This is a genomic window from Peptoanaerobacter stomatis, from assembly GCF_000238095.2.
In the GTDB taxonomy this organism is placed as follows: domain Bacteria; phylum Bacillota; class Clostridia; order Peptostreptococcales; family Filifactoraceae; genus Peptoanaerobacter; species Peptoanaerobacter stomatis_A.
This window is the reverse complement of sequence record NZ_JH815225.1, coordinates 57,672-115,342: the sequence shown is the minus strand read 5'-3', so window position 1 is coordinate 115,342 and position 57,671 is coordinate 57,672. Positions and strand designations below refer to the sequence as shown.

Below are 57,671 nucleotides of genomic sequence, written 5' to 3'. Positions count from 1 at the left end.
TACTCCGTTTCTAACTGTAAGACTTACATCTTGACCATAGCTGAGTTGGTCTTTATCTACTGGTTTTTCTACACTTATATTATCGCCTATCTCTCCATTTACTTGTAAAATCTTTACATCCGGATGTAATTTATATAAATGAGCTTTGTTATTATAATCTTTTATTTTTATTATATTGGTTGTGTTATCTGCTGATTTATCTCCTTTTTCTGATGAGTCATTAGATAAAAGCTGTTTATCCTCTTTCATTATGCTTTCAAATACTCCCACAACTTCAGATGTCGGCACAGTAAACTGTTCAACATAGATTATATTGTTGTTTTTGGTATAAATGTTTATCTGGCTTTGTTCCCATATATTATTTACATCTGTTGTAAAGCCTGACGGTGTGAGTATAGGCACATCCTTTTGGCTTACTATATTCAGATATGATACAACTGTGGAATCATAACTGTTGTCATCTACAATCTTATCAACTTGATTTTCCGAGTATTCAGGCTTTTCAGCAGTATTAGAATTATTTTTATTATTAGTGTTTCTTTTTGTATCTTGAGAGTCTTTTTTTATTACTATATTTTTGTCAAGCTTAACCGTTATCAATGATTTATTCTTTCCGTCTTCTACTATCTGTGATTTGCTTATAACTTGACCTGAATATATTGATATATCTTCTTTATTTAATAAATCTTGTTTATTCTCATAAATCATATTCGCCAAATCTAATCTTGTTGCAATTTTATTTGTAGGCGAAGTATATTTTATCTCTTTGTTCATAATTTTTGAAAAATAGTTGTTGAGTTGTCGCATAGTTGTCTTATTTTCAAAAAATTTTTCATTTTCTTTTTTATTTAATTCTTCTTCCGTTATAAATCCTTGCTCTATCGCTTTTGCTTTATACGTTTCTTGCAAATTATCAGTGTTGGTTATATCTTTATCATTTCCTGAAAGCGCAGTAAGTGCAATTATTGTATCAAGATTAGTCAATTGTCTGCTTGGATATATTTTATTGTTTTGCACTTTAAATGCTTTTAATCTTGATGACAATACCATTTGTCTTAAATCTTTGCCCGCATCCGTTATCTTATTATCCTCTTGTATTTCTTGTGGATTTGTAGTACCTCTTAATACAGGATAATTACCGTATGAAATCGGCTGTTCTGCATAGATATTCAGTATTGAAGTTGTAATTATAATAAATGCTGTTAGGAAAAGGCAAAGACCTTTTAAGGTCTTTGCTCTATTTATTTCCAAGTAGTACATAATATCCTCCTTGTGTTACACCGGAATCTGCATATTGCTCTAATGAGTTTGATTTTTCATTATATTTTGCAAGTATGCTCGCACCTACTTGTTTGTTTGGTATGAGTGTCATATTTAATGGTGCATTTGTAAATTTAATCGGAACTGTTTTTTTAGGTTCTTCCAATTGAAAATCTATCTTGTGGACTTGTGTTATTCTCTTTTTATTTTTCGGTATAGCTTTGCTTACATATGTGTTTAGCTTGTTGTCATTATTTTGCAATTTTATTACAACTACAGCATTATCACTTGATGAAGAAACCTGATTTAATGAAAAAGCTCTAAACGGTACTGATAATCTCATATTCTTATCAACTATCTGTATGTTTGCATTTGGAGCTAATTTTATCTGCGATGCTGGTATTCTTATTTCTTTTTTTGCAACATTTTGATAATTGCTCAAATCTATTACATTTTCTTTTGTTCCTACTGTATATTTGAGAGTGTCTCCTACTACAGTTTTTGTACCTTCTTGTCTTACTTTTGTATTTGCTCTTTCAAGTTCTTTTTCTTTTTCTTTGTTTTTATAATCATCTTCTTTTTTAAGTGTTCTTACTGTTGCATATCCAAAGTCTTCAGCCTCACCGAATTTGTTCATAACTCTGACTTTGAATTGATAATTGGTATCCGGTTTCAAATCTTTTACTGTAAAAGTATATTTCAAGTCTGATGTGTCTGCATTTGCCGGTAAATCTCCAACATGAGCATAGTCATTTGAACTTCCGTATTCTTTTGCATATATCTCAAATCTTGTAGCTTTGTTTCTGTCATCCTTTTTCAAATCCCAAGATAAGCCTACTGTATTTCCGTATCCAGGAGTGGCTATAACTACAGGTGCTTGCGGAACAGGAAGTTTAATATCCGCCGGAACTTCAGGAGATATACCGCCATCTTCATTTATCACTACTATATTTTTTGATACCATGCTTTCCATTTGTTCAAATGTTATCTGTGGAACAGTTATTGTAAATGATGTTGTATTATTTTTATTTTTATTGGCATTTGCATTGCTGTTATTTGATGAATTTGAATTGTCTTTGCCAACAGATATTTCCAAACCCTTTACTTTACCGTCCTTATCTTTTTCAAGCTCAACATATTGGTTTGAGCCGTCTGATTTTACTCCGAGCATCAATTCATTTTCTTTGTTATCTTTATTTTTATCTACCTTTATTGTCTTACTGCCTATCATTACTTTTGAAGGATTATAAAAGTTTTTACCTATTATGGTTACTTTTACATCATCATCTTCTTCACCTTTTTCGGCAAAAAATTTAAAATTGCCTTCCATTTTTTCAATAATAGGTTGTGAAATATACTTAAATTCGCTACCTTCAGATTTACCTTCATCTGCATTTTTTACAACAACCGTTGATTTGTCATCTATCATATCAACTGCCGGTGTAATTGCTTCTAAACCTACTATTTCGCCTTTCTCATTTTTTAATATTTTTGATACTTTTCCTTTTACTCCTGCAAAAAATACCTCTATATCTCCCTTTGTACCGAATTCATCTATATCTTTGAAGTTAGTACCTGTTATAGTAACTTTTGTTCCACCAGTTTGAGGTCCTTTTTTTGGAGTTACGCTTTCTATTACAGGTTTAGAGCCTGCCTGTATATACATAAAGTAAGCAGGAGGATTCGCTTTGTCTGAGTATCCTGTACCTTCTTTTGTAACTACTGTGATTGGCAGTGGTTTTCCTACATCATCTTTGTTACCTTTAGGCACTTTTATCTTTAATTTCGTATAATCTGATGATACACTTACGACTTCCGCTTCTTTATCCCCTACAAGCACTTTTTCTATATCTTTAAAATTTTTACCTATTACAGTTATTTCTGTATCTGATGTATAATCACTCGTATATACTTTTGCTTTTACAGTTTTTCCTTCTATTGTGATGTCCCTATCCTTACTTCCGTCTATATCTGTAATTTCAGGACCGTTAAGACCTCCATGGAAAATAAATGGTGCTGTTGCTGATGAACCGTCAGAATTGATAAGTGTTATAGTAGTTTTTTCTGACTTGTCATTATATGGTGTCTCTATTGTAAGCTGTGCATCTCCACTTGTAGAATCCTGTTTAAAATCTACTAATTTTCCAAGTCCTCTTCTGACTATTAAAGTATTTATATTAGGTGCTTTATTTTCTGCATATATTTCCATATATTCCGTATTAAGCTGAGATATAAGCTCCGGATTTTTAGTTATTTCAGTTGAATGATATGCAGGGTTTTTCCAATTAAGACCTACTATGATTTTATCACCTATTGCCCCTAATCTGGCTTTACCGCCTGTTGTACCTTGTGTATCTGTCATAAGCACCAACGTACCGTCAGGTTTTTTGTAATATATTTCTATATTTTGACTTGTATTAGGTATATATTTTACTACGATTTTTTCTACTTCTTTAGTGGTTTCTATTTGCATTTCAGTAGAGCTTAGCTCTTTTTCATATTTTTTATTTCCAAATGCTATAACAAGCCCATCTTTATTAATTTCTTTTGCTACAACTGTTATAGTATCGTGGAATCTTGATGCTTGCAATATTGAAGCTTTTTCATTTATGCTTGGATTATTTTTGTTATATATAAAGCCTTTTTCTTTTATTGCTTTTGCTCCGTCAGGGTTTTGTACTAACAGATTTACTGAACCGTCAGCGTTTATACCTATTGTAGGCTGTTTTGGTACTTTTACTTTTATCCATTCAAGCTCAGCTCTACCTTGTGAATCTGTTTGTGGTGAACCGTCCGGTTTTAAGTTTTTTGCACCGAAAGCTACAGGAGTTTCTGACAGCTTATATCCAAACATCACTTTAGGCAATACAAAATTTCCATTTGCATCAGTTTCTAATCTGAAGTTGCTACCTCTTATTATTATAAATTCGCCTTCTACACCTTTATTGGCATTTGCATTTTTAGGATCTGTAGAATATTTTTCATTATACACTTGTGTTATTTCCACTTTGTAATTTGGGTTTAAGTATATAAATCCATCATTTATTGTATCTGTTGATTTATTTACTTTGTTTTGTATTGTAACAGGTACTGTATATGAACCTACCTTATCAGATAATGATTTTGGAAATTCAAAATCTTTTAATGGTGGGACTTTAACATAAACTTCTTTGTTGTCTATATCATAACCTATAACTTCAGCTTTTTGTGAGCCTATATATACATCTACTCCACCTTTAAAGTTAGTTTGTATTCCATCTTTTATTCCTGCTGTTATAGTGGTGATTATTCCACCTTTTATATCATCTACATTCGGACTTATCGTACCTATTTTTGTCTTATCTATTGTATCTACTATTTTAAATACTTTTGCTATACTGCTTTCACTACCATCGGGATTTTTTATCTGTATATTATATTCTCCCTCTTTTAAAGCATCATCTTGCGGTATTTTTAAATATATGGTATTCGCATCTACAACATACACATATTTACCCGGTAAGTTTACCAATTCTGCCGGCACATCTTTATCTGATTGTTTAAAATTTTTAAAGGTATCACTTTGCTGATATACTACTTTTCCAGCACCGTCTTTAGTATATCCGTTGAAGATTTCATTTATATCAATACCGTTCCATAATACTTTTGAACCTATTCTTTCCGCTTCGTTGGAAGAAGTTTCTACTGGAGGTTTAAAGCTGACCTCATTAGCTTGATCATCTCTTTTTATTACTACTATAGTGCCCTTATCTCCTTCTTCCGGTATAAGTTCTTTTATCTCCGGTCCTCTAACATTATCAAAAATTATTTGATAAGAATCCATAAGACCTTCCGGAATTATCACTTGCAATCTTGATTTTCCTACAAAACCTTTTGGAACAGTTAAAGATATTACTGTTTCTTCTCCATCCAACTTGGTTGATTTTATATTTTTAGATATATCAAGACCATCTACAGTAACTATTAGTTTTTTTGCATCTGATATACCTGCAACAGCTTTTACTCTTATTTCTATTGTTGTTTCTGCATCTGATGGAAGTTTTTTAAGTGGAGCTCCATTTGATGTTATCTGTGTTATAACAGGCTGTTTACTGTTTACATCTGTATATGAAGTCTCAACAGGTCTTCTGAATTGAAATTTTGAACCTGTCGCATTTGTAGTATTATGATTTCCTGAAGGGTTTGTCACTTGTATTATACCTTCTAAATTTTTATACCCTCCAGGTTGTTCTTGTGAACTTCCAATTAATTGTCTTAAATCATATTTTCCGTTTGTAGGCGGTATTATTGATACAACTAATGTCTTACCAACTTTATTATATATACCGTCTATCGGATTGCCTTTTTCATCAAGAACTTTTGTGTCATCATCTGCTGTAGAAGATACAACAGGAAGCACTGTATTATCAGGCAAAACAAATTGTACTGTAGGAAATTTCATCTTTCCGTCTGCACCTTTATATGCTTCTAATTTATCCCCTGTTATCCTTAACATCAACGGTTTAACTCCGTCTGTTCCACCAACAGGAGGTTCGCCTTCCTCAGCACTGTCGTTGAAATATCCATATTCAAGTTCGACTTTATCTACTACCGGTGTAGGATTTTTCTCATTATATGTGAATGATTTATACTTTGCCGCTTCCGGTATTGTTATTTCACTACTGTCATTAAATGTAAATATTGTATCCATTTCCAATATCACATCTTGAGGTCCTCCGGTAGATGCATTTGTAGTAGTAACTACCAAACCGTCTGTTCCATTTCCTGCCAAAAAGTGATATTTTCCGTATTCTATACCACCTTGAGTAACTCCAGGTCCAGGCGTTTGTGTAGGCGTGAATATCTGTCCGGAGTTGGCATTTGTCATTGATGCTATTCTTACCTTTATTTTTCTTTTTACACCTGATACTACTTTGTCTCCGTATTTAAGATTAGTTCCGCCTGGCACTGAATATTCTACTACAAGCGTATCATTATCTTCAACAGTAGCATTTCCACTTGGCAATAATCTAAAATTATTGGGTATTTTTATTCCCGGTGTATTTACATTGATGAGGTTTTTACCTGTTATCAAAACATCTGTACCACCGGTATCAGGTCCTTCTGCAGGAGATATACCTGTTATCTGAGGTGCAGGGTTAGATGTACTAAATGTGAACGCTCTTTGTTTAACACCTTCTGATGATACATTTCCTTTATCTTTTACAACCAAATCCCATACAGATGGGGCAGGTCTTGTACCTGTTGGTGTCCAACCTTCTATTGCTACCACATCACTTGATGTATTATCAGGATCTTCATATACAAGCTTTACATCTGTTAATTTTAAGTTTTCTTCTTTTCCGTTAACTTCTCTTCTCAAATATAATTCATTATTTGAATTAAATATCCTTTTAAGCAAATTGCCTGACATATCTCTCGCTCTTACAGTTATCTTGCTTGGTGTAGAGTGAGGACCTTCTGAAGGCAATACCTCAAGATTGTCCATACCAACCAATTTTTCAAAGACAAGTATTTTATTAAGATATTCTGCCGTAAATTGTATAGCCGGTCTTATAGTTCCTGTTGTATTAGATGTTGTATCGACTTTTATAAATTGTATTTTCTCGTCTTTATTCAAAGTACCCTTTATCAATTTCGGTATAGTTATTGTATTTCCTGACGCATCTACTTGCATTTCACCTGTTGCTGCCTGATGTGATGCACCTGCGATTACAGTATCAGATACTCCATTAAAATTGGCACCTTTTATAGTAAGCTTTTGTCCAACATAGTTTCTTTTATTATCTAAACTACCTGACATTGAAGGTAAATTGTTTATTTGTACATCAAAATCATAAGAATTCGTAGGCAATGATTTTGTATTTATTGTTATAGTGTTTTTTGCATTCGTATTTATATTTAAAGTTGCAAAATCTCCGTCCTTAGGTGCAACTATAGTTATTAGAGAATCTGTAACATTTACTTTCACTCCTTGAGTTACAGCATCTCCTTGCATCAATGATTTAGGCTCTGCACCTGATTTCACAAGTATATCTTTGATTACACTTTCTTCTTTTGTTCCACTTAGCATTTGTAGAAAATTAGTTCCTTTTATTACCACTCTAACGCTGGTATTCCCGGAATTATTAGTCTGAATATAGTCAAAATTTGTAATTGTTATGTTCACAGGTGCTGCAAAAACTTCAAAAACTTCTTTTGGTATAAGCGTAAAAATCAATATAAATGATAGTATAAACGCTATACATCTTTTAAATTTACTCAAAATTTTTCCCCCTTAAAATCTATATTTTGCAAGATACTGTGGCTTAATTTATTGAATGCTTAATTAATATTATTCGTCAAATAATATGACAAAATATGCTGAAAATCAGAAAAACTATATCAATTATTATATCATAAATAAGAAAAATAATTTATATGTTTTACTTAATTTTTATCGTAAATTTCCATCAATTATGAAGAAAATAATATTCTTTTTAATCTATTGTAATATCTTTGTAATTCAAATGCAACAAAAACATAGTATAATGACTATTAGAATAAATTCAAATTGTTATTTTTATAAAAAATATAAAATTGATATTTAAAGATAATAATTTGCAAAACTATATCATACATCGGAGGTAATTTATGAAATTTAAATTTTTAAAAAACGTCGCTCTTTGCGGATTGTTAATAGGTTTAGCTTCTTTCAGCTCTTCATACGCTGCAAGCATACCTGTAGCTCAACAAGCATATTATGATACTTTTACTTTTAAGGTTAACAACATAGTTCAATATATAAGCGATATAACTAAAAAACCTTTTATAGCTAACTCAAGAGTATATGTACCTATATCTACTTTGAGCGATCTTGGTATAGCTAATGTACAATGGATACCACAAAATGCAGGTATGCCGGCTGAACTTAGAGTTATGCCTGCACAAGCTGCGGAAGATAAGAGTGCTTATTATGAGCAAAAATTAAATGAGCTTGCTACTCAAATAGCTCAAAAAGATGTAAAAATAAAAGAGCTTGAAGAAAATGTAAAAAAACTTACAGATGAAAACAGCGATTTGAAGAAAAAATCTGACAGCAGATCAACTCCGTCTTCAGATGACAGAGATATAAAAAACAAAGTATATGATTTACAATCTGATATAAGCAGAGACAGAGACTACGACAGAATTACCATAAACAGAAAAGACTTTACAGTAAGCTACAGTTTCAGATATAAAAGAGATTTTGAAGCAGAAGTATATATCAAAGGACTTTCCAATGATGATGTAACTGCATTAAAAGATAACGACAGACAATTAACACGTCTTCTTGAAGATGTAGGTAGAGAAATAACAAAAAAAGAGCCGTTCAAAAATGTAAATGTTTACTTCACAATATATGATGAATCAAACAACAGCAAACAATTAGGTTCTTTTGATTACAAAGATGACAGACTTAGAGGAAACCTTTCAAGATAACAAATATAAGCATTCGTCAGTTCAGTCTTTTTTAAACTCCCTCGCATCATAGCGAGGGAGTTTTAGTTATATAAAAAAATACCGCTTTAAAAAAGCGGTATTTTTTTATATAAACTATTTAACTTCTACTTTTGCTCCTGCAGCTTCAAGTTTAGCTTTTATATCGTCAGCTTCTTCTTTAGAAACTCCTTCTTTAAGTGGTTTTGGTGCTCCATCAACTAAATCTTTAGCATCTTTTAATCCAAGACCTGTTATTTCTCTAACTACTTTTATAACTCCTACTTTTGATGCTCCAGCATCTGCTAATATTACATCAAATTCAGTTTTTTCTTCTGCTGCTTCTGCTCCACCTGCAACTGCTCCAACTACTACAGGTGCTGATGCAGATACTCCGAATTTTTCTTCTGCTGCTTTAACAAGTTCATTTAATTCAAGAACTTTCATATTTTCAATAGCTTCTAATATTTGTTCTATGTTCATTTTTATTCCTCCATTGTTTAATATTCTATTTTTATAAATCTATCATTCAATTTAATACTAAGTTGTTAAACTCATTATACAATAATACACGCCAATTTATTAAGCTATGCATTTATTATATTATTCTTGTTCTTCTTCTGCTTTTTTCTTTGATAAAGCATCAAGCATATATACAAAGTTTGAAACTGGAGCTTTGAAGCTTCCAAGCAATTTTGCAATAAGAACTTCTCTTGAAGGTATATTGGCAACCTTGTCAAGACTTTGTGCATCATAGAATTCACCTTCTATATATGCCATTTTTAACTCTAATTTAGGATGAGTTTTTGCAAAATCTTTTGCTATTTTAGCAGGCATTATAGCATCATCTACTCCAAATGCAAATGCATTCGGTCCGACTAAATTAACATCGTCAAATTTTTCCATATTGCCTACTTTTTCAGCAGCTCTTCTCACCATTGTGTTTTTATACACTTTGTATTCAACATTAGCTTCTCTGAATTTTTTTCTTAGTTCTGTATCTTCTTCTACAGTCAATCCTTTGTAATCTATAACTACACATGATTGAGAATTTTTAATCTTTTCAGCTATGCTTTCAACTATCTGCTCTTTTAGCACTATAGCTTTTTTTCCCATTAATTGCACCTCCTTATAATATATCTCAAGAAATAGGCTTTTTATAAAATAAAAAACCTATTATTATCATAACATAGACAAAAATAGGCTAAAAAATTTTTATATTACCTAAGTAGGATTATTTTTTAAGCATACGCTCCTACTGTCTATGGTACGATATTTAATTGTAACTTACTAATCATTTATTCTTAAAGAATTTATTTTAACTCCAGGACCCATTGTACTTGCAGTTGTTACACTCTTTAAATATTGTCCTTTTGATGATGCCGGTTTTGCTTTTACTACTGCATCAAGTAGAGTTTTAAAGTTATCAAACAGCTTTTCTTTTCCAAATGAAACTTTTCCTATTGAAACGTGCATTATATTAGTCTTATCTAATCTATATTCAACTTTACCGGCTTTGATTTCTGATATAGCTTTTTCTATGTCAAATGTTACTGTTCCTGATTTTGGATTCGGCATAAGTCCTTTAGGTCCAAGAACTCTACCTAATCTACCTACTACACCCATCATATCAGGTGTTGCAACTACTATATCAAAGTCAAACCAATTCTCTCCTTGAATTTTTTGAACTAATTCTTCTGCACCTACAAAATCCGCTCCTGCTGTTTCAGCCTCTTTTGCTTTTTCTCCTTTTGCAAAAACTAAAACTCTTTTAGTTTTTCCAGTTCCATGTGGTAATACAACCGCTCCTCTAACCTGTTGGTCAGCGTGTCTTGAATCAACTCCAAGTTTTATATGAACTTCTACTGATTCATCAAATTTTGCAGTTGCAACGTCACACACTATACCTAAGGCTTCAGATGCGTCATAAAAGTTTTTTACATCATATTTTTTCAAAGCGTCTTGATACTTTTTGCCTTTTTTAGCCATTGGTTTCCTCCTTGTGGTTTTAACGGTAATTTAATGCCTCCCACCAATCTATATAAATAATACTAGTCTTCTACTGTTACACCCATACTTCTTGCTGTTCCGGCTATCATACTCATTGCAGCTTCAACACTTGCAGCATTCAAATCAGGCAATTTCAACTCAGCGATTTCTTTTAATTGTGCTTTTGTCAATTTTGCAACTTTTTTTCTGTTAGGTTCTCCTGAACCTGATTCTATTTTACAAGCTTTTTTTATTAAAACTGCTGCCGGAGGAGTCTTTGTAATGAAGCTGAAAGACCTGTCTTGATAAACTGAAATAACAACAGGTATTATTAATCCTGCTTGATCAGCTGTCTTAGCATTGAATTCTTTACAAAATCCCATTATATTAACACCATGTTGTCCTAAAGCTGGACCAACCGGTGGCGCAGGAGTAGCCTTTCCTGCAGGTATCTGCAATTTTATTTGTCCTATAACTTTTTTTGCCATATCTACACCTCCTTATTCAACATTTCCTTTAAGATAGTTTCTTTATTTGAGAAAATTCAAGTTCCATAACAGTTTCTTTGCCAAACATCATTATTTGAGCTTTGACTAATCTCTTGTCCATAAAAATATGTGTTATAACTGCTTCTCTATCTGCAAATGGTCCACCTATTATAGTAATTTTATCGCCTACTTCTAAATCAACTTCCTCTATAACCGTCTGTTCATCTTCAAGTCTCATCTTGATAACTTCATCAGGTGTTAGAGGTATAGGTTTTGAATTAGTACCGACAAATCCTGTAACTCCCTTAGTATTTCTAACCAAATACCAAGAATCATCAGTTACTACCATTTTTATTAGTACATATCCCGGAAATATTTTTCTTTTTCTGACTTTTTCTACACCATTTTTATTTTCCACTACGCTTTCTTCAGGTATAACTACTTTTTGTATATACTCGTGCATTCCCAAATTTTCTATTGTTTTTTCGAGTGAAGTCTTAACTTTGTTTTCATAGCCTGAGTATGTATGCACTACATACCAAAGCATTTCTTCTTTTTCCAACATAGATAAAATCCTCTCTTACCTAACAACAAGTTTTGATATTACAAAACCGAGTCCTGAATCAATAGCATATATCGCTACACTAAAAAATGCAACTGTGGCGATTACTACTACGGTATATTTTTGAAGTTCAGTTTTTTTAGGCCAATGAACTTTTCTAAGTTCTACTCTTGTATCATTTATTGCTTGACCTAAAGTTTTTCTTTTTTGTTCATGGCTTGCAGCTTGGTTTGTGCCTTTGCCAGAATTTTGTTTATTTTGCTCTGCCAATTCATCACACCCTTTTCATTATTTAGTTTCTTTGTGAACAGTGTGTTTCTTGCAGAATTTACAATATTTTTCAAGTTCTATCCTATCCGGATCATTTTTTTTATTTTTAGTTGTATTGTAATTTCTGTTTTTGCATTCTTGACAAGCTAATGTTACTCTTACTCTCATTATTCATCCACCTCCTAAAATTCCTAAATCAGAAGGAGCATTAATATAAAATAGATTGGTTTGGTGTATAAACATTACCAATAGATTTTACAACAATAATATCAAAGTGTCAAGCAAAAAATCTTTATATTTTTATCAGATTTTATATTTTATTAAAATTTCTCTTATAATCTACATTATACTTTTATTAAGAATTTTATATCTCATCTAATTGTATTTTTCCGTATTTTCCATTTCTAAACTCATTTAGCACAATGTTTGCCAATATGAAATAATCCACTTCATTATTTTTTAGTAAAACGCCTCTTTTTTTTGCTATAATTTCAGATATTTTTTCAAAATCAGTTTCATCAAAATTTATCTCGAATTCTTCAAACAAGTTTTTTTGTTTTTTGTTTTCTATCAAAAATTTTATAAATTCATAGTATATGTCTTCTATTTCTATTACTTGATCTCTTATACTTCCTAAAAAAGCCAATTTTTGTGCTGTAATTTTGTCTTCTATCTTTGGCCATAATATTCCCGGAGTGTCAAGTAATTCTATATCACCTTTTATTTTCAACCATTGTTGTGATTTTGTAATACCAGGTGTATTTCCAGTCTTGGCACTTTTCTTACCTATTATCTGATTTATAAGAGTTGATTTTCCTACATTAGGTATACCTACTATCATTATTCTGAGTGGCTTTTTTATTATACCTTTTGCTTTGTTTTTTTGATAATTTTCTTCCTTTATCTGCTCTAAGATATTAATAAGCGGTGAAATTCCCGTCTTTTTTGTAGAATTTATAGCAACGCTTTTTATTCCTTTTTCTTTATAATATGATATGAATTTCCCCATATCTTCTTCGTCTGCAAGGTCTTTTTTTGTAAGTACAACTAATTTGCTCTTACCGTTTATCATGCTGTCTATATCCGGATTTTTACTGCTTATCGGTGCTCTGGCATCAACAATTTCCACTACAAGATTTACAAGTTTGATATTTTTTATTATCTCTTCTCTTGTTTTTTTCATATGTCCAGGATACCAATTAATACTATTTTTTTCTTCCATTTCTCTATCCCTATTTAATAATAATCCAATTTATATGGATAATTTTAAAAAGCTACCGAATAATACGGTAGCCTTATCATTTTACTATCTTTTTGTTATTGCTTCTTTAACTTTTGCAGCCTTACCTGTTCTTTGTCTTAAGTAGTTAATCTTAGCTCTTCTTACTTTACCTTTTCTTGTAACTTCAATTTTTTCTACTGAAGGAGAGTGTACTGGGAATATTTTTTCTACTCCTACACCGAAAGATATTTTTCTTACAGTGAAAGTTTCTCTTATTCCTCCATTTTGTCTTTTGATTACAACGCCTTCAAATATCTGTATTCTTTCTCTTTTTCCTTCTTTTACTCTTATGTGTACTTTTACAGTATCTCCTGCACCAAAAGAAGGTAGGTCGGCTTTAAGTTGCCTTTTTTCGATTTCTCTTATTTTTTCCATGGTTTTCCTCCCTAACAAATATGTTCTTAATAAATGTTGCTATCAGCGGAACATACGAATTACAATTAACTACGACATTATATAGTAAAATAGTTATTTTGTCAATATCTAAAATTTCATATTTTCTATTTTGTTGTAAAAAAGTCAAACATTTTTGACACAAAGCCTATAATATAATTTTGATTATTGTATATCATATTTTTTTAACAATATATGCGGGTAACCCCATATATTGTTAAAAATTTTCTAAATCACACTCTCGCTTTTTCTTTTTCTATATAATCTTCTAACATTTCATTTGCAGTTTTGAATTTCAAAACTTTCTTCGCTATATTGTTTTGCCTTTTTGCATATCTTTCAAAACTCTTATACATCTCTTCTTCGCTCTTGAATCTTCTATTTGCATAAAATTTCTCACTATCTTCTCTATGACTTCTTTCTACATACCCATTTTGCCACGGACTGTATGCGGCTGTTAGTTTATGCTCTATACCTAATTCTTCTAATGTTTTTTGAAATCTACTTTTTTTATTTGTTCTGTCTTGCTCATTTGTAAATTCTAATCCATTATCTGTTTGTATTTGCTCTATTTTAAATCCCATTTCTTTTTCTAATGTATTTAAGTAATTACTTGTTTCGTATGTGCTTTTTTCTTTTACAAGCTTCAATATTCTTTTTCTTGTATATACATCTATACCTGTTATTTGATAATATCTGTCTACTTCACTTTTAAATCCTATGCATTCTAACGGTACATATTTTATATCTACTTGTACTTGCTCTCCTGGTCTTGTTACTTTGCTTACTTTCTTTTCTTTCTTCTTTTTTCTAATTTCTTTTTTTTCTTGTATAGTTTTTAATTTTAATTTTTTTATCTGTCTTGTCATTGAATCATAGCATCTTGTATATCCTTTTTCTTGTAACTTTCTGTATACTTGTGCTAACCCTTCATGCTTATGATATCTATAGCAATGTTTTATCTTTTCTTGTTCTTCTGCTGTGTGCTCTTTTGGATGGCTTTTTGGTTTTGTTGACTCTTTTCTTAATGATTCTATTGTTCCATCATATCTTTTCATCCAATAATGTACATACTGTCTTGTTACATGGTATTTTCTTGCTGCTTTTGCATTATTTTTTTCTTTTATTGCATATTCTATTATTTGCTTGCGTCTTTTCATTCCTTCTGTTATACTTTTATTCATAAGAAAGCCTCTTTACTGATTTTTATTTTTTCCAAATCTTATTATATCAGTTGGCTTTCTTTTTTTATACTTTTTTGTCACAAATCTATTGTAGCATAACATAAAATTTCATATTTTCTATTTTGTAAAGTTAAAAACTTAACTCCACTTGTTAAATTGTAAAATGGAAGCTTGTCTTAAATTTATTTTTGCTTACAATATTATATAAGCATTTGTAAATTATATGATAAAAATTTATATTTTTCCGGGATTTATTTTCTTGGATTTATTAGTTTTTTTGATAATTAGTCAAAAATCTATATGGACTGACTTTATTTTGAAATCATTTAAGCCATTTTTCTATCCTGTCAAACGCCTCTTGTATCTTATCTTTAGGAAGCGTCATCGCAAGTCTTACATAACCTTGCCCATATTCTCCGAATGCAGTTCCAGGTATCATAAGTATGTGATATTTTTCTTTCGCTTCCTCGCAAAACTCTTCACAGCTCATCCCTGTCGACTTGATATTTACAAACATATAAAAAGTACCTTTTACAGGCAAGACCTTGAGTTTAGGTATTCGAGATATTTTTTCATATGCCAGATTCAACCTATCTTCAAATTCTTTTTTTATAAACTCCTGTATTTTCTTTCTGCTTCTCAGTGCATGCAGTGCAGCTCTTTGTGATATTGAAGGAGCTGAATATATTATATTGTCATTTATCGCTTTTACCACTCTTATATATTCCTTAGAAGCTATTATATATCCTATCCTCCAACCTGTCATTGCAAAGTCTTTAGAAAAACTTCTAATAGTTATTACTCTATCCTTCATATTTTTGACAGAAGCTATCGGAATAAAAGGGTTCTGAAAACTTAAAAGCGTGTATATATCATCAGCAACTACCAAAATATCGTATTTTTGCACTATCTTTGCTATGTCTTCAAGATTTTCTTTACTAAGGCAGGTACCTGTAGGGTTATTCGGCGTGTTTATGATGAGTGCCTTTGTCTTTGGATTTATCAAATCTTCCAATCTCTGTACATCTATGCCAAAGTCCTCTTCTTCATAAGTCGGCAGATACACTACCTTGCCTCCCTTGGACTCTATACAAAAATCATAGATAGAAAAATGTGGTGTAGGTATGATTACCTCATCTCCCTCGTCTATTATACAACTCATGGCAAGATACATAGCATGACAGGCTGAGGTGCTGACAAATACTTCATCGTTTGTTATGTCAAGACCGTATTCCTCTTTTTGATACTTACATATTTCATCTCTAAGCTCTACTAAGCCTGATGACTCTGTATAGCTAGTATAACCTTTTTTTGCATCTTCAAATGCACTGTTTATAATCTCCATATCTGTAGTAAAGTCAATATCTCCTATGGAAAAATCTATGATATCGTCGTAATTTATCTGTTCATTTGTTGAAAATGCGTTATCTCTTATTTTTTGATATTTTTTCGCAATAAAATTTTTCATAACATCCTCTTTTTTACAATACTAATATTATATCAGCGTACAGGATTGTCTCTGAGCATCATTTTATTTTTTCAACCAATTCATCATTGAACGAAGTTCCTTACCTACTTCTTCTAATTTATGCTCAGCTTCTTTTCTCCTTGTTGAAAGGAATCTTGTCTTTCTTCCTGATGAGAATTCAGTCATAAAGTTGCTTGCAAATGTACCATCTTGTATGTCTGACAATATTTCCTTCATAGCTTTTCTCGTTTGATCTCCGATTATTCTCTTTCCGGCAGTGTAGTCACCATATTCAGCAGTATTTGATATTGAATTTCTCATATTAGAGAATCCACCTTCCACTATCAAATCCACTATCAGTTTCATCTCATGTATACACTCAAAATATGCCATCTCCGGTTCATATCCCGCTTCTACAAGAGTTTCAAATCCCGCTTTCATAAGCTCTGTTACTCCTCCACAAAGCACAGCCTGTTCACCGAACAAGTCAGTTTCAGTTTCCTGTCTGAATGTAGTTTCAAGTATACCGGCTCTTCCTGCTCCTATTCCTGACGCATACGCAAGTGCATAGTCTTTTGCTTTACCTGATTTATCCTGATATATGGCTATAAGTGACGGTACTCCTTGTCCTATTTGATATTGACTTCTTACAGTATGTCCCGGTCCTTTCGGAGCTACCATTATTACATCTATGTCTTCGCTTGGTATTACAAGATTATAATAGATGTTAAAACCGTGTGCATACATAAGTACATCACCTTTTTTCATATGAGGTGCTACCTGTTCGTTATAGATGTCTGCAGATATTTCATCAGGCACGAGCATCATTACTATATCCGCTGCTTTTGCAGCGTCATGTACATTCATAACTGTAAGACCTTGAGATTTTGCAATTTCTACAGATTTGCTACCTTCTTTAAGTCCTACTATCACATTTACTCCACTTTCTTTTAAGTTCAAAGCGTGAGCATGCCCTTGACTGCCATATCCTATTATAGCTACTTTTTTATCTTTCAATAAATCCAAATTACAATCTTTATCATAATATTTTTTAATCATTTTAATCATCCTTTTCGTTTTTTACAATTAATATCCTTAAATAAATAACTAATGAAAAAAAATCAGTATCAATTCTTGAGAATTAATTAAAAATTATTTTTTGCGTATTATCATCTCGTCACTGTCTCTTGACATAGCTGTGATGCCGGTACGACAGACTTCCAATATTTCAAAATCTTCCAATACTTTTATAAATGCGTTTATCTTTGTAGGTTTTCCTGTTACTTCCACTATCATACTCGTAGGTGAAAGATCTATAATAGAACCCTTGTATATTGAAACTACTTCTACCATCTTACTCCTTATGTCAGGAGTAGCCTTTATTTTGGCAAGCACTATTTCTCTCATTACAGACTTGTTTTGATCCAAAACATCTACCTTTATTACCTCTTCCAACTTTGAAGTCTGTAGTACAATTTGATTTATCTCATTTTCAAATCCCTGTACAGTCAATGTTATCCTTGATATGTTTGGATCATCGGTGTTTGACACTGTGAGAGTGTCAATATTGTAGCCTCTTCTTCCAAATAAGCTCGATATCCTTGCAAGAACTCCGTAATTATTTTGTACTACTATGCTAAGCACTTCCAGTTTTTGACTTTCCATATCTGCCTCCTTTCAAATTACATAATATTTATTCACCAAATAAAGCCTTATTGCTTTAATTGTGTAAATAAATTATATCTTCAATTTTATTAAAATAATTCCGTATAATTACTTATGTTGATTTATAATATTATTCCTTTATTTCATACTAAGTTTCAATAAAAATATGGATATATTGATTTTAAAATGTTTAGTTATTAATTGAAATTTACACTATTGAGGTAAATACTTAAATGGAAATTATCAACATATTAAGCTACACTTATAAAATAAGCTAATCATCAATGAGAAACTATCAAATCATCAATAGTACCGTTAGCCGGTATCATCGGTAATACCTGTTCATCGCCGGATATCTTGCATTCAATTATTGCGGACTTGTAATTTTTTATAGCATTTGCAAAAGATTCTTCAAACTGCAACATATTATAACATCTATATCCATCAGCTCCGAATGAGTCGGCTAATTTTACATAGTCTGTACTCCTTTCAAAATTTGAGTAGGCATATCTCTTGTTGTGCAAATAGTGTTGCAACTGTTTTACCATTCCCAGATTACCGTTGTTCAAAATTACTGTTATAATCTTGACATCATATCTAACTGCTGTTGCCACCTCGTTTAAGTTCATATGAAAGGAGCCGTCTCCTGTTATATGAACCACTGTCTTTTCAGGATTGGCAATCTTAGCTCCAATTGCTGCACCATATCCATATCCCATAGTTCCCAGCCCCGCACTTGTGAGAAATTGTCTTGGTTTTGTCACCTTGCAATATTGGCATGCCCACATCTGATGTTGCCCTACATCAGTCACTAATATCGAATCATCTCCCACCATATCAGAGAGTTTTTCGAATAACTCTTTCGGATTTATAGAATTTGGAGAACTTCCTTGTAAATAGTCCAATTTTTTCCAATTTTCAATTTCTCCGAGCCATTTATCTCTCTCTTGCTTTTGTATCTTCGGTAGCAGTTTTGCTAAAATATCTTTAACATCTCCTATTACATAATAGTCTATATCAACATTTTTTCTTATCTCACTGGCGTCTATGTCTATGTGAATTATCTTTGCCCTCGGTGCGAATTTATCCGTATTTGTAACCGTTCTGTCTGAAAATCTCGTACCAATTGCTATTATCAAATCACTGTTGTCTATGGCGTAATTCGTACTTACTCTGCCATGCATTCCCACCATGCCTAAAAAATATCTGTTATAATCAAGGTTTCCTATTCCCATTATGGAGTTACAAGCCGGTATGCAAGATTTTTCTATCAAATCTCTCAGCTCCTGATATGCATTACTTGCTATTACTCCTCCCCCTGAATATATGACAGGTTTTTTTGATTTATTTATCAAGTCGGCTATCTTTTCAAGCAGTTTTTCATCATCAAACTCTTTTTTAATTTTAGTTTCCGCTTTTTTTACTTCATAATCACCCTCTGCTATTGTAACATCTTTTGGAAAATCGACAAGGACAGGACCTTTTCTTCCACTGTCCGCTATACGAAAAGCCTCCCTTATCGTATCCGCAATCTTACCTACTTCTCTTACAACGAAGTTGTGTTTTGTTATAGCCATAGTGATTCCGGTAGTATATACCTCCTGAAATGAATCTTTGCCTATCAGATTTTGTGCAACATTGCCTGTGATGTACACCACAGGTACGCTATCCATAAATGCTGTGGCTATTCCTGTAATGAGATTGGTTGCTCCGGGACCGCTAGTAGCAAGAGCTACTCCCACCTTGCCTGTACTTCTTGCATATCCGTCGGCTGCATGTGCCGCTCCCTGCTCCGTACTTGTAATTATATTTTTTATCCTATCCTGATAGTCATACATTGCGTCATAGATATTCAAGACACTACCGCCCGGATAGCCGAAAACAGTATCTACTCCAAGCTCCAACAAAGTATTTACCAAGATATGAGATCCATTCATTTTCAAAACTTATCACCCCATAACATTTTTATAAATCATAAACCACTTTTATACCAATAAACGCTTAATTTTTATTTTGGTATTTATCCGATTTTTAAAATAATTTCTAAATAATAATACAGAATTTTACACTCTATTTTCATACTCTTTTATTTTTTCTTCCAAATCGAGAGTTATATCTATTGCATCCTTACCTTCAATTAACCTTTGTTTATATATTTCAGGAAATTCAAAATCTATACTCAAATCTCCCGATAAGATTTTTTGATTTATAAGATCAATTTCGATCTCCTTGCCATCCGCTATCTCACTAAGCATTTTCCTTTTTTCACTGTCCAGTTTTATAGCCACGTTACCGTTGTTCAGCCAGTTGTTATAAAATATATCTGAGTATCCGCCTGCTATGACGACTCTTATACCGAAATCTTGAAGTGCCCATGCTGCATGCTCCCTACTGGAACCACAGCCGAAGTTTTCGCCTGTTATCAGTATCGATGCATCTGCATACTTTTCCTGATTTAATACAAAATCTTTTATCTTATTGCCATCCTTGTCGTATCTCCAAGGAGCAAATACAAAATCTCCAAACCCTGTACGTTTTACCGATTTGAGATAATTTTTGGGTATCAATATATCGGTATCTATATTGTCATTTAAAATACAGACAACCTTACTCTTATATACAGTAAATGATTTCATTTTCTCCTCCTTTTCATACATCTATTTTACTGATATCAACTACCTTGCCGTTTACAGCACATGCTACGGCCATCGCCGGAGATACCAAATGTGTCCTTGCATTTTTACCTTGTCTGCCTTCAAAATTTCTGTTTGATGTGGATATACAGTGTTTGTACGGATCTATTATATCAGGATTCATACCCAAGCAACTAGAACATCCCGGCAACCTCCACTCAAATCCGGCATCTATATATTTTTGTGCAAGCCCTGTTTTTTCAGCTTTGAGCTTTACCTGCATGGAGCCGGGTACTACTACCGCTCTGATATTTTTGTTGACATTTTTACCTTGAATATACTTTGCTCCCTCTTCCAAATCAGAATATCTTCCGTTGGTACATGAGCCTATAAACACTTCTGTAACAGGTATATCAGCAGATGTCTGATTAGGCGCAAGATCCATATATGCGTATGCTTTTTCATCAGATGCATCCGTTATCATAGGAAACTTTTCATCTACATTCACAGTCATAGACGGATTAGTACCCCATGTTATCTGTGGTTTTAGATTGCTCACGTCCATGGTTATTATTCTGTCGAAACAGCTTTCATCATCAGTAAAATAACTTTTCCATTTTTCTATATCACTTTTAAGGTTTTCATTTTCTCCGTATTTTGTATTTTTTATATATTCAAAAGTCTTTTCATCCGGTGCAATCATCCCCACCTTTGCACCGCCCTCAATCGCCATATTGCAAAGTGTCATCCTCTCTTCCATGTCCATATCCTTGACAGTGTCACCGTAAAACTCTATCGCTGATGATACTCCTACCGATACGCCGTTTTCTTTTAAAAACGCAAGGATTATATCCTTTGCATATACACCTTTTGGTAGTTTACCCATGATTTTCACTCCAAGATTTTTTAGTTTTCTCTGCCATATACTCTGAGTGGCAAATACGTGTTCAACCTCTGAAGTTCCTATGCCGAAAGCTACTGCTCCGAACGCCCCATGAGTAGCAGTATGACTATCTCCGCATACTATCGTCATTCCAGGTCTTGTATATCCACTCTCAGGTCCTATTATGTGGACTATGCCGTTATAGTCACTGTCCATATCTTCAAGTTTGATATTATTTTTGATACAGTTTTGCTTTAGTGTTTCAAGTTGCAGCTTTGCCAACTCGTCTGTGATATTTGCTCTTTCTTCAATTTTTGTAGGTGTGTTGTGATCCATGGTTGCAAATGTTTTGTCCGGTCTTCTTATCTTTCTACCAGATAGCTCCAATCCTTCAAATGCCTGCGGAGACGTAACCTCATGGATGTAGTGCATATCTACGTAGATAAGTGACAAGTCGGAATCCATTGCAATCACGTGTTCATCCCATACCTTATCATATAACGTCTTCATTTTTTCTACACCTTTTCCCATATTCAAATTTAAAATTACTAATCTACAAATATAACTATAACTTTATAATCCGGTTTCTCACTTTTTGTATACACTTTATTTAATATACATTTTAACTTTGCTTTAATATTTATACTTTTATAAATTTTAAAATATTATAAGCGATTTTAACCTGAATTAAAGTCTGCAATTTCATCTTATCCAAGTCTTTGAATTACTTTTTTTGTAAATTCACTTGTGCTTACATAATATTGACTATTTAAATCCTTGGTCATACATCCTTCATCCAAAACCAACTTCACCGCATTTTCTATATCTTCTGCCATCTTATCTTGTGAAAATGAATATCTCAGCATCATAGTAAGAGAGTATATCATCGCTATTGGATTGGCGATATCCATACCTGCAATATCAGGAGCGGATCCGTGTGCAGGCTCGTAAAGTGCAATTTTACTCTTGCTGTAGCTTGCCGATGAAAGTAGTCCAAGTGAACCACCAAGTACGCTGACTTCGTCGGACAATATGTCTCCGAAGAGATTTTCCGTCACTATCACGTCATATTTAGTGGGATTGGTTATAAGCGCCATAGCCATAGCATCCACATACATATGCTCAAGTTCCACATCGGTATAGTCTTTTGCTACATCTTCCACAACTTTTCGCCATAGTTTGCTTGTGGCAAGTACATTAGCTTTGTCTACAGAAGTAAGTTTTTTTCTTCTTTTTCTTGCTGTTTCAAAAGCATATCTTACTATCTGCTCAATCTCTTCGTATGTGTAGGTGATAGAGTCAAGCGCCTCTTTTTCTTCAAGTCTTCTCGGCTCTCCAAAATATGCTCCGCCTGTCAATTCTCTTACTATCATCAAATCAGTGCCTTTGACAATCTCTTCTTTGAGCGGTGATAAATAACAAAGAGAGTCCTCTACTTTGAGCGGTCTTACATTTGCATAAACTTTTAGATGTTTTCTAAGTGCGAGTAATCCGGCTTCAGGTCTTATCTTTGCGTTATCCCACTTTGGTCCTCCTACTGAGCCCATCAATATGGCATCACAATTTTCTATTTTTTCTTTCAGCTTATCTGAAAAAGGCTCGCCATAGGCATCAATAGACGCTCCACCGAAAAATTCTTCTTCTATTTTATATTTAAAAGCATATTTTTTTGATACGACTTCCAAAATTTCAAGAGCGGAATTCATTATCTCAGGTCCTATGCCGTCACCTGCAATACAAAGAATATTTTTCATAACTAAAACTCCAATCCCAATTTATTAATACCTTGAATATATGCCAAGATCGACGCCTTGATGATGTCAACATCAAGTCCGGATGTATTTATCTCTCTATTACCAAGTTTGAGTCTTACTCTTGCCTCACCGAGAGCGTCGCTTTGCGAAGATACTGCATTGATTTCATAGTTTATTATCTCGATAGGTTGATTGACTATCTTATTTATTGCCTTGTAAGACGCATCCACCTGTCCATTGCCCACTGCTGTCTGCTGTATAATCTGTCCGTCTTTTTGCAATAATACACTTACTTGTGTAACCTTATCTTCAAGAGTAGCTGAGTGGTAGCTTACAAATGAATAGTTTTCTTTTTCCACTTCGCCGTTTGTAAGTAAAGATGTAATGTCTTCTACAGTTACGTATTTTTTTGTATCCGTCAATTTTTTGAACTCCGCAAAAGCCTCATTTATCTTTTCATCTTCAAAGTGAAATCCGTTATGTTCCAAAAATACCTTAAAAGCATGTCTACCCGAATGTTTTCCAAGAACAAGACCGTCATTTTTCGGTATGCCTATCTTTGATGAATCCATTATTTCATAAGTTGATCTGTTCTTGATGATACCATCTTGATGTATGCCGGATTCATGCAAGAAACAATTTTCGCCTATCACAGATTTTGTAGGTGCTATTTCCACACCTGTAAGCGACGTTACAAGTTTTGATGTCTTGTATATCTGTCTTGTGTTGATATTTGTGCTTATACCATACATATCGCTTCTGGTATCTATCGCCATTACAGCCTCTTCAAGCGCTGTATTTCCGGCTCTTTCGCCAAGTCCGTTAATCGTACATTCTATCTGTCTTACCCCTGCCATTACTCCTGAAAGTGCATTTGCTGTAGCAAGTCCCAAATCATCATGGCAATGTGCCGATATTGTCACATTTTCGACACCCTTGGTATTTTTCTTGATGTATGAGATAAATTCATAATATTCCATCGGCTGAATAAATCCTACAGTATCAGGTACGTTGATAGTAGTAGCTCCTGAACTTATCGCCACCTTATATACTTGGCAAAGATAATCTTTGTCTGTTCTTGTAGCATCTTCCGCTGAAAATTGAATGTCATCGACGAATGTTTTAGCATAAGATACCAATTCTCTCGTTCTGTCTATTACTTGCTGTCTTGTCATCTTGAGTTTATGCTTAAGATGTATATCACTTGTAGCCAAAAATACGTGTATCCTCGGATGTTTCGCATACTTTAAAGCTTCTGCCGCTCTTTGTATGTCTTCCTTTACCAATCTTGACAAGGCACACACTATAGGTTTTTCCACAACTTGAGCCACTGCACGCACACCTTCAAAATCTCCCACGCTTGATGCCGGAAATCCTGCCTCTATAATGTCTACACCCAATTTTTCTAATTGTTTTGCAATCATAATCTTATCTTCTTTATTCAAATTAACTCTTGGAGTCTGCTCTCCATCCCTAAGTGTAGTGTCAAAAATCTTAACTTTTTCCATAATTTTCTCCTATCCTTTATATTTTGTAAATTTTCATTTTAAAATTTTTTTTCAAAATAAATACAAGATTTAAAAATAATATGAATTTTTAATGATTTTCAGCATTAAGTTTTATAGCGATATCAGATAAAATTATAAATATTATTGTTTTTAATCATTCATCCGACAATCAATATTAAAAATCTGTTAAATAGTAATTAAAATACATCATAATTACTCATAACAATATAAATTGAAAAAATTTTCAAGGTATGTCATCATAAATGTTGATTAATATAAAATAAAAACTAAAAATTTTCCAGTCAATTAAATAAATATCAGTATAATTAATTTAAAGCAGCACTAAAATAAAAAAACCGTCTGATTTAAGCTTTTAAGCCTATATCAAACGGTTTAGATACTCCACTTGGTATAAGCCCTATCACAAACAGGGCCTATACCAATTATCAAAAAATGATTTGGCACAGTCCCTCAACTAAGTAAGAGTATATTCAATTGTCTTGAGTTAGAAATTGACCAATTCATTTTATAATTCCTTTCTTGTACCTGACTTTACATCCAACAAAATATCAGCTACATTCAATAATAACAAAACAATAAATTTAAAATTAAAATCAAAAAATGTACTTTATTCACATACAACATTGTCTTTTTAATTTCGCTAATTATATACCGTCATAATTTTTTTGTCAACAAAAATTTTAAAAAATACTACACTTTATTTTACAATTTATAAAAATATAACACTTGTACTAAAATACATTTAAATTCAGACTTACTTAAATATATAAAAAATATCTCTTTTTAATTTGATATAAGTATATCTTCTATCTCTACGAGTTTTATTTTTATGTCTGTTCCTCCTGTATATCCGCCAAGTTTTTTATCTTTTCTTATTATCCTGTGGCATGGTACTATTATAGGAAGAGGGTTTTTTCCTACTGCATTTCCTATAGCCCTGTCAGATTTAGGATTTCCTATTGCTTTAGCTATGTCATTGTAGCTTATATGCTCTCCATATTTAACTTTCTCTACTTCTTTTAAGACTTTCATTTGAAATTCTGTAAGATTTTTTAATTTATATTTTGTTTTAAACTCTTTTAATTCTCCAGCAAAATATTTATCAAGTTCTTTTTTCAGTACGCATATAGCTTCGCTTTCTTCATAGTTAAAATCATAATTTATTTTATCAAACTCTATACTTACTATATAAGAATCTTCATCTACAATCGTAACATATCTGTTTATATCATTAAAATAATATATATAAAATTTTTTCATAAAAACCCCTCTCATTAGAGATATAGTAAATAAAATTTAAATATATTTTTATACTGCCATGTGCAGTTAAAATAAATTATAATCACACTTATTATAAAACTTGTCATGCTTTACATTCACACATTAAGCGGTATCAATTCAAGCATAATTATCTCTCATAACAAAACAGTTATTAAAAGTTTATTATAACACTATTTTGAATTAGGGTTTATGTTCAAGTACATATCTCCTTTTGATACCGTAATAAAGACATGATTATCTCTTAAATATTTTCTCACAGCATTCAATTTTTTACGTTGAAGTGCTATAAAAAGCACCAATCTCTTTGAATTTTCTCTACCTTGTCCTTCCATAGACGTAACCATTATGTTCATATTTCTAAGTTCAGTTATAATATGCTTGTCTTTTTCATCTATAACGCCTTGTATAATAACATTTCCTGAAGCTATTTTTTCTTCAAGCAATATACCTACACATACACCGCAACCATAGGCAATTGCATATATAAGAAGGTTCATAGGATTGCTTAACTTGCTCATAACTATATTAAGGCAAGTAACCCAAGTAGCAGTTTGAGCAAATCCCATAATCGGAGCCAATTTTTTGTTTCCTTGACTCATAAACATAGTAGTAAGTGTACTTAGTGTAGTATCAACTATTCTTAATGAAAATATCACTAAAAATGTTAACAAAACTTCCTTATCCATTTTCTTCTCCTAATTTTAATTTTTTTATTTATATAATTAACATTTAAAAAGCTAAATCATATGTTTTAAAAAATATATAATAAATCTTATAAAAAATTAATTTTTTATACTAAACATTATTACAGAATATAAAATTTCTACTTTATTATACACCTATTATTTGAGTAAATATAATTTTTTAATTAATTATTAATAAACTTTAATTAGTGTTAACTATATTTTTGATTTTAATAATGCAATTTTATAAAACCATGATTTATAATATAACCTTAATATATTAATTGCAAATAAAAACTTTATTTTACAGGATCTAAAACTTTCTCAATTTTTTGTAATACAAAATCACTAATAACTGCCATAAATGCTGTAGGTATAGCACCAGCTAATATTATTGCCGAACCGTCTGTAACATTTATGCCTCTCGTTATTATATCTCCCAAGCCTCCTGCACCTATAAAAGTTCCTATTGCAGTTATACCTATCGCCATTACAAGCGCATTTCTTACACCAGCCATAATTATGGATATGGACAAAGGTAATTCTATTTTAAATATTATCTGTTTTTTCGTCATTCCCATAGCTTTTGCCACATCTATCAGATTATCGTCAACATTTTTTACTCCTGTATATGTGTTTTTTATTATAGGAAGTAATGAATATAAAAACACCGCCATTATAACCGTATTCACACCCAATCCCATAACTATCATAAGTATACTCACCATTGCAAGAGAAGGAATGGTTTGAAGTATATTGGCTAATGATATTACTATATCCGCCATTTTATATCTTCTCGATATAAAAAAACCTATAGGTATTGCTACTATACTTGCAAATAATACACCATATACCGATATTAAAAAATGCCTTACAAATTGACCGAATACATAATCTCCATTAGTTGCAAAATATGAAATGAATTGATTAATCATGCCTATCCTCCATTTCTACATAAATATACCCACGTTCAATTTATATAAATACATTATACTGATATTTATTTGAAAAATCGATATGGTTATTATCTATAAAAATATATAATAATTGTCCACCGTTTTATTAAATAACAGTATTAATAAATTTAAAATATTTTATGCAAATACTTTCTATTCAAAATAATTATTTTCTTCTAAAAACATCTTTGCGACATTTTGAGGTTCAATTAAATCTTCATCTGACATTTTATTCAATCTTTGCATATCTTCACTGCTTATTTTACCAACCAATTTTGACAACACTTCGTCTAAAACAGGATATCTCTCCAATATATCATATGATGCTACCGGACAAGCATCGTATGCAGGAAATACTTTTAAATCATCTTCCAATATTATCAAATCATACGAATTTATCCTACCATCCGTAGAATATCCCAAAACTATATCCATTTCTGAATTTTTCACTGCATCATATACCAGTCCTATTTCCATAGGATATACCTTTTTGAAGTCAAAACCGTATTTTTCTTTGAAAGCTTCATATCCATCACCTTTTCTTCTTATCCAAGATGTATCAACCCCTGCTCTCAAATTAGGAGCCAAATTTTTTAAATCTGATATTTTTTTTAAATTATTCTTTTCAGCAAAATCTTTTCTTACCATAAAGGCATATGTATTTTCAAATCCGTACGAATCGTACCACTTCATATTATATTTTTCTTTATATCCTTTTTGTACCAACTCCAAGGCTTTTTTTGTGTCGGTTTGAGGTTCTAAGCCAAGTTCTCCTGTAAGTGATGTTCCTGTATACATAGCTCCGGACACATTGCATATATTTCTTGTAAATGTCTGAACTATAAGTACAGTTGAACCCAAATTATTTATTATCTGCACATCTTCTTTAGGCATATAATGTTTTATCATCTGTTTTTGTATCTCTGACAAAATTTGTCTTTCTGATGTATTACCTCCTGCTATAACTATACCTCCACCTGAGCCGGATTTTCCCAAAAACGGTAACGAACAACCTGTAAATAATACAATAAGTGTAATGCTGAAAATTATTTTTACTATTTTTTTCACCATATTTACCCCTCCTGCAAAGATGATGTTTTAGGCATAACTTTTTTCTCTATTTTTCCGAGTAAATAATCGCTTAATAAAGCAATTAGAGTCACAGGTATAGTCCCAAGTAAAATAGAATTTGTATCGAATGTGTTAAGCCCTGAAAATATAAAATCTCCAAGCCCTCCGGCTCCTATATAAGATGCTATGGTAGTCCATGATACTACATATATTGCTGACAGTCTTATACCTGCCATTATCACAGGTGCACTGAGAGGAAGTTGTATTTTCATAATTATTTCATTCCTTGTCATTCCCATACCTTTACCTGCATCTATCAATGACAAATCCACGCTGTTCATACCTATGGTAGTATTTCTGAGTATAGGAAGTAAAGAATATATAAAAAGTGCAATTATTGCCGGGAGAGTTCCTATTCCTATAAAAGGAACCATTATAGATAATAAAGCCAATGAGGGTATGGTTTGAAATATTGATGCTACAGCTATAAATACGTTGGATATTTTTTTATTTTTTGTAATTACTATTCCAAGCGGTACTGCAACTATAATACCCAGTATCAATGCAACAGAAGATATAAAAATATGTTCTCCTATTTTAATAAAGAGCTGATTAAAATTTTCTTTTAAAAAAATAAACATAACTACACCTCTTTCATATCAGATGTAACTATTATATCATTATCATTTTTTTCAGGAGTATAATCTCCTAAAAAGCCTTTATATATTATATCCATAACAGATGCTCTTGTTACAAGCCCTATGAGATGCATTTCCTCATCTACAATAGGTAAGTTTCTATAACCTAATTTATTTATATAAAATATAGCGTCCCTAAGCGGTGTTTTTCTGTTTATTGCATTCGCCGGCAATTTATAATCTTCAATCTTACTGCTTTCCCTGTTAGATGAGCGTATATCAAATACGTCTGCCATACCTATCAATACATTTTCATCATCTACTAAAAATAAACTGTCTACTCTTGAATTGTGCATTATCTCCATAGCTTCATGAGTAGTTTTTTTGTAATTTATGCTCTTAGGATTTCTTATCATAACTTCTTCCACAGGCAGATAATCAAATTTTGCGTGATCAAGCCTTTTTTCTCCAAGCAAATTTTTTACAAAATCATTTGCAGGTGATTTTAATATATTTTGAGGTGTATCATACTGTATAACTTGTCCGTTATCCATTATTGCAATTTTATCAGCAAGCAAAAGTGCCTCATCCATATCATGAGTTACAAATATAAAAGTTTTTCCAAGCTCTACTTGAAGATTTTTCACAAGTGTTTGCAAATTTTCTCTTGTTATAGGATCTAATGCCCCAAACGGTTCATCCATCAATATAATATTCTGATTTGCAGATAATGCTCTTATTACCCCTATTCTTTGTTGCTGTCCTCCTGATAACTCTTTAGGGTATCTGTCAAGATACTCTACCGGTAAATCTACTTTTTTTATGAGATTTTCCGCTATCTCTCTTAATTTATTTTCCGGCATTTTCAAAAGTCTGGGAACCATAACTATATTTTCAAATATATTCATATGTGGCATAAGACCGATTTGCTGTATAACATAACCTATACTTCTTCTAAGTGCAACATCATTCATATTTTTAATATCTTTACCATCTATCAGTATATTTCCACTACTTGGCTCTATCATCTTATTTATCATTCTCATACAAGTAGTCTTTCCACTTCCACTGGTGCCTATAAAAACTATGAACTGCCCCTCTTCTATCTTAAGATTAACATTATGAACAGCAACCTTACCCCCCAAATATACCTTAGATACAGATTTGAATTCTATCATATCGTCAACTCCTTGTTCAAAAATATAAACAAAAATGATTTTAATGCAATTATAATTATATAATTTCGGTTTAACGTTTGCATAATATATGTAATTGAGATTATATTAAAAAAATAATTTTATATGTTATCTGTTTTTAAGCACAGATATTAAATTTATATATACCCTATTTATTGAATAATTAATCATATACTCTTATGTAAATTACTCATCATATGGTTATTTAAGCTAAAGCTGTTTTACGATAATATATTAACATTTCTTTCTTAAAATATACTTAATGCCATTTTTTTACAATTCGTATAATACTAATATCCTATATAGAAAGCTATAAAAAAATATATTTTACTAATATTAATTTAATAGCTAAGTAATATTAAGTATAATTAAAATGAATAAGCGTATATAAATTAAAAAGATATTAGTATAAAATCAAATTTTGGAGTGTACACACTTTTTTGTACAGCGATTCCTTTTTATGTTTATGCTAATACTAATAACAAATTAAATAGTAGAGATAATCCATTCTCTATGAGTGACATTTTTTACAATATCTTTAGTTAATAAATTTATGGTGCTATCTACTACATCCTTCAATATTTCTATTGATTTTTAGTATAAAACTATACTTGAGAATGTGAAAAATTTTTATTACATAAAAAAGAATACTGTATTTCAAGTATTCTTTTTGGCATTTTTAATATTTTTCTTATCTATATACATATTTTTATCTGCATCTTCCAATATGTCATCAAGTTCATAATTTGAATTATGCTTATATATGCTCTTGCCGAAAGCAAAGCTTATTTTGATTTGTTTGTTTATCCCTTTTACAAAATACTCTTTATTTTTAATTTCTTCTAAGTATTCATCATCTATATCGTTATAAGATATTATCACAAACTCATCTCCGCCAAGTCTGTATATAGAATCTTTCGCAAAATTTTCTTTTAAATATCGAGCTGCAGATATTATTGCAGCATCTCCATATGAATGTCCATAGGTATCGTTAATTTCTTTTAAATCATTCAAGTCTGATGATATTATGGTAACATCATCTCTTCCTTTTTTTATTTCTTCCAATTTCTGTTCAAATGAATATCTATTCCCTAATTTTGTAAGTGCATCAGTAAGCATTAATCTTTCATATGTTCTTGTATTTAAACTTTCTTTTTGCATATACATAAATGCGTTTATGGCAAAATACACCTGAATAATCACAAATACAAATAAACTTATAAGCAATATAGGTGATAAAGAATCATAATTTCCTGTCCAATATTCAAAAAGCGAAGATGCAAGCGAAAGAAATATAGGCACACTTGATAAAAGCATACTCATCTTTTCCGGATAATCTTTGCTTGATGAAAAAATAAGCGCCATTAATATCACAAAATATGATATGAATAACACAATATGTGTATATTTTACCATATTATGAAATTCACTTATACCCAATAAGGTTAAGATAAATTGTATTGAGAAGTTAAAAATACACATATATATTGATGCAGTTAAAAACTTGTCGAATCTTCTATCCAATCTTCCTCTAACCAATATCAGCATAGGTATTGAATAATGTGAAAATGACAAAAAATCCAAAAAATATATAGCTTTATAGTATTTTCTGAATAAATAATTGAAAATCTCAAGCTGTGTAGCATAATAAATCGCTATTATCAAGCATAATATCCCTATATCAAATATTCTTTTATTCCTAAACCCTGAACCTCTATCCATAAAATAGAACATTACTATCATAATCGACACTATTATCAGTGTAGCTACTAAAATCACACCAAGTATATCTTTGCTTAATAACACACCGATAAAAAAATACTCACTGTTTGTAATATATATTTTATTTATCTTAAATGATTTTATCTGATCAGTTTTAGGTTTAAATTTTATTAATACATTTTCATCTTTAAAATTATCCGGTAAATTTATAACGTGATAAACACGTCCTCCGCTTCTCGGAATAGAATTATCTGATACTTTATATTCGTATATTTTATTACCATCAATATAACACTCAAATTCTAAAAATCTTGTAAACATAGCAATATTTTGATGTGTTCTATTTATATATTTGCCCACATCTATATAAATGTTAAAAGGATTTGCAGTTTTAACTTTATATGGAAGACTAATCTTTTGAATATTATCATGGTATTCAATTTCAGCGGAACTTGCAATATAGTCAAGATTATACATGTTGTTGTATTTATATTCGTTTTTATTTGATACAAATAAAAGAGATATTATCATCATAAAAGCAGTAAAAATTATAATTTTATAAAGCAGTAACAAAGATTTTCTGATTTTATTTTTTATTTGAGGCTTAAAAAAAGTGTTAATTTTCTTTAAAATTAAAAACACCTCCTGTCAATATAATATCGATTTTGTATATTATAAAATATATAAATTAAATTTACAAGTCTTTTTTACTATTTATTTTTTATTTTATAACATTTAATCCCATAATATTGACGACAAATCAGATATTTTACGTTTATAAATTTACATTTTATTCTATTTTTTTACAAATTATGTGCATTTTTTCCATTTTTATAACATATTTTGTCTTGTTATATAGTATTTTTTTACTATTTTTATTTTCGTAAATTGAAAACCAAACAATTATTTAAGCATTGCTGCCCCTATTATTCCTGCATCATTACCTAATTGAGCTTTGACTATCCTTGCAAAAGGCAGTTTTTTAAATATTATTTTTTCTTGAACTTTTTTATACAACTCATCTATATATAAATTATATGAGTTTGAAACTCCTCCACCAAGAGTTATAAATTCAGGCGCAAATATATTTATCAAGTTCGCAATACCTGTAGATAAATTATCTATAAATCTGTCTATAACTTTTACACATAAATCATCTTTTTCTTCATATCCTTCAAATATTAGCTTTGCTGTTATATCTTCTTTTTTTATACCTTTTAATTTTCCTGAATATTCTTCGTCTTCTACTAATTTTTGAGCGTATTTGATTATAGCAAGCGCTGAACAATAAGTTTCAAAACAACCGTTGTTTCCACAAGAACATTCATAAAAATTATCACCTCTGTTTATAACCATATGACCTATTTCTGAGCCTATTCCATTACTTCCGGAATATTTTTCTCCATTTATTATTATTCCTCCGCCTACACCTGTACCTAATGTGAGCATTATGGCATTTTTAACACCTTTTATACTGCCAAAACTGTGTTCTGCCACACAAGCGACTGTAGCATCATTTTCTACATATATTTTTTGTGAAGGAAAATTATCTCTTAATATCTTACCTAAATCTACATCTACCCAATAAAGATTTGTAGCAAAATATATTTTACCCTTCTCATCTGCAACTCCAGGTATGCCTACACCTATTGTATCTATATCATTTAAGGTTAATTTTGCTTTTTTTACAAGGTTATTTATCATATCTACCATATTTTGAGCAATTTTTTCAAAACCTTTTTCAACTTCTGTAGATATTATAAGAGTTTCTATTATATTGCAATTTTCATCTACTATACCAGATTTTATAGTCATTCCGCCTACATCTATACCTATATTCATCATAAAAATTCAAATATCCTTTCTTTTAAAATTAATAAAAATGATATAATACTTTATCTTTTATCTTAAACAACCAATTATATTTATAAAAAATATTCAAAATTTTTTTATACTAAATCATATTTTTAAATTAAGATATACATTTAAAATTATAAATTAATTATTTTGACTTATTTTCATTTCTTTTTTTCTCTAATGAATTAAGCAATTTTTCATTAAATTCTACGGCAGAGTTGTATCCCATAGCTTTTAATCTGTGATTTCTTGCAGCAAGTTCCAATATTATCCCTATATTTCTTCCCGGTCTTACAGGTATTGTCAATTTTTCTACTTTTGTATTGAGTATCTCGGTAAAATCTTGATCCAATCCTAATCTGTCATAATACTTTCCTTGTTGCCATGTTTCAAGCTCTACTACCATATCTATTTTCTTCGAATTTTTCACTGCACCTATTCCATAGAGAGTTTTTATATCTATGATACCAAGACCTCTTATCTCCATAAAATGTTCTATAGTTTCAAGAGATTTCCCTTGCAAAGTTTCTTCATCTAATTTTATTATTCTTACAGCATCATCTGCAACCAATCTATGATTTTTCTTTATGAGTTCCAATGCTGCTTCACTTTTACCTACTCCACTTTCTCCTGTTATTAACATTCCCACTCCATCTACATCTACAAGGACTCCATGTATTGTGACTTCAGGTGCAAGACGCTCATTAAGATAATACGATATTCTTGACAATGTCTTAGTAGAGCTTTCTCTACTGCCTGCAACTATCCTCGAATTCGCTTTTGCAGAGTCCAATATTTCCGGCAAAACATCTTGTTTCGTTGAAATTACAAGTATAGGAATATCAAATGACATCAGTTTATCCATAGCATTTTTTCTTTGTTCTATGCTTAGGGATTCAAAGTACAGATATTCTGTCTGCCCCATTATCTGCACTCTTTTATACTGAAAATTATCTAAAAAACCGGAGAGTTGTAAGCCTGGTCTGTTTATATCACTTGAATCTATTTTTGTATCAAAATTATCAGGTCTAAATATCGTACTTAATCTTAAATCTTTTATAAGTTCCGATGCAAAGACAAATTTTTTCTTAGACTCCATATATTATCTTTCCTTTTTTATAAAATCAATTTTTCTTAAAATAATCATATACTGCAGTTGCACTTTTTTTATCCATACTTCCAACTTGCAATAATTCTTCGAGTGTTGCTTTTTTTATTTGCTCTATATTATCAAAATGTTTTAATAATGACATTTTTCGCTTGTTTCCTATTCCTTTTATATTATCTAATTGAGAATAGCTTACTTTTTTATCTCTGAGACTTTTGTGGTAATCTATTGCAAATCTGTGAACTTCTTCCTGTATTGATGCTATAAATGTATATAGTTTTGTGTGTTTTTTCAATTCAAATAATTCTTTATCGCTACAAAGCCCCATAGTTTTGTGATTGTCATCTTTATACATCCCAAAGACAGGTATATTTATATTTTCTCTTTCAAAAAGTCTTCGAACTACATTCACCTGACCTTTTCCACCGTCAAGCAGTATCAAGTCCGGCAAATCTTCATGTTTTATTCTCCTTGACAATATTTCTTCCATAGATGCATAGTCATTTGCTCCTTGTACAGTTTTTATCTTGTATCGTCTGTACAGTTTGGGACTTTTTTTGCCATCTATAAATACTACTTGTCCGCCTACACTATCCACTCCTTGTATGTTTGATATGTCGTATGATTCTATTTTGTGTATATCCTTATCTATATCCAACAACACTTTAAGCTCATATGATATATCTTTTGTTTTTTGCTGTTCGCTTTTTTTAACTGCTTCTCGTCTTTTGATAGTTTCTTGTGCATTTTGACATACCAAGTCTATCATATCTTTTTTGTCGCCTTTTTGCGGTACTTTTATTGTAACGTTTTGCTCTTTTTTATTCGTGAGCACCTTGCTAAGTAATTCCATATCTTCAAATTGCTGATTTATATATATTTCCTTAGGTATATAGCCAGTATTTATATAATATTGTTTCAAAAAAGATTGCATTATATCATCTTTTTCTCCGTTATTGTCTTTATCAAAGATAAAATTTTCTGTACCGACTACCTTTCCCCCTCTGACAAAAAACATAAATATACAGGACATTTCTTCATTTTTTTCTATTGCCAAAAAGTCTTTGTCAGTAGTGTTTGAGGTTGAAACTATTTTTTGTTTTTCAAGCATCTCTTTTATTCCTTGTATCTTGTCTCTATATATCATAGCTTTTTCATAATCTTGCTTCATAGATGCTTGATACATTTTATCTTTAAGTGTTTCTACAAGTCTGTCGTTTTTTGACTCCAAAAATTCTATTATTTCATATATCATTTCCATATATTCATCTTTATCAACGGTTCCAAGGCATGGAGCTAAGCAGGTTTTGATATAATAATTGAGACAGGCTCTTTCCTTTTTTTCTATGGATTTTTGTATATTTCTTTTGCAATTTCTTATAGGAAAGGTTGAGTGTATAATCTCTATTATATCATTTACAATAAACGCATTTGAATATGGACCGAAATACTTTGCTCCGTCTTTTTCTATTCTTCTCGTTTTTATAACTCTTGGATAATCTTCCGATATTGTAATTTTTATATATGGATAGGTTTTATCATCTCTTAAAAGTATATTATAAGGCGGTTTATATTCTTTTATCAGATTATTTTCTAATATCAAGGCTTCCATTTCAGAATCTGTAACTATATATTCAAACTCATCTATATGCGACACCATAGCTCTTACTTTAGCTTGCATATTTGTTTGACTTTGAAAATATTGTCTGACTCTATTTTTAAGTGATACAGCTTTTCCTACATATATTATCTTACCTTCTTTATTCTTCATCAAATAAACTCCACTTGATGAAGGAAGTTTTGATATTAATGCTTTAAGTTTATCTGTTATACTATCATCCCCAAATTTTAATTCAACTTTATTCAACATTATACTAATTACAAATAAAATAATAGATAATTTATATAAAAAACATACAAATAGTGTCATATTCTATTAAATTTATACAAAATATTTTTATATCATTCTATTGAATTTTAGTATAAATTAATATATTTTTAATTATATTATAGTATAGTATTAATTCTTATTAAACTAATAATTTCCACTATAGCTACAGTTAACATTTTATCAAATAAAAAAGCAGATTGCAACTATATAATACAATCTGCTTTTTGTTATGTAATTGTTAAAATTTATATCTATAAAATATAACACTAATATTGAAACATCTTGGATACATTTATTATAACCGCAAATATTTTTTCCAATGCTTCTTTATGTTTAGGATTTTTTATATTATCTTTTACATTCTGAATAATGACTTGCTCTCTTTTTATGTCTTGGACCGGCAAATTACGCTCCCTTTTATAATTACCTATGAGTGTTGATAATTCACATCTTTGTTCCAATAATTCTACTATTTTTAAATCTATTTCATTTATTTTATCTCTGTAATTTATAAGCCTATCCATTCTTACACCTCCTTTTATAAGAATAAATAATTTAATCACTACATCATAATTGATTAATAGGTCAATATCACATAGTGTATACAAGCCCTTCTAAATTATCATATTCACTAACTACCAAGTATGATGCGTTTAGTCTGCACATTATCTCCTTTAATATGCAAACTCCTGCAAATATCACATCCGCTCTTTGTGGTTGCAAACCTGTTATCATCTGTTTTTCCCTTAAAGTTTTCTTGCTCAAATCACAAAAAACTCTAAGCAAATCATCATAATATATTTTAGAATTATGCACTCTTTCGCTTGAATATGGCGATAATTCTTGCAACATAGATGAAATAGAAGTAGCTGTTCCACCTATTCCGATAAATTTTCCTATCTTATATGTTTTTAATATATCTATTGTCTTATTTATCGTCATATCTATATAATCGTGTAAGTTTAAAATTTCAAATTCTGTAGGAGGATCCGTTTTTAAAAATTTTTCTGTCATCCTAACAGAACCTATATCTTCACTTTTTGAAAAAATCAACTCTCCCAAATTGTTAGCAAGTATAAATTCTGTAGAACCTCCACCTATGTCTATTGTAAGCGTATAATCTTTTTTATCAAGCAGATTTTTAACACCTAAAAAACCTAAATTAGCCTCCATTTCTCCGCTTATAATCTCCACTTCAATACCGGTTTTTTTCATAGCTTCATTTATAAATTCTTCTCTGTTTATGGAGTCTCTAAGGGCTGATGTACCTATAACTTTTATCTTTTCACAATTTTGTTCTTTTGCCATATTTACAAAATTCTCTAAGGCACTTGTATTTCTGCTTATAGATTCTGCTGATATTCTTTTGTTTGCATCTACATCTTTGCCCATTTTTGTTATTTGCACATACTTTTCTCTATTGCTTATAATATTTTTATCGTAATCTGCAATCAGTAATCTCATAGAATTTGTACCTATGTCAACAGTAGCTACTTTCATAAAACCCCCTTTTAATTAGTTTTTTCTTTGTTACTTTTACTTGTATCCACATATACTTTTTCGTTAGGTTTTACCATTTTCAGTTTCTCTCTGGCTTGTTTTTCTATAAATTCATGACTGTCCACCATTTTTAGCTCTTTTTTTAACTCTTTAAGCTCTTCTTCTTTTTCTTTATACTCGTACTCTACATCTTTATATATTGAGTTCAATGCCGAAATCTCACGTTTCTGATTATATATGGTAATCAACAACGAAAAAATACAAACAGCTATTATCCCTTTTACAAGCAACATCGAATAATCTTTATCAGGTTTCTTATCATTTCTCTCTTTTTTTTCATCTGAATTTTTGCTCATACTTTTTACATCATTTTTGTAACTTGGCGTTTTCATCCCTCTATTACCTCGTACATCAAAGATGCTTCTTCTTTTTTCAAATGTTCTTTTATATCTACAACTTTAACTTTATATGAGCTCTGAGGAAACTGTACCTGTATTATATCGCCTATTTTTATCTGAGTTGACGGTTTTGCCACTTTTCCGTTTACACTGACTATTCCGTTACTTGACGCATCTTTAGCAACTGTTCTTCGTTTTATAATTCTTGTAAGCTTTAAATATTTATCCAATCTCATAGCAACCTCGATTTTTTATTACAAATAGCAGTATTTTTATATTATATTTATATTTTTTATAATTTTACTCTTCATCATAATCAAAGTTAAATGAAGTATTAATGATAAAATGTATATTTCTATAAATTTTAATACTAATCCATAATAGAATATATAGATGGTTTATGTGAGAAATCTATAAATAGTGTTATATTTTTATTAAATTTACACAATGCTATTTTTCTATAATTCTATTGAATTTTAGTATAAGATATTTTTTGTAAATTAGACTTATTCGATAACATTATAAAAAGTTGATAAAATATATTGCTATTTTAATAATAAAAGAATTTTTTATTTTTTTCTTCAAACAAAGTTATTTACAACTATATACTATAAGTAATCGAACAAGTCTATTAAAGATTTTACAAAAATGATATAATTATTTTATTTCAAATATTTTTTCAGCTATTTGTATCGCATTTGATGCGGCACCTTTTCTTATATTATCTGCTACATCCCACAAATTTATTCCGTTTTCTGTAGAAAAATCTCTTCTTATTCTGCCTATATACACTTCATCTGTACCTGTTGCGTTTATAGCCATAGGATATTGGTTATTTTTCACATCATCCACTATTACTAAGTTCTCTACCTTTGACAACTCATCATATATATCTTTCATCTCAAACGGCTTTTCAAACTCTATGTTTATGCTGACACTATGTGAATTCATTACAGGCACTCTTACTGTTGTAGCAGTTATTTTCAAATCATCTCTGTCAAGTATTTTTCTTGTTTCATTGATCATTTTTTCTTCTTCTCTTGTATATCCGTTATCCAAAAATTCATCTATATGAGGCAGACAGTTGTTAAAAATTGGATGAGGATAATTTGTAGGAGGATTTCCTTTCATTCCTTCTTCCAAATCTTTTATTCCTTTAAATCCTGAACCTGATACCGCCTGATATGTTGAATATACTATTCTTTTTATCTTAAATCTTTCATCCAATACTTTTAAAGGCATAACCGATTGTATTGTTGAGCAATTCGGATTTGCTATTATTTTAGAATCGTATTTTTTTATATCTTCAAAATTTACTTCCGGTACTATAAGCGGAACATTTTTATCCATTCTCCATTGACTTGAATTATCCACAACAATTATACCTTTACTTGCAGCTATTGGTGCAAATTTTTTACTTGTAGAACCTCCTGCAGAAAAAAGTGCCAAGTCCAAATCTCTATCAAAAGAATTTTCTCTAAGTTCTTCAACCTCATACTCTTTGCCACCGAATTCTATCTTTTTGCCTGCTGATTTTGCAGAAGCAAAGAAATATATATTATTTATAGGAAACTTTCTTTCCTGTAAAACTTCTATAAAAGTACTCCCAACTCTACCTGTTGCACCTACAACAGCTATATTTAAAGCCTTTGACATATTAATTTCTCCTTTACTAAATATGATTTTGTTTTATACATTCAAACAAATTATTTTTATATTACAAACTGCTCTGTTTTAAGTTAATTATGCTTAAAATTATTTTATTATATATTATATTTTTTCAGCATTAAAATTACAATAAAATATATTGTAAAATTTTTTAAAATAAATTTACAAAAAAACTACGAGCATAAATAAACCCGTAGCAATAAATATATGATAATATATTTCTATTTTAAATTTTATATGAAACTACATTCTGAATTTAGGGTTTTTACTTACTGCTTTCGCATTCATCATTTGGAATTTAGCTTCTTGGAATTCTAATATATTAAAAGATTTTTCTTCATATACGACAACATAGTTTGCACCTAACTTCATCTCCGGTTTTTGGAATGAATAGAATTTTTTCGATACTTTTCCGTTTTTAATTATTATAGAATATTTTCCTATTTTCCTCTTAGGCGGAGTTATTGTCAACACTTTTCCATCAAAATATAATTTTTTTCTTTTATAAGAGATATACAACCTTATAAGTAAAGCTGCAACTCCTCCGGCAATAATTATAAAAGGTATTTTTAAAAATATATTTTTTATATAAAATGCTAAAAATATACTAAGCAGCATTATAGCGACCATAATACCTATTCTTATAATAGCTTTTTTTCTTAAATCGTTCAAATATTACACCTGCTTTCAATATTAATTGATGACATTATATATTATGCCTTAGTTTACAAGTATAATATATTTTTATAATTTATGCAATAAAATAATACTAAAATTTTAGTTTTAAAATACCGTATATGGGTATTATAGAAATAGGTGATGATATGAATATAATACATTGATTGAATTGCTTCAAGTGCCTTCAACTTTTGTTTTAATATTCAATCTTCATATAAGTATTTTTCTTATCATCACTTATATTTTTATTTTTTATAGTCAGTTTTTAAATAACAAGTTTTCATATATTGTTATTTTTTTATTTTCAATAATTATTTATACTTAAATCAATAAACTACATATTCAATTATTTATAACAAGTGGTAAATTATATAAATTTATTCTCATTTAAAAAAGATAATCTGTTTATACATATTCTAAATCAAATTTGCTAATAAAAAGCTGTATTTGTAAAATTAAAATGTTTCTTAATGATTATCTTAAAACAGAATAATTATACTATTTATATTATAAAATTATATGTGTTTTTTATAGCATTAACTGACTAAAAAATTTATCATAATAGTTTTTAAAAACAGGAGCAATCACTATGAAACAAAAATATGATGTAAAAGGAATGACTTGCAGTGCTTGTCAAAGTGCAGTTTATAGAGCAGTATCAAAAATTGATTCTGTATCAGATGTAAATGTAAACCTTATGACTAATACTATGAGTGTAGTATATGATGAAACTAAATTAAATGACAACGATATAATACAAGTTGTTAAAAATGCCGGATATGACGCTTCTTTACAAAACGCAAAAGCAGAAACCAAAAACTCTACATCTGATGTATGGGAAGAACAGTTAAAATCTATGAAATTAAGGTTAAAAATAAGCATTCCTCTTACAATACTTCTTATGTATATTTCTATGGGACATATGATAAATATGCCGTTACCTGATTTTTTAACAGATACAAAAGGAGCTGTAAATTTTGCATTTACGCAATTTTTAATAGCTCTACCTGTAGTGATTATAAACGGTTCATATTTTACAAAAGGCTTTAAAACTTTAATTAAGCGTTCTCCTAATATGGACTCTTTGATAGCCGTAGGCTCATCTTCTTCCATGATTTACGGTATATTTGCAATATATAAGATGTCCTACTCTCTCGGAATAGGAGATTTAAATACTTTACATCATTATCATCACAATCTTTATTTTGAGTCTGCTGTTATGATACTTACGCTTATTACTCTCGGAAAATATTTTGAAACTAAATCCAAGCGTAAAACTAACGAAGCTATAACTTCTCTATTAGATTTAAGACCGCAATTTGCACATTTAGTAAGTGATGATACAATAAAGGATGTGTCAGTAGATGATGTAGTTGTTGGTAATATTTTACAAATAAAATCAGGTGAAAGCATACCTGTTGACGGAATAATAATATCAGGTAATGCAAATATAGATGAATCGGCTATAACAGGTGAAAGCATACCTGTTGAAAAAAGTATAGGCGATAAAGTAATAGGTGCAACAATAAATAAATCAGGTGCATTTGAAATAAAAGTGATAAGTACAGGTTCTGATACTGTACTGTCCAAAATAATTGAACTCGTAAAAGATGCTAACGCTACAAAAGCGCCTATTGAATCCATGGCTGATAAAATAGCAGGAGTATTCGTTCCAATTGTGATGTTACTTGCTGTTTTAACTTTTATAGTATGGAAAGCTTTAGGATACGATTTTGAATTTGCTCTTAATCTCGCAATATCTGTACTCGTTATATCCTGCCCTTGTGCTCTCGGACTTGCAACTCCTGTTGCAATAATGGTAGGTAGCGGTAAAGGCGCTCAAAACGGTCTGTTGTTTAAAAATGCCGAATCACTTGAACTGATGCAAGGTCTTGACACAATAGTTTTTGACAAAACAGGTACACTTACTCAAGGTAATCCGGCTGTTACTGATATTATACTTTTACAAGATTTTGATGAAAAAGAGTTTTTAACTCTTGCCTTATCATTGGAAAGTAATTCACAACAACCTCTTGCTCAAGCAATAGTTAATTATAGTAAAAATTTTTCATCAAATAAAAAAGTATCATCCTTTGAAGAAATTTCCGGCAGAGGTGTAAAAGGAATCATAGATGAAAAATCAATAATAGCCGGCAATATTCAATTTATGAATGAAAATAATATAGATACGGATTTCTTCACAAAATATTCCGCTCAGTTACAAGAGCAAGGAAAAACACCTGTATTTTTTGCAATAGATAATAAACCTGCAAGTATAATAGCAATTGCAGACATAATAAAAAACACGAGCAAATCAGCAATAGATGAATTAAAATCGTTAAACATAAAAACTGTTATGCTCACAGGCGATAATAAAAAAACTGCAAATTATATAGCAGAAAATTTAGGTATTGATGAATGCTACAGTGAAGTAATGCCTAATCAAAAAGATGAGATAATAACAAATCTTAAAAATCAAGGAAAAACTGTAGGGATGGTCGGTGATGGAATAAATGACTCTCCTGCACTTGCAAGAGCCGATGTAGGTATCGCAGTAGGTGCAGGTACAGATATAGCAATAGAATCAGCCGATGTTGTGCTTATGAAAAGCGATCTGCAAGATGTTGTTACAGCGATTAAACTAAGCAAACAAACACTTAAAAACATAAAAGAAAATCTATTTTGGGCATTTTTCTATAACATACTTTGTATACCTTTAGCTATGGGAATATTTTATCCGGCATTCAAGTTGAGCTTAAACCCTATGATAGGCTCATTAGCTATGAGTTTTTCATCTGTATTTGTCGTATCTAATGCACTTAGATTAAGAAACTTCAAAGCAGATAAAAAAGTGGAGTATGTAAAAGAACAGATTTCTTTAGATGTAAATGTAATATTGATTAATAATAATAAAATTTCAGAAAGATATACTGTAAAAGGAACAGAAAAAATAAATAATGCTGATAATTCAGCTGAAAATATAATTAATACATCAAAAAGCGAGGTAAACAAAATGAAAAAAATAATGTATATTGAAGGTATGACTTGTAAGCACTGTAAAGCAAGAGTTGAAAAAGTATTAAACGAATTAAACGGAGTAACTGCCACCGTAAATCTTGAGGAAAAGACAGCAGTGTTGGAAATGGAAGATAATATAGACAATGACATCCTAAAAAATACAGTTGAAGATGCCGGATATGACGTCAAAAATATTGAATAGTATGTGGTGATAAAATGCAAGCCGACTATAAAAAAATACGAAAAAAACTAAATATAGCTATGGGACAATTAGAAGGTGTTTCAAGAATGGTAGATAAAGACAGATACTGTATTGATATATCAATACAGTTAATGGCAGTGACATCAGCCCTAAAATCTATAAACAAAGATATATTACAAGCACATTTAAATGGCTGTGTAACAAATGCCATAGAGACAGGCAACAAAGAAAACATAGACGAAAAATTAGGTGAAATTGTAAAAATAATAAGCGGTCTTCAATAAATATATTTAAATTTATACAAAAATTCTCTTTATTTTATACACTATATGTGGTATAGTAATAGAGAATTTTTTTATTTTTATACAATATATAGATTTTAGGAGAATAATTTTGAAAATAATTAAACGCAGTAGCGAACAAGTAGATTTCGATATAAAAAAAATCGAAATTGCAATAAAAAAAGCATTTATAAGCGTAGGAATTGAGATAGATTACGAAGAACTTTCAAATATCGCTGCAATAGTTGAAAGTAAAATAATAAATACATTTCCAAAAGACCACATTGTAACAGTAGAAGAAGTACAAGATTTGGTAGAAATAACTCTCATAGAAAAAGGTTATTATGCCGTAGTGAAATCGTATATATTATATAGAGCATCTCATCATACGATGCGAAAAACAATTGAAGACTTCTCAATTTATTTTAAAGATAAAGATATATTGAAAACCATGAAAAAAATACAGGAAGATTTCAAAGAAGATTATTATAATCTATCATTTCTATATGGAAAATTCTCATCATTTGCAAAAAATAATATGAATGAAGATGACTACTTATCCATACTTATAAAAGCCTCAAGTGAACTGACATCTAAAGAAGCCCCAAAATGGGAATTTATAGCCGGCAGATTTTTAGCTTTACAAATAAATACATCCATAAAAAGAGAAACAGAAAAACTCGAAATTTACAGCTTTAAAGACAAAATTAAATATCTGTCAAGCAAAAATCTATACGGTTCATATATTTTAGAAAATTACACGGATAGTGATATTGACACACTTGAAAAATATCTTGATTATGATAGAAACAATCTCTTTAACTACAGCGGTTTAGAGCTTTTATCAAAAAGATATCTTATAAAAAATACAGACGGAGTTCTCCTTGAAAATATGCAGGAGATGTTTATGGGAATAGCTATGCATCTTGCTATACCTGAAAAAGAAAATAAAATTTACTGGGCTAAAAAAATATATGATATGCTGAGCAAGCTTAAAGTTACAATGGCTACACCTACCATATCAAATGCTCGCAAGCCGTTTCATCAATTATCTTCATGCTTTATAGATACTGTGCCTGACAGTTTAGACGGAATTTATCGTTCTATAACGAATTTTGCACAAGTCTCAAAACATGGTGGAGGAATGGGATTATATTTCGGCAAAGTGCGTGCTATGGGTTCAGATATAAGAGGCTTTAAAGGAATAGCAGGCGGTGTTTCAAGATGGATAAAATTAGCTAACGATACAGCCGTAGCAGTGGACCAATTAGGCGTAAGACAAGGTGCTTGCAGTGTATATCTTGATATATGGCATAAGGATATACCTGAATTTTTACAATTAAAAACAAATAATGGCGATGACAGAATGAAAGCTCATGATGTATTTCCGGGAATATGCGTTCCAAATTATTTTTGGAAACAAGCCAAAGAAAATATAAATTCAAATTGGTATATGATGTGCCCTCATGAAATAAGAGATGCAAAAGGCTATGATCTTGAAGATTATTTTGGAGATGAATGGACAAAAAAATATCTTGAATGTATAGATGACAGCAGAATAGAAAAAAGAGTAATATCTGTAAAAGATATGGTAAGACTAATAATAAAATCTTCTGTAGAAACAGGCACTCCATTCATATTCAACAGAGATATAGTAAATAAATACAACCCTAACTCCCACAAAGGCAATATTTATTGTTCCAATCTATGTACTGAAATTGCACAAAATATGAGTCCTATAGAAAGCATAGATACGACAATACAAATTATTGACGGTGAAGAAATAGTCGTAGAAACAACAAAACCCGGAGATTTTGTTGTTTGCAATTTGGCATCTCTCGTATTAGGCAATATTGACGTAAATGACAAAGATGAACTGCAAGATGTAATAAAAACAGTTATACGAGCACTTGATAATGTAATAGATTTAAACTACTATCCGCTTTCTTACACACAAATAACAAACAAAAAATATCGTGCGATAGGATTGGGTACAAGCGGATACCATCACACACTTGTGAAAAATGATATAAGTTTTCAAAGCGATGAGCATCTGAAATTTGTAGATGAACTGTATGAAAATATAAACTATTTTGCAATAAAAGCCAGCAACGAGCTTGCTATTGAAAAGGGTAAATATTCTTTCTTTGAAGGTTCCGACTGGCAAAATGGAAACTATTTTGAAAAAAGAAATTATAATTCCACAAGATGGCTTGAGCTGAAAAAACAAGTAGCTGAAAACGGACTAAGAAACGGATATATAATGGCTATAGCACCTACAGGCTCCACATCAATAATAGCCGGAACAACAGCAGCTGTAGATCCTGTTATGAAAAGATATTATCTTGAGGAGAAAAAAGGTCAGATTGTTCCAAGAGTAGCCCCATCTCTAACACCAAAAACTTTTTGGCTATATGAAAACGCACACGAAATAAATCAAAACTGGGTAATAAAATCTGCAGGCATAAGACAAAGGCATATAGATCAATCACAGTCTGTAAACCTATATATAACAACCGATTACAGTATGAGTATGATTTTAAACTTGTATATAAAAGCGTATGAAGAAGAAGTAAAAACACTGTATTATGTGAGAAGCAAATCACTTGAAGTAGAAGATTGCGACAGTTGCAGTGCATAAAAAACCAAAAACGGCTATTATCAATAAAGTTTTGATAATAGCCGTAATTTTATTTATTATTTAATAAATCTTTAAGTTTATCTTTGTCAATAGATATATTTTGGGTAGCCATCTTGTTTTCAAGTGTTGCCTCTTCAACTACCTCTTTTCTAAGTATAGACACTGTCTTCGGGGCATCAAGTCCTAATTTTACTCTTCCATCTGATATTTCTGATATTTTTATCTCTATTTTATCTCCGCTATCAGTATTTATGAGAATTGCCTCCCCTACTTTTCTTTTTAAGACAAGCATTATTTCTCCTCCTTGCCAAAGAACTCATATCTTATAGGATATGAATCATCAAGGATTATTTGCATTCCTTTGTTATTTGACTTGTTAAATACTATCGGAGCTTGAAGATTCGTTCTGATTTTAGTTATATCTTCGGGTATAACTACTACCGTCTTTATAACTACATCTTCTTCAGATTTTATATCCAAAGCCTTCAAAACATTATCAGGCACATCAAAGCTATAATCAGAGTTTACTAAAAAAGGATCCATTACCGCAAATGCTACTAATTCATCTATTGCCTGTAAATATTCTACAAATATATCGTCTTCTTTTATTAAAATAAATCTGTTAAGGTCTTCATATCCGAGCATACCGTCTTTTAATGTCAGTATATCTTCATCTTTTACTTCAAGCTCTCCATAATAATTTGTGTTTATTTTCATAACTCCCCCTCATCAAAGTTAGAAGTATATTACATATCCATATTCTCAAAAGGTTTAAGACTTTCATCTATTTGCTTGAATTCCACTTCTAATTCTTTATACATACTTTTTAAGTCTTCTATCATAACTATATCACCAATATGTTTTTCACAATAATTTTGTGCTATTGATAAAGAATGTAGATAACCTTTAAGTTGATCTCTTCTTTGTAATACTTCTTTTATAAGCATTTGTACAGCCTCCTAAAATATAAATTTAATTTATATTAATTATATTATAAACTTTCAGAAATTTCAAACAAAAACTGTTAGCATTATCTCAAAAAATCTACAAGAGACGGTTGTATTATCTTAGCTGTAACTGACAGAGATGCTCTATATACATATTGAGCCACCATCATCTTCATAGAAGTTTCATTATAATCTGTATCTCTTGTATCTGACAATAACTCACTATAATTCAATTTCACATCTTCAGTTCTCTCCAACATGAGATTATACATATTAGTTCTTCCGCCACCAATACCTTGAATCTTTTGAGTATTTTTGGCATGATAATCGACTACATCCAACATCCTTGACAAGCCTTTTGAATTACCTTCATCCATAAATTGCATAAGTCTGTCCATCATTTCAAAAAACGGCATCATTTCACGAGTTGGCTCTTCATATGCAGTTTTATGAGGCATATATCCTACACTTGAATCTATAGAAGACGGTTTTTGATTATCAGATTCCACTGTTACAGAAACATCTTGATTTACAGCAATTTTTACTTTTCCTGCTCCGTCATATGATATATTTATCATCTTTTTATCAAGCGGAGGATTTATCTGTGATAATTTTTCTTCTATTTTAGCTTTTATATCATTAGCTATTTGCTCTTTTATCTCTGCATCTGTATAAACTCCGCTACCGTCAGGTTTTTCTCTTTTATATGTCTTATTTATAGTGAGGTCATTTATTTCTATATTAGGCAATATTTTATTAGTAGTAGCATTTCCGTTCTCATCTTTTTGATATCTCTGTATATTCATTTTAAGATTCATATATACGTGAGTATCATATTTTGAGTATTCTGCCGGATCTGTTCCTGCAGACATCGGATCCGGATTCGGTATATCTATATCCATTGCAGGTTTTGTATCCGGATTCGGTGTTTTTGGAGAATCGTCAAATGTGGTTTGAGTCAATGTTCCCGCAGTATTTGTTATCTCCATTTTCATATTGCCGTCTGTAAGCAACATCAGTTTTCCATTTTTTACTTCCACTTTTATCTTGCTCGTATCAAGCGGAGGTTTATGAGATGCCGCTTTTTCACTTATATTAGCTTGTAAATCTTTAGCTATCTCTTTTAGTATATCATTCGGTGTTTTATTTGTACCGTCATCATTTTTACCTGAATAAGTCTTAACAAGAGATATATTGCCAAGGTCAAATATCTGTGGCGGATAATTAGTATCACCTATCGCCAAATGTCCCGGTGTTCCGGATGTTGGCGGTGTTGCAGGATTTACTCCAGGATTCGATATAAGAACATCTCCGCCTGCTTGACCATAACGTTTATATTCTGTAAGTTTTAAACCAAAATTGAAATTTACAAGAGAGCTTGCTCCTGCAGTCGGTGTAGTTACATTAAAATCAGTTTCATTAATGACAGGATTACTGCTCGGATTTGCATTAGGATTATATGTTTGTGTTGCAGGTGATGTCGCTGATGTTATACTTGCAGCACCTGATGTATTGGTAAGTTTTACTCCATATTCTCTATCTACTATAAGTCTTGGTTGTTTTGTCGCAGGATCAACAGTAACTTTTACAGTATCTGTTGGTAAACCGTTCTTCATAAGCTGAGCATTTATTTGAGTTTGTAAATCAGCTGCTATCAATTTTGCAACTTCTTCATCGGTTTTTCCTGTTTTATCATATTCTTTTGACAGTGTTATGTCTTTAAGTTTTATTGTCGGTGTCTTAGGACTTGTATTTATGATATCTCCATTGGCATCCTTATTATATTCTGTCAATTCCATATCAAAATTAAAATATGCCCTTACAGTATTACCTGTGTAAACTAATTGACCTGATGTAACTCCAAGTTCAGAATTTTTATTTATTGTAGGCTGTGTAGAAGTTTCTTTTGTTTTTTGTATCTCTTTTAAAGCTAATTTATCAGCTTCTATTTTTCCGGCATAATCTTTATCTGTAACCATAGAGATTTTTCCGTCATCATTTACAAATTGTACTGATTGTTCAAGCTCTTTTCTAATTTCTGCTTCTTTAGTAGGATTAGACGGATACATTTCTTTTGCTTTTTTTGCTATTTGTGCTCTGAGTGATTTATTTAAATCTTCAACAATTGCATTTATATCGCCTTTTTTGTAACTTCCGTAAAAGCTTACTTCTCCTAAATCTATTTCATTTCCATCTAAATCAGTAAGTTTTGTTGTTTTTTCGTATTTTTCTTCTACTTTGTCATTTTCTTTGTCTTCTGCTTCCGCACCTGCTTGAGTGTTCAAATTTGCAGTATTTTTATCATAATAATCTTTAGGTTTTTTATATTTTTGTAATTTCACTTTCATTTTAGCGCCTAATACTGACTGCGGTTCATCAGTAAAAGGTATGGCTTCTACAGCTCTTGTTTTAGTAGTGAAATTCTCATTACCGAAAACTTCCACTCCTGTAAAATTGATATCTGTCTTTTGTCCTACACCTATATTGTAGTTTATTTTTTCGTATTTAAGACCTGCTAAATCAAGCTCTTGATTATATTTCCCTTTTTCATCCACAAACTTATGATTAGTTTTATATCCTGAAAACTGATATCTTCCCATATAATCATCATTAGCCAATTCTGTTGCTGCTTTTTTTAATTGTTTTATTTCTTGCATTATTTTTTGCTTGTCTTCTTGAGTTTTCTCTCCTGATGCAGCCTGTACAGTAAGTTCTCTAACTCTTTTTATTATGTCGGACAATGTATTTAATGTAACATCTGTTTTTGATGTCCACGAATGTGCTGCTTGCAAATCCTGTTTATATGTTTCATTTACTCGTAACTCTGTCGTAAGACGCATCGTTCTCGCCACTCTTAAAGGATCGTCCGACGGTCTGTGAAGATTTGTTCTTGAGGACATATCATTGCTGTAATCATTCATTCTCTGCAAATTAAGATTTTGGTCCAATAATGTTCTGGCTATTTGCATCGACTGTGTTATTCTTATCATATGCCTATCCTTTCTACATCTATAATCCTACTCTACCCATTCTGTTTATTATTACATCTATCATTTCATCTATTGTTGTTATCATCCTTGCTGACGCATTATAAGCGTGCTGATATTTAACCATATTTGTAAGTTCTTCATTTTCACTTACTCCTGATACTGACATTCTATTCATATCAGCTTGTAAAGCCAAAGTAGTCTGGCTTGAATATGTGTCCTTCGCCTCTTTTGCATCTACTCCTAACACTGAAGTTATCATGGATTTTATTATATCTTCCGGATTTCCTTTTCCAAGATCCAATGTCTTAAATTTACCGTTTACGTTTTGTTTTATAGTTAATCTTAACTCGCCGTTTCTGATATCATATAAATCCTGAAAGTTTTTAGTATCACTTTCTGATTTGCCTGCACCTATGGCAAGCTTATTTATAGCATTTACTATATCCGGATTTACTGTTATATTTCTTGCATCTATTTGATCTGATGTTCCTGATATTGTGAACAGATCAAGTCCCTTATCTCCGTTAGAATCAACACCTTGTTTGTGTATTCTGTTAGCTTCTCCTGCAAATGATTTTACAAACTCATTTAATGCTCTTACATAATATGGTATACCTTTTATAGTGTTCCCCATAGAAGGATCCCCGAAGCTGTCTCTTTGTTGCAACAATGAACCTAATCTTCCTCCAACTGTATTCATATCCAACTTTCTATGATCAGGCCATGTAAGTTTAGTAACTTTAACATTTTTTAAATCTTCACTTGGAGGTATATTATTTTTTTGAGAAGTTTCATATAAAGGATGATGTTGATTGGACGTAGTCTTTATATCCACTGATTTATCATGATCTACCAACAATGTACCGTCCATTTCGAGTTGAAGTTTTTCTATCTTTTGCCCTGCTTTATTTGTAAAAACTGATTTGTTAATTCTTACATTAGCCATTTCTGAAAGTTCATCTAAAAGTATATTTCTTTTATCTCTGAGGTCATTGGCTTTTCCACCTTCAGATTCAGCTTCCAATATGTTTTTATTAAGTGCAGCTATTTGTTTTGTCTTTGTATTTATTTGTGTTACTAATGAATTTACCTCTTCATCCGTATCTGATATCAACTGCTCAAAACTGTGTATAGCTCTATTTACATATCTTGTAAATGTAAGAGCCGTCTGTATGAAATTGGCTTTTGCAGTAGGGTCATCTGAATGTTTTATAACGTCATCCATGGATTTGAACAGGTCATTTAATGCCTTTGTAACCCCATTGCCGTTAGGTTCTCCAAATATATCTTCAACTTGCTTTAACGATATATTCTTTTCTGACCAATAACCTTTTTTAGTCATTTCGGAACGATATTTTATATCTAACAACTCATCTCTTATTTGTTGTATATGCTGCATTGTTACACCTGTGCCAAGCCATTTCCCGTTATCAACTTTAGTAGGATTTGACGTAACTTGTGTAGCTCTTTGTCTCGTATATCCCGGTGTATTTTCATTAGCTATATTATGACCTATTACATCTAATGCTCGTTGTGCTGCAAACAATCCTGAGATTGCTGTACCGAAACCGGAAAAAGTTGATCTCATAATAAACTCCCTTTATTTTTAATATTTTAATACTTTATGTCAAAATATGAATCTTGTTCAGTATTGCTATATGTTTTTTTATTAAATTTTGTATTTTTATAAGTATTTGGTACTCTATCTCCTCTTATAAGATTATTGGCTATCTCTATCTGCTCTAAAACGAATACAATCATATCTTGGTTTATATTATTTTTTTCTTGCAGTATCTCAAGATTATATTTCAGTTCTTCTGCCAAAAGTGCTAAAGATACTGACATATCAAGCGATAATTCACCTATAACCTGACTTATATGAGTTATTTTTTCATTCTTCTCTTTTTCAAGCTTCTTTATATAAACATCTCTCTTTTTTTCAAGTTGTATAATCTCTCTTGCAAATTGTTCTTCCTTATTTGTCAAATCCATTAAAGAGTCCGTATCATTATTTTTTATAGCATCAAACTTAAAATCTGCCGTCTTTATTAACTCTTTTGTAAGTTCCAATTGTCTTTTAAATGTTTGCAATATATCTTCATATTCTTGATTATTCATAATTACCTCGCAAATTTATAAGTTCGTTACAAAAAATAGCCCTCATTTTTATGGAGAGGGTTATTATATGATGTTTATAATATTAATAATTCACTTCGCCTAACAACATGGCTCTGGCTACTTTTACCGAATCTACCACATATGTTCCATTTTTTATTTCATTTTTTATATGTTCCACTTTTTCTTTTCTTACAGGCTCTACGCTTTTAAGCTTTTCCATAGCAGTTGCAAAATCTTTTCCTGTTTGTGATATTTCTATATCAAAATTTTTATTTATCTCATAATTATTGCTTTTTTTTGTTACCTTTTTGTAGTTGTTATATAATCCGCTCACCGGAGATGTGTTATTTATCTTCATAGCAATTCCTCCTTCATTTATATAATTTATATCGCCATTTTAAGTAAAAACTTAATAATTTTTTATATTATTAATATAAATTTATCTAAATTTTACAATAAAAGCAAAAAATCTATAAGTTAGTATAAATAAAGCTAACTCATAGATTTTTTTAATTAGTCTCTTGAATAATATCCTATCTTTTTATCCATATCTCGTTTCAAATCTTCTCCTGCAAGTTTCAGTTCTTTTGCAAACTCCAATTTCTTGCATGCTTCACATAATCTGCCTGATCTTATTGATTTTCCACAGCTTTTGCATCTTAAAAGATTATTTTCTTCTTCTACAACTTCCAATCTTTCTTCTCTTAACAGCTTGAATATTATTTTTTCATCTACTCCTGTTGCTTCCGAAACATCCTTTATATCTGCTCCCGGATGTGAATATAGATATTCTCTTACTATTTTGAAATCTTCATCTATTTTTTTTTCCATACATCTTTTACAAAGCTTCTCTCCTTGTTTCGATGCAAAACTTCTTCCACATTCAACACAGTTTTTTAATTCCATTTTTCATCAGTCCTTTTAAATTCGTATTTAAATTAATAAATTATGTATTTTTAGCTATCAGAAAAAATATAGATATATTTTTAATAATTTATTAAAAAATTTTTTCAATACAAATACAAAATATCTTCAATTTATAATTTTGTAAACAAACTATTTTATGTTTATGAAATATATTTTATACGTTATTATAAGTAATTGTCAAGCATAATATCAAATTTATTTTAATGACGCTCGTGATAAAAATATGATTTTTATCTTTGTTTTTGCATTTTTATTTTTTATAGATTTGCAAAGATTTAATGCTGTTGCACCTGTAGTTAGTATATCATCGACTATTAACAAGGTCTTACCCGACAACTTTTCATCATATTCGCTTTCAAATGCGTCTTTCATCTCTTCATTTCTCTCTTTCAGATGAAGAGTATACATATCTTTTGTTTCTTTTATTCTTTTTGATACTAATATTTGTGGTTTTTTTGTAAATTTGCTCAAATGTTTTACTATTAAATCCACTTGATTATATCCTCGTTGCATGAGTCTTTTTTTGTGTATTGGAACTGATGATATGAAATCAAAATCTATATTATTTTTACATATAAGATCGTATAATATGCTTGCAAAATATCTTGCCAAATACGTCTTTTGAGAATACTTTATCTTGTGGATGAGATTTTTCATAACTTCATCATATATCGTAGCTATTTTTATGTCATCTATATATTTACTTTTCAACAATTCTATAACTTCTTTATCATAGCTGACATTTTTATCATACAAAAATTTTATATTTTGATAGCACTTATTACACAAAGATAGTGTATTTTGCCTGCTTATCGGTTTATCACAGTTTATACAATATATATTTTTAGGAAATATCAGCTCCATATCTCACCTTTACGATATATTTTTAGTTTTAATATAGATATGTTTCAGTCCAGCATCTTGTAATCTTTAAACATTTTCAACTTCTGCATAAGTGTTGAATTTCGTTCTTCTTCGTATATATTATCTACCATTTTTTTGATATTAGAATTGCTGGATATTATTATGAGCAATTTTTTTGCTCTTGTTATAGCCGTATACAATATCTTTCTTGTCATCAGCATAGGAGCAACGGAATGTATAGGCAATATCACACAGGGATATTCCGAGCCTTGTGATTTATGCACTGTAAGTGCAAAGGAATGTTCCAATTCATCCAATTCATCAAAATCATATGTCGCTTTTTTCCCGTCGTCAAAATTTACTGTTAAAAACTTCTCTCTCAAATTCACACTTTCTATAGTTCCTGTATCTCCGTTAAAAACTCCGCTACCTTCTTCTTTGTCGCTTATCCATTGTTTTTCATAATTATTTTTTATATGTATCACTCTGTCATTTTCTCTATATATTTTAAATTGTGTCTTATATTCGTTTTTTACAGGATCTTTTGGATTTAATGCTTCTTGAAGTAATTTATTCAAATTTTGCGTACCTATTTCTCTTTTTTTCATTGGCGTTATTATTTGAATGTCTTTAGGTGTTATATCATAATACTTGGGTAAACGCTGAGTAATGAGTTCTACTATAAGTTTTTCAATAGAATTTTTATCATTTCTGTTCATTATAAAAAAGTCATTGTCTTTATCATTTGTAAGTGGCATTTTACCTTCATTTATCCTATGCGCATTGACTATTATATGACTTTTCATGGCTTGTCTGAAAATCTTGTTGAGTTTTATACAAGGTATTATTTCGCAGTTTATTATATCTTTCAATACATTACCTGCTCCCACTGAAGGCAACTGGTCTTTATCTCCAACAAGTATCAAATGTGTGCCGTTTTTTATAGCTAATAAAAGACTTTGCATAAGCAATATATCTACCATAGAGGTTTCATCTACTATAATCACATCTGCTTTTATAGGTTCATCTTCATTTTTCAAAAAATGCTCCTGCATATCATCACTGCTGTAATTCATTTCAAGCAATCTGTGTATTGTACTTGCATCTTTATTGGTAGCTTGAGCCATACGTTTTGATGCTTTTCCTGTAGGCGCACACAGTTTTACTTTTTTCCCTATTCTTTCAAATATTTCTATTATAAACGAAAGAGTAGTCGTCTTTCCGGTACCCGGTCCTCCGGTTATTATCAATATATTGTTGTTTACAGCCATTTTTACACTTTTTATCTGTTCCTGCGAAAAATCTATATTGCTGTATTTTATTTGTTCTTGTATCAATTCGTCCAATTTTTTTTCATCTATTTTTTTGTCCTGATATGTGGCAAGTTCTATGAGTTTTGATGCCACAGTAGTTTCTGCAAGTGCATATCTGTATAGAAAAATCTTCATATCATCTTTTTCTATACCATCAATTATTATTTGTTTTTTTGCATATAAATCGTAGGCTATTGATAATATCTCATCTTCATCATCAAAATCTATAAGCTCTTTCATATCACTTTTTAACTTAAAAAACGTAGTGTATGTATGTCCTTCATATGTAGATTGAGTAAGTGAATAAATTATAGCTTGTATCTTTCTTTCGGTGGAATCAAGGGCTACTCCCATTTTTTTTGCAATTTCATCAGCTTTTTTAAATCCAATTCCCTTTATATCATCACAAAGCCTATATGGGTTGTTGGAGAGTATCTTCAGAGTATTTTCATTGTATGTGTTATATATTTTTATGCTTAAAGTCGTGGACAAATCATATTTTGCAAGTTGTATTATTATATTTTTCAACATCATTTTTTCGTTATATGACGTTATTATTTTATCTAATTTTTTACTGCCTATGCCCTCTATTTCGAGCAATCTTTCAGGTGTTTTTTCTATTATATCTAAGGTTTTATCTCCAAAAACCTGCATTATCCGCCTTGCAAATTTTTCTCCTATACCTTCTATTACTCCTGAAGCTAAGAATTCATATATTCCTTGCTCATCGTCAGGTTTTAGTGGAATAAAAGAATTTACTTTGAATTGCTCCCCATATATTCTATGTGTTACATATTCGCCTGTTATTTCTATATTATCTCCAATATCAACAGCAGCAATCGGTCCTGTCACTACAACTTCACTTTTGTCTCCAAGTCTTACAGTTGCAACTGTATATTCACCAT

At 30.7% G+C, this 57,671-nt stretch carries 50 protein-coding genes and 1 other annotated feature (2 of these 51 cut by a window edge); of the genes, 4 read left to right on the top strand and 46 right to left on the bottom strand.

Going from position 1 to position 57,671, the window contains the following annotated elements:
• Together HMPREF9630_RS00470 and HMPREF9630_RS00465 are read right to left on the bottom strand one after the other, a co-directional pair.
• On the bottom strand, positions 1-1,260 hold the beginning of the coding sequence (locus tag HMPREF9630_RS00470; RefSeq protein WP_009526581.1) for a hypothetical protein. 1,584 nt of this gene lie to the left of the window's left edge; 1,260 of the gene's 2,844 nt are visible here — the first part of the coding sequence; its start codon is at positions 1,258-1,260; its stop codon lies beyond the left edge, outside the window.
• Positions 1,238-7,525: an IPT/TIG domain-containing protein gene (locus HMPREF9630_RS00465; RefSeq protein WP_009526580.1), complete on the bottom strand. Its 6,288-nt coding sequence runs from the start codon at positions 7,523-7,525 to the stop codon at positions 1,238-1,240. Before HMPREF9630_RS00465 ends, HMPREF9630_RS00470 begins: the two co-directional genes overlap by 23 nt.
• Positions 7,526-7,893: 368 nt before the next feature.
• Here HMPREF9630_RS00465 and HMPREF9630_RS00460 point away from each other — a divergent pair, with 368 nt between their 5' ends.
• Entirely contained in the window at positions 7,894-8,721 is an 828-nt protein-coding gene (locus tag HMPREF9630_RS00460; RefSeq protein WP_009526579.1) for a hypothetical protein, read from the top strand.
• Positions 8,722-8,835: 114 nt separating this feature from the next.
• Here the strand turns inward: HMPREF9630_RS00460 and rplL are convergent, their stop codons facing one another.
• From rplL to HMPREF9630_RS00290, 34 genes are all read right to left on the bottom strand, one after another.
• Positions 8,836-9,201: a 50S ribosomal protein L7/L12 gene (rplL, locus tag HMPREF9630_RS00455; RefSeq protein WP_009526578.1), complete on the bottom strand. Its 366-nt coding sequence runs from the start codon at positions 9,199-9,201 to the stop codon at positions 8,836-8,838.
• 120 nt (positions 9,202-9,321) lie between these two features.
• On the bottom strand, positions 9,322-9,834 hold the full coding sequence (gene rplJ / locus HMPREF9630_RS00450; protein WP_009526577.1) for a 50S ribosomal protein L10: 513 nt from the start codon (positions 9,832-9,834) through the stop codon (positions 9,322-9,324).
• A 41-nt stretch (positions 9,835-9,875) separates the two neighbouring features.
• Positions 9,876-10,004: a sequence feature (ribosomal protein L10 leader region), on the bottom strand.
• A gap of 4 nt (positions 10,005-10,008) precedes the next feature.
• On the bottom strand, positions 10,009-10,707 hold the full coding sequence (rplA, locus tag HMPREF9630_RS00445) for a 50S ribosomal protein L1 (RefSeq protein WP_009526576.1): 699 nt from the start codon (positions 10,705-10,707) through the stop codon (positions 10,009-10,011).
• A 62-nt stretch (positions 10,708-10,769) separates the two neighbouring features.
• Positions 10,770-11,195, bottom strand: coding sequence for a 50S ribosomal protein L11 (rplK, locus tag HMPREF9630_RS00440; RefSeq protein WP_009524778.1), 426 nt, complete (start codon positions 11,193-11,195; stop codon positions 10,770-10,772).
• Between the two features lie 28 nt (positions 11,196-11,223).
• On the bottom strand, positions 11,224-11,760 hold the full coding sequence (nusG, locus tag HMPREF9630_RS00435; RefSeq protein ID WP_009526575.1) for a transcription termination/antitermination protein NusG: 537 nt from the start codon (positions 11,758-11,760) through the stop codon (positions 11,224-11,226).
• 15 nt (positions 11,761-11,775) lie between these two features.
• Entirely contained in the window at positions 11,776-12,027 is a 252-nt protein-coding gene (gene secE / locus HMPREF9630_RS00430) for a preprotein translocase subunit SecE (protein WP_009526574.1), read from the bottom strand.
• Between the two features lie 18 nt (positions 12,028-12,045).
• Positions 12,046-12,195: a 50S ribosomal protein L33 gene (gene rpmG, locus HMPREF9630_RS00425; protein WP_005366125.1), complete on the bottom strand. Its 150-nt coding sequence runs from the start codon at positions 12,193-12,195 to the stop codon at positions 12,046-12,048.
• Positions 12,196-12,391: 196 nt separating this feature from the next.
• The gene (ylqF, locus tag HMPREF9630_RS00420; RefSeq protein ID WP_009526573.1) at positions 12,392-13,249 is read right to left on the bottom strand and encodes a ribosome biogenesis GTPase YlqF; all 858 of its coding nucleotides are present in this window, start codon (positions 13,247-13,249) and stop codon (positions 12,392-12,394) included.
• 84 nt (positions 13,250-13,333) lie between these two features.
• Positions 13,334-13,684 (bottom strand): 50S ribosomal protein L19, encoded by a 351-nt coding sequence (rplS, locus tag HMPREF9630_RS00415; RefSeq protein ID WP_009526572.1) that lies wholly within the window; start codon positions 13,682-13,684, stop codon positions 13,334-13,336.
• Positions 13,685-13,935: 251 nt separating this feature from the next.
• Positions 13,936-14,886 (bottom strand): DDE-type integrase/transposase/recombinase, encoded by a 951-nt coding sequence (locus HMPREF9630_RS00410; RefSeq protein WP_009526571.1) that lies wholly within the window; start codon positions 14,884-14,886, stop codon positions 13,936-13,938.
• A gap of 322 nt (positions 14,887-15,208) precedes the next feature.
• Entirely contained in the window at positions 15,209-16,354 is a 1,146-nt protein-coding gene (locus tag HMPREF9630_RS00405) for an aminotransferase class I/II-fold pyridoxal phosphate-dependent enzyme (protein ID WP_009526570.1), read from the bottom strand.
• Positions 16,355-16,417: 63 nt separating this feature from the next.
• Positions 16,418-17,413, bottom strand: a complete 996-nt coding sequence (gene ilvC / locus HMPREF9630_RS00400) for a ketol-acid reductoisomerase (RefSeq protein WP_009526569.1) — start codon at positions 17,411-17,413, stop codon at positions 16,418-16,420.
• Positions 17,414-17,506: 93 nt separating this feature from the next.
• The gene (gene ilvN / locus HMPREF9630_RS00395) at positions 17,507-18,019 is read right to left on the bottom strand and encodes an acetolactate synthase small subunit (RefSeq protein WP_009526568.1); all 513 of its coding nucleotides are present in this window, start codon (positions 18,017-18,019) and stop codon (positions 17,507-17,509) included.
• A gap of 281 nt (positions 18,020-18,300) precedes the next feature.
• Positions 18,301-19,956, bottom strand: a complete 1,656-nt coding sequence (gene ilvB, locus HMPREF9630_RS00390; RefSeq protein ID WP_009531789.1) for a biosynthetic-type acetolactate synthase large subunit — start codon at positions 19,954-19,956, stop codon at positions 18,301-18,303.
• Between the two features lie 126 nt (positions 19,957-20,082).
• Positions 20,083-20,655 carry a 3-isopropylmalate dehydratase small subunit gene (gene leuD / locus HMPREF9630_RS00385; RefSeq protein ID WP_009526566.1) on the bottom strand — a complete coding sequence of 191 codons (573 nt, stop codon included), beginning with the start codon at positions 20,653-20,655 and terminating at the stop codon, positions 20,083-20,085.
• Positions 20,656-20,668: 13 nt separating this feature from the next.
• Positions 20,669-22,045, bottom strand: coding sequence for a 3-isopropylmalate dehydratase large subunit (gene leuC, locus HMPREF9630_RS00380; protein ID WP_040465170.1), 1,377 nt, complete (start codon positions 22,043-22,045; stop codon positions 20,669-20,671).
• Between the two features lie 197 nt (positions 22,046-22,242).
• On the bottom strand, positions 22,243-23,289 hold the full coding sequence (leuB, locus tag HMPREF9630_RS00375) for a 3-isopropylmalate dehydrogenase (protein ID WP_009526564.1): 1,047 nt from the start codon (positions 23,287-23,289) through the stop codon (positions 22,243-22,245).
• Positions 23,290-23,291: 2 nt separating this feature from the next.
• Complete coding sequence (locus tag HMPREF9630_RS00370; protein WP_009526563.1) at positions 23,292-24,797, bottom strand: 2-isopropylmalate synthase; 1,506 nt, start codon at positions 24,795-24,797, stop codon at positions 23,292-23,294.
• An 804-nt stretch (positions 24,798-25,601) separates the two neighbouring features.
• Positions 25,602-26,078 (bottom strand): methylated-DNA--[protein]-cysteine S-methyltransferase, encoded by a 477-nt coding sequence (locus HMPREF9630_RS00365; RefSeq protein WP_009526562.1) that lies wholly within the window; start codon positions 26,076-26,078, stop codon positions 25,602-25,604.
• A gap of 191 nt (positions 26,079-26,269) precedes the next feature.
• On the bottom strand, positions 26,270-26,785 hold the full coding sequence (locus tag HMPREF9630_RS00360; protein ID WP_009526561.1) for a DUF2179 domain-containing protein: 516 nt from the start codon (positions 26,783-26,785) through the stop codon (positions 26,270-26,272).
• Between the two features lie 296 nt (positions 26,786-27,081).
• A complete protein-coding gene (locus HMPREF9630_RS00355; protein WP_009526560.1) occupies positions 27,082-27,717 on the bottom strand; it encodes an ABC transporter permease in 636 nt (211 codons plus the stop codon).
• A gap of 174 nt (positions 27,718-27,891) precedes the next feature.
• On the bottom strand, positions 27,892-28,809 hold the full coding sequence (locus HMPREF9630_RS00350; protein WP_009526559.1) for an osmoprotectant ABC transporter substrate-binding protein: 918 nt from the start codon (positions 28,807-28,809) through the stop codon (positions 27,892-27,894).
• A 2-nt stretch (positions 28,810-28,811) separates the two neighbouring features.
• Positions 28,812-29,450 (bottom strand): ABC transporter permease, encoded by a 639-nt coding sequence (locus tag HMPREF9630_RS00345; protein WP_009524769.1) that lies wholly within the window; start codon positions 29,448-29,450, stop codon positions 28,812-28,814.
• 2 nt (positions 29,451-29,452) lie between these two features.
• Complete coding sequence (locus tag HMPREF9630_RS00340) at positions 29,453-30,625, bottom strand: ABC transporter ATP-binding protein (RefSeq protein ID WP_009526558.1); 1,173 nt, start codon at positions 30,623-30,625, stop codon at positions 29,453-29,455.
• A 675-nt stretch (positions 30,626-31,300) separates the two neighbouring features.
• On the bottom strand, positions 31,301-32,899 hold the full coding sequence (locus HMPREF9630_RS00335; RefSeq protein WP_009526557.1) for a GGDEF domain-containing protein: 1,599 nt from the start codon (positions 32,897-32,899) through the stop codon (positions 31,301-31,303).
• Between the two features lie 369 nt (positions 32,900-33,268).
• Positions 33,269-34,210: an ROK family protein gene (locus HMPREF9630_RS00330; RefSeq protein ID WP_009526556.1), complete on the bottom strand. Its 942-nt coding sequence runs from the start codon at positions 34,208-34,210 to the stop codon at positions 33,269-33,271.
• Positions 34,211-34,367: 157 nt separating this feature from the next.
• Positions 34,368-35,321, bottom strand: a complete 954-nt coding sequence (gene hprK / locus HMPREF9630_RS00325) for an HPr(Ser) kinase/phosphatase (RefSeq protein WP_009526555.1) — start codon at positions 35,319-35,321, stop codon at positions 34,368-34,370.
• 25 nt (positions 35,322-35,346) lie between these two features.
• Entirely contained in the window at positions 35,347-37,200 is a 1,854-nt protein-coding gene (uvrC, locus tag HMPREF9630_RS00320; protein ID WP_081580835.1) for an excinuclease ABC subunit UvrC, read from the bottom strand.
• Positions 37,201-37,487: 287 nt separating this feature from the next.
• Positions 37,488-37,745, bottom strand: a complete 258-nt coding sequence (locus tag HMPREF9630_RS00315; RefSeq protein ID WP_009526553.1) for a chorismate mutase — start codon at positions 37,743-37,745, stop codon at positions 37,488-37,490.
• Positions 37,746-37,812: 67 nt separating this feature from the next.
• On the bottom strand, positions 37,813-38,721 hold the full coding sequence (locus tag HMPREF9630_RS00310; RefSeq protein ID WP_009526552.1) for a Ppx/GppA phosphatase family protein: 909 nt from the start codon (positions 38,719-38,721) through the stop codon (positions 37,813-37,815).
• Positions 38,722-38,732: 11 nt separating this feature from the next.
• Complete coding sequence (locus tag HMPREF9630_RS00305; protein WP_009526551.1) at positions 38,733-39,113, bottom strand: FtsB family cell division protein; 381 nt, start codon at positions 39,111-39,113, stop codon at positions 38,733-38,735.
• On the bottom strand, positions 39,110-39,355 hold the full coding sequence (locus HMPREF9630_RS00300) for an RNA-binding S4 domain-containing protein (protein ID WP_009526550.1): 246 nt from the start codon (positions 39,353-39,355) through the stop codon (positions 39,110-39,112). Before HMPREF9630_RS00300 ends, HMPREF9630_RS00305 begins: the two co-directional genes overlap by 4 nt.
• A 421-nt stretch (positions 39,356-39,776) precedes the next feature.
• On the bottom strand, positions 39,777-40,775 hold the full coding sequence (locus tag HMPREF9630_RS00295; RefSeq protein WP_009526549.1) for an aspartate-semialdehyde dehydrogenase: 999 nt from the start codon (positions 40,773-40,775) through the stop codon (positions 39,777-39,779).
• Positions 40,776-41,030: 255 nt separating this feature from the next.
• Positions 41,031-41,459 carry a hypothetical protein gene (locus HMPREF9630_RS00290; RefSeq protein ID WP_009526548.1) on the bottom strand — a complete coding sequence of 143 codons (429 nt, stop codon included), beginning with the start codon at positions 41,457-41,459 and terminating at the stop codon, positions 41,031-41,033.
• Positions 41,460-42,054: 595 nt separating this feature from the next.
• Here HMPREF9630_RS00290 and HMPREF9630_RS00285 point away from each other — a divergent pair.
• The 3 genes from HMPREF9630_RS00285 (at position 42,055) to HMPREF9630_RS00275 (ending at position 47,607) form a co-directional block, all read left to right on the top strand.
• A complete protein-coding gene (locus HMPREF9630_RS00285) occupies positions 42,055-44,685 on the top strand; it encodes a heavy metal translocating P-type ATPase (protein ID WP_009526547.1) in 2,631 nt (876 codons plus the stop codon).
• 14 nt (positions 44,686-44,699) lie between these two features.
• Positions 44,700-44,969 (top strand): metal-sensing transcriptional repressor, encoded by a 270-nt coding sequence (locus tag HMPREF9630_RS00280; RefSeq protein WP_009526546.1) that lies wholly within the window; start codon positions 44,700-44,702, stop codon positions 44,967-44,969.
• 109 nt (positions 44,970-45,078) lie between these two features.
• Entirely contained in the window at positions 45,079-47,607 is a 2,529-nt protein-coding gene (locus HMPREF9630_RS00275) for a ribonucleoside-diphosphate reductase subunit alpha (protein ID WP_009526545.1), read from the top strand.
• Positions 47,608-47,656: 49 nt separating this feature from the next.
• Here HMPREF9630_RS00275 and HMPREF9630_RS00270 read toward each other — a convergent pair whose 3' ends face one another.
• From HMPREF9630_RS00270 to recD2, 10 genes are all read right to left on the bottom strand, one after another.
• Positions 47,657-47,899, bottom strand: a complete 243-nt coding sequence (locus tag HMPREF9630_RS00270; protein ID WP_009526544.1) for a carbon storage regulator — start codon at positions 47,897-47,899, stop codon at positions 47,657-47,659.
• Positions 47,899-48,324: a flagellar assembly protein FliW gene (gene fliW, locus HMPREF9630_RS00265; protein ID WP_009526543.1), complete on the bottom strand. Its 426-nt coding sequence runs from the start codon at positions 48,322-48,324 to the stop codon at positions 47,899-47,901. Before fliW ends, HMPREF9630_RS00270 begins: the two co-directional genes overlap by 1 nt.
• 29 nt (positions 48,325-48,353) lie before the next feature.
• A complete protein-coding gene (locus tag HMPREF9630_RS00260; protein WP_009526542.1) occupies positions 48,354-48,554 on the bottom strand; it encodes a hypothetical protein in 201 nt (66 codons plus the stop codon).
• Positions 48,555-48,637: 83 nt separating this feature from the next.
• Positions 48,638-51,544, bottom strand: a complete 2,907-nt coding sequence (locus tag HMPREF9630_RS00255) for a flagellin N-terminal helical domain-containing protein (protein WP_009526541.1) — start codon at positions 51,542-51,544, stop codon at positions 48,638-48,640.
• 19 nt (positions 51,545-51,563) lie between these two features.
• Positions 51,564-53,132, bottom strand: a complete 1,569-nt coding sequence (flgK, locus tag HMPREF9630_RS00250) for a flagellar hook-associated protein FlgK (RefSeq protein ID WP_009526540.1) — start codon at positions 53,130-53,132, stop codon at positions 51,564-51,566.
• A gap of 26 nt (positions 53,133-53,158) precedes the next feature.
• Complete coding sequence (locus tag HMPREF9630_RS00245) at positions 53,159-53,662, bottom strand: flagellar protein FlgN (protein WP_009526539.1); 504 nt, start codon at positions 53,660-53,662, stop codon at positions 53,159-53,161.
• 82 nt (positions 53,663-53,744) lie between these two features.
• Complete coding sequence (gene flgM / locus HMPREF9630_RS00240; protein WP_009526538.1) at positions 53,745-54,020, bottom strand: flagellar biosynthesis anti-sigma factor FlgM; 276 nt, start codon at positions 54,018-54,020, stop codon at positions 53,745-53,747.
• A gap of 155 nt (positions 54,021-54,175) precedes the next feature.
• Complete coding sequence (locus HMPREF9630_RS00235) at positions 54,176-54,568, bottom strand: flagellar protein (RefSeq protein ID WP_009526537.1); 393 nt, start codon at positions 54,566-54,568, stop codon at positions 54,176-54,178.
• Positions 54,569-54,784: 216 nt separating this feature from the next.
• Positions 54,785-55,453, bottom strand: a complete 669-nt coding sequence (locus HMPREF9630_RS00230) for a ComF family protein (RefSeq protein ID WP_009526536.1) — start codon at positions 55,451-55,453, stop codon at positions 54,785-54,787.
• A gap of 44 nt (positions 55,454-55,497) precedes the next feature.
• Positions 55,498-57,671, bottom strand: the 3' portion of a protein-coding gene (gene recD2, locus HMPREF9630_RS00225) for an SF1B family DNA helicase RecD2 (RefSeq protein WP_009526535.1). The gene runs 52 nt beyond the window's last position; the window shows 2,174 of its 2,226 coding nt (coding positions 53-2,226); the start codon falls outside the window, past its right edge — the gene reads right to left on this strand; it ends in the stop codon at positions 55,498-55,500.

What these genes read in the sequence shown, in the direction of transcription:
- HMPREF9630_RS00460 (WP_009526579.1), top strand. Translation starts at nt 7,894, where the DNA reads ATGAAATTTAAATTTTTAAAAAACGTCGCTCTTTGCGGATTGTTAATA.
- rplL (WP_009526578.1), bottom strand. Translation starts at nt 9,201, where the DNA reads ATGAACATAGAACAAATATTAGAAGCTATTGAAAATATGAAAGTTCTT.
- rplJ (WP_009526577.1), bottom strand. Translation starts at nt 9,834, where the DNA reads ATGGGAAAAAAAGCTATAGTGCTAAAAGAGCAGATAGTTGAAAGCATA.
- rplA (WP_009526576.1), bottom strand. Translation starts at nt 10,707, where the DNA reads ATGGCTAAAAAAGGCAAAAAGTATCAAGACGCTTTGAAAAAATATGAT.
- rplK (WP_009524778.1), bottom strand. Translation starts at nt 11,195, where the DNA reads ATGGCAAAAAAAGTTATAGGACAAATAAAATTGCAGATACCTGCAGGA.
- nusG (WP_009526575.1), bottom strand. Translation starts at nt 11,760, where the DNA reads ATGTTGGAAAAAGAAGAAATGCTTTGGTATGTAGTGCATACATACTCA.
- rpmG (WP_005366125.1), bottom strand. Translation starts at nt 12,195, where the DNA reads ATGAGAGTAAGAGTAACATTAGCTTGTCAAGAATGCAAAAACAGAAAT.
- ylqF (WP_009526573.1), bottom strand. Translation starts at nt 13,249, where the DNA reads ATGGAAGAAAAAAATAGTATTAATTGGTATCCTGGACATATGAAAAAA.
- rplS (WP_009526572.1), bottom strand. Translation starts at nt 13,684, where the DNA reads ATGGAAAAAATAAGAGAAATCGAAAAAAGGCAACTTAAAGCCGACCTA.
- HMPREF9630_RS00410 (WP_009526571.1), bottom strand. Translation starts at nt 14,886, where the DNA reads ATGAATAAAAGTATAACAGAAGGAATGAAAAGACGCAAGCAAATAATA.
- HMPREF9630_RS00405 (WP_009526570.1), bottom strand. Translation starts at nt 16,354, where the DNA reads ATGAAAAATTTTATTGCGAAAAAATATCAAAAAATAAGAGATAACGCA.
- ilvC (WP_009526569.1), bottom strand. Translation starts at nt 17,413, where the DNA reads ATGATTAAAAAATATTATGATAAAGATTGTAATTTGGATTTATTGAAA.
- ilvN (WP_009526568.1), bottom strand. Translation starts at nt 18,019, where the DNA reads ATGGAAAGTCAAAAACTGGAAGTGCTTAGCATAGTAGTACAAAATAAT.
- ilvB (WP_009531789.1), bottom strand. Translation starts at nt 19,956, where the DNA reads ATGAATGGATCTCATATCTTGGTAAATACTTTGTTGGAGCTTGGAGTA.
- leuD (WP_009526566.1), bottom strand. Translation starts at nt 20,655, where the DNA reads ATGAAATCATTTACTGTATATAAGAGTAAGGTTGTCTGTATTTTAAAT.
- leuC (WP_040465170.1), bottom strand. Translation starts at nt 22,045, where the DNA reads ATGAAGACGTTATATGATAAGGTATGGGATGAACACGTGATTGCAATG.
- leuB (WP_009526564.1), bottom strand. Translation starts at nt 23,289, where the DNA reads ATGAAAAATATTCTTTGTATTGCAGGTGACGGCATAGGACCTGAGATA.
- HMPREF9630_RS00370 (WP_009526563.1), bottom strand. Translation starts at nt 24,797, where the DNA reads ATGGAAAAAGTTAAGATTTTTGACACTACACTTAGGGATGGAGAGCAG.
- HMPREF9630_RS00365 (WP_009526562.1), bottom strand. Translation starts at nt 26,078, where the DNA reads ATGAAAAAATTTTATATATATTATTTTAATGATATAAACAGATATGTT.
- HMPREF9630_RS00360 (WP_009526561.1), bottom strand. Translation starts at nt 26,785, where the DNA reads ATGGATAAGGAAGTTTTGTTAACATTTTTAGTGATATTTTCATTAAGA.
- HMPREF9630_RS00355 (WP_009526560.1), bottom strand. Translation starts at nt 27,717, where the DNA reads ATGATTAATCAATTCATTTCATATTTTGCAACTAATGGAGATTATGTA.
- HMPREF9630_RS00350 (WP_009526559.1), bottom strand. Translation starts at nt 28,809, where the DNA reads ATGGTGAAAAAAATAGTAAAAATAATTTTCAGCATTACACTTATTGTA.
- HMPREF9630_RS00345 (WP_009524769.1), bottom strand. Translation starts at nt 29,450, where the DNA reads ATGTTTATTTTTTTAAAAGAAAATTTTAATCAGCTCTTTATTAAAATA.
- HMPREF9630_RS00340 (WP_009526558.1), bottom strand. Translation starts at nt 30,625, where the DNA reads ATGATAGAATTCAAATCTGTATCTAAGGTATATTTGGGGGGTAAGGTT.
- HMPREF9630_RS00335 (WP_009526557.1), bottom strand. Translation starts at nt 32,899, where the DNA reads ATGATGATAATATCTCTTTTATTTGTATCAAATAAAAACGAATATAAA.
- HMPREF9630_RS00330 (WP_009526556.1), bottom strand. Translation starts at nt 34,210, where the DNA reads ATGATGAATATAGGTATAGATGTAGGCGGAATGACTATAAAATCTGGT.
- hprK (WP_009526555.1), bottom strand. Translation starts at nt 35,321, where the DNA reads ATGGAGTCTAAGAAAAAATTTGTCTTTGCATCGGAACTTATAAAAGAT.
- uvrC (WP_081580835.1), bottom strand. Translation starts at nt 37,200, where the DNA reads ATGTTGAATAAAGTTGAATTAAAATTTGGGGATGATAGTATAACAGAT.
- HMPREF9630_RS00315 (WP_009526553.1), bottom strand. Translation starts at nt 37,745, where the DNA reads ATGGATAGGCTTATAAATTACAGAGATAAAATAAATGAAATAGATTTA.
- HMPREF9630_RS00310 (WP_009526552.1), bottom strand. Translation starts at nt 38,721, where the DNA reads ATGAAAGTAGCTACTGTTGACATAGGTACAAATTCTATGAGATTACTG.
- HMPREF9630_RS00305 (WP_009526551.1), bottom strand. Translation starts at nt 39,113, where the DNA reads ATGAAAACGCCAAGTTACAAAAATGATGTAAAAAGTATGAGCAAAAAT.
- HMPREF9630_RS00300 (WP_009526550.1), bottom strand. Translation starts at nt 39,355, where the DNA reads ATGAGATTGGATAAATATTTAAAGCTTACAAGAATTATAAAACGAAGA.
- HMPREF9630_RS00295 (WP_009526549.1), bottom strand. Translation starts at nt 40,775, where the DNA reads ATGTCAAAGGCTTTAAATATAGCTGTTGTAGGTGCAACAGGTAGAGTT.
- HMPREF9630_RS00285 (WP_009526547.1), top strand. Translation starts at nt 42,055, where the DNA reads ATGAAACAAAAATATGATGTAAAAGGAATGACTTGCAGTGCTTGTCAA.
- HMPREF9630_RS00280 (WP_009526546.1), top strand. Translation starts at nt 44,700, where the DNA reads ATGCAAGCCGACTATAAAAAAATACGAAAAAAACTAAATATAGCTATG.
- HMPREF9630_RS00270 (WP_009526544.1), bottom strand. Translation starts at nt 47,899, where the DNA reads ATGCTTGTCTTAAAAAGAAAAGTAGGGGAGGCAATTCTCATAAATACT.
- fliW (WP_009526543.1), bottom strand. Translation starts at nt 48,324, where the DNA reads ATGAAAATAAACACAAATTATTATGGAGAGCTTGAAGTAAAAGATGAA.
- HMPREF9630_RS00260 (WP_009526542.1), bottom strand. Translation starts at nt 48,554, where the DNA reads ATGCTTATAAAAGAAGTATTACAAAGAAGAGATCAACTTAAAGGTTAT.
- HMPREF9630_RS00255 (WP_009526541.1), bottom strand. Translation starts at nt 51,544, where the DNA reads ATGATAAGAATAACACAGTCGATGCAAATAGCCAGAACATTATTGGAC.
- flgK (WP_009526540.1), bottom strand. Translation starts at nt 53,132, where the DNA reads ATGAGATCAACTTTTTCCGGTTTCGGTACAGCAATCTCAGGATTGTTT.
- HMPREF9630_RS00245 (WP_009526539.1), bottom strand. Translation starts at nt 53,662, where the DNA reads ATGAATAATCAAGAATATGAAGATATATTGCAAACATTTAAAAGACAA.
- flgM (WP_009526538.1), bottom strand. Translation starts at nt 54,020, where the DNA reads ATGAAGATAAATAACACATCTCCGGTGAGCGGATTATATAACAACTAC.
- HMPREF9630_RS00235 (WP_009526537.1), bottom strand. Translation starts at nt 54,568, where the DNA reads ATGGAATTAAAAAACTGTGTTGAATGTGGAAGAAGTTTTGCATCGAAA.
- HMPREF9630_RS00230 (WP_009526536.1), bottom strand. Translation starts at nt 55,453, where the DNA reads ATGGAGCTGATATTTCCTAAAAATATATATTGTATAAACTGTGATAAA.